The following is a 57,671-nucleotide window of genomic DNA, read 5'->3' on the forward strand; positions in this document are numbered from 1 at the left end:
ATTACAGGTTTATTACCGCAAATAATACCCAAACAGTATAAATTGTGGCTAAACCATAAAAGATAAATCCACCAGCTGGCACATGCACTTTAAGATCGTGCATACCGTGGTGAATACGGTGTAAACCACACCACATTGGGAAAATGGTTAAAACTAAGATAACTAATTTTCCGATCCAAGAATAAGCGAATGTAATTAAGTTATGTGGATCAATTAATCCGAATGGTAACAATAAACCAAGGATCAAGATTACCACAGGGAAGAAAATCGCACTGACAGTCCCGCCAGCACCAAACATCAACCATACTGGTGGTTCACCAGAGCGTTTTGGATTTTGTTCGACCATTTTTTTCTCTCCCTACATATAAACTAAAATTAATGCGATAACACTAATCACAGCTGTAACTGCCCAAAGTGCATTTCTTAACACGTGATGTGGTAAACGCTCATTTTTAACAATGATGTTCATCACTTTTGGGGTCATCACGAAATAAGTTGCAGTGTGATACAAAGTCGCAATTAATGTGATGATATTTAAGAACACCACAATTGGATTTCTTAAGAAGCCAATGAAATCAACAATACCTAAGCCAGGTACAGGATTGCTTGCAAGGCAAAGTACGCCATAAAGCAATACAATGCAGAACCATACAGCAAAGATAGAGGTTGCTTCGCGCACCATATATGCTTTGTAGAAATCCAATTTTTGCCACCAAGTAGCCGTCATTGAGCGAACATATTTTTTGCGTTTACTTACTGTTACTGACATATTCTTCCCCTTAGCCTTTTGGTTTTAGCATTGAGATAACATAATCTTTGGCACTTTCCACTTTGCCTTGGTTGATTGCTGAAGCTGGATCCACGTGTTTTGGACACACTTCAGAACAATAACCCACAAAAGTACAGCTCCAAACACCGTTTTTACCATTTAATAATGGCATACGTTGTGCTTTACCATGGTCACGGTTATCAAGGTTGTAACGGTGCGCCATTGTAATTGCTGCAGGGCCTAAGAATTCAGGGTTTAAACCAAATTGCGGACAAGCGGCATAGCATAAGCCACAGTTGATACACATTGAGAATTGACGATATTTTTCAAGCTGTGCTGGGGTTTGTTTAGTACGGCTTACTTGCAATTCTTTCGATGGATGTGGTTTACCATCTAATGCTGGCGCTTCGTTGCCAATAATGTAAGGTTTAATTGCTTCTAAACTTTCGATGAAGTGGCTTAAATCAACCACTAAGTCGCGTTCAATAGGGAAGTTTGCTAATGGTTCAATACGCATATAGCCGCTGTAATCACGTAAGAACGTTTTACAAGCCAATTTTGGTTTGTTATTGACCATCATCCCACAAGAACCGCAGATTGCCATACGGCAAGACCAACGATAAGAAAGAGACGGTTCAAGTTTATCTTTAATGTAACCTAACGCATCTAAAAGAGAGGTTTGGTTATCATAAGGTACTTGATAAGAGCTTAAATGTGGCTCTTGATCGTTTTCTGGGTTGTAGCGTAATACTTCTACAGTCATTACCGGTGAATTAGCCATTTGCTTGCTCCTTAGCTTTCGCAGCCGCTTCTGCCGCTTCTGCTTCAGCACCATAAACACGTTTTGCTGGTTGAGATTTAGTGATTTTCACCGGACTGTATTCAATACGCGGTGCATCATCGCCATTGTAGTAAGCAAGGGTGTGTTTTAAATAATTCACATCATCACGTTCAGTGTAGTCTAAGCGTTGGTGTGCACCACGAGACTCTTTACGTTCAATTGCAGAGTTGGCAATAGATTGTGCCACATCAAGGATGTAACCTAATTCTACAGTGTAAAGCACATCGGTATTGAATACGCTTGAACGGTCTGCAACACGAATACGTTTATAACGTTCTTTAAGCTCAGCAATTTTATCTACTGCTTTTTGCATGCTTTCTTGGTCACGGTAGATACCACAACCTTCTTCCATCACAGTACCCATTTCGTCACGGATTTCAGACCAAGACTCATTACCTTCTTGGTTATAAAGTGCTTCAAGGCGAGCCACAACATCTTGAGCTTGTGCATCAACTGCTGCACGGTTTGCAGGTTGTGCTTCTGCTGCACGTTGTGCTGCATATTCACCTGCAACACGGCCTAAAACCACTAATTCTGCAAGCGAGTTAGAACCTAAACGGTTTGCGCCATGTAAACCAGAAGACGCACATTCACCCACAGCAAATAAACCTTTAATGCGAGTTTCGCTGTTGAAATCCACTTCGATACCCCCCATGGTGTAGTGAACAACCGGGCGAACTGGAATTGGTTCATTAACTGGGTTTACACCTTCATAAGCACTTGCTAATTCACAAATGAATGGAAGACGTTCATGTAAATATTTTTCACCTAAGTGACGTAAGTCAAGGTGAACCACATCACCACCTTTTGCAGTTTTTAAGGTGTTGCCTTTTTTCCATTCTTGCCAGAATGCTTGTGAAACTTTATCACGTGGACCAAGTTCCATATATTTGTTTTCAGGTTTACCGATTGGGGTTTCAGGGCCTAGACCATAATCTTGTAAATAACGGTAGCCGTTTTTATTCACTAAGATACCGCCTTCACCACGACAACCTTCAGTCATTAAGATACCGGTGTTTGGTAAGCCGGTTGGGTGATATTGGACGAATTCCATATCACGAAGAGGAACACCGTGACGATATGCCATTGATAAACCATCACCAGTTACGATACCGCCGTTGGTGTTGAATTTAAATGCACGACAACCACCACCAGTTGCAATTACAACCGCATTTGCGTTGATTTGAACAAGTGAGCCTTCCATCATATTCATCGCAACCATACCGCGAGCATGACCATCATCAACTAAGATGTCTAAAACGAAGTGCTCGTCAAAGCGTTGAATTTGTGGATATTGAATGGATGTTTGGAAAAGAGTATGTAATAAGTGGAAACCAGTTTTATCTGCCGCGAACCAAGTACGCTCGATTTTCATCCCACCGAAACGACGCACGTTCACATCGCCATCTGCTTTACGGCTCCAAGGGCAACCCCAACGTTCAAGTTGAGTCATTTCCACTGGAGAATGTTCAACGAAGTATTCCACCACATCTTGTTCACATAACCAGTCACCACCGGCAACGGTATCGTGGAAGTGTTTATCGTAGGAATCTTCCTCTTTAATTACTGCGGCCGCACCACCTTCTGCTGCAACCGTATGGCTACGCATAGGATAAACCTTAGAAACTAATGCGATCTTTAAGTTAGGGTTTGCTTCTGCTGCTGCAATTGCTGCACGTAAACCGCCGCCACCAGCGCCAACAATCGCAATATCGACATTAACTGTTTGCACGATATCCTCCAATAAATGTAGAAAGTAAAAAATAGAAATCACCCTAAAAGGGTAATCTAGTGAGTTCATTCTGCCATTTTTTGTTACAAATTAATAACGTTTTTTATGCAGGGTAAGAGGAAAAGGATGATTTTGTGATCTACCTCAAAAAAGCTTAGATTGAGTTGAGAAGGGCTCTCGTTTACAATGATGTAAATTTAAAAATGGGAATAAAAATGACCGCACTTACTCATTGGCAACCTTCTGCCGATATAAAAAGTCTGCTTAAACGTGCAAAAATTATTGCTGAAATTCGTCAATTTTTTACAGAGCGAGGCTTGCTTGAAGTTGAAACGCCTGTTCTAAGTGAATTTGGCGTCACTGATTTGCACCTTTCCACATTCAGCACAGAATTTATTGCGCCTTTTGGTGAACAATCCAAAACACTTTGGCTTTCTACAAGCCCTGAATATCATATGAAACGCTTGCTTGCTGCAGGCAGTGGACCGATATTCCAAATCAGCAAAGTATTCCGTAATGAAGAGGCTGGTAATCGCCACAATCCAGAATTTACCATGTTGGAATGGTATCGACCGCACTTTAGTATGCATCGTTTAATTAATGAAGTAGATGATTTACTCCAACAAATTTTAGATTGCCCACCTGCAGAAAGTTTAAGCTACCAATTTGTTTTTCAAGAATATGTAGGTCTAGATCCCTTATCAGCAGAACGTTCAGAATTAATCGAAGCGGCGCGTAAACATAACTTTATGGCTGAAGATGATGAAGAGCGCGATACTTTATTACAGTTCTTATTTAGTGAAGTCGTTGAACCTCAAATAGGAAAAGAGAGACCTGTTGCGGTTTATCATTTCCCTTCAACACAAGCTGCCCTAGCACAAGTGAGCCCAGAAGATCAGCGGGTTGCAGAACGCTTTGAGTTTTATTACAAAGGGTTAGAACTGGCAAATGGTTTCCATGAATTGACAGATGCACGAGAACAAAGACATCGTTTTGAATTGGATAATCAACAAAGAAAGAAACATGGATTACCTACTCGAGACATTGACGAACGTTTTCTGGCTGCATTAGAAGCTGGCTTACCAAACGCATCTGGCGTCGCGCTGGGAGTCGATCGCCTAATTATGGTTGCGTTAGGTTGTGAGAAAATTAATGAAGTGATTTCTTTTGCCGTAGATAATGCCTAGACGAAAAGTGCGGTAAAAAATCTACCGCACTTTTGATTTTTAGTGACTGATCCATAATGGCAATTGTATAGTGACAGCAAGTCCACCCATTGGACTTTTTTCCGCCCAAACTTTACCCTGATGTTCTTTAATAACATTAGATACAATCGCTAATCCTAATCCTGTGCCGCCAGTCGTTCTAGTTCGTGTTTCATCCACACGATAAAACGGTTTGAAGATTTTTTCAAATTCATCTGGATGGACTCCAGATCCGTTGTCATCTATACGGATTCTGAGAAATTCTTCTTGTATAAAAATATGAAGTTCGATCTTATCCTTGGTGTATTTGAGTGCATTTGTCACGATATTTTCAACCGCACTTTCCAGCAATCTAAAATTGCCGTTAAGTTGTAATTTATTTTTAGGTAAACGAATATTTGTGAGAAACGTTATACCTCGTTGTTCAGCTTCAAATAATGCATCTTTTATACTCTCCGTCCAAAGTGCTTCAACATGAAAGATCTCTCGTTCAACTTGGCTGTTCATCTTTTGACGAGAGAGCAAGAGTAATTCGCTAATCATTTTGTCCATTCGCCCTATTTCTTTCTCAATACGTTTTATACTATCTGTTTCACCATATTGGTGGCGAATAAGCGCTGTAGCTAATTGTAAACGTGTAAGTGGTGTTTTAAGCTCATGTGAAATAGATGAAAGTAAAGATTGTTGATTGGAGATAAGATTATCAATCGCTATTGACATTCTATTAAAACTTCTCCCGACTTGTCGGAGTTCAAGAGGGCCCGATAAAGATAGGTTATTGTCAATTTTAAAGTTCCCCAGGGCAACGGAATTTGCAGCTTCTTGTAAACGAGATATTGGGTTGACAATAGTTTTTGTGAACCACCAGAGTAATGGTGTAGTAATTAGTAAAATTAAGAAAGCAGTCACTGCTGGGTTATCAAATAAATAATTTAAAATTTCTTGTTGTGGATTTATATGGTTGATGAAAAATAAAGCATATTCATCAGATTTATCACTAAGATAAATTTGGAAGGGGCCTATAATTTCCAAGTCACCGAATATTTTACGCTTAGGATGAGAAAAATCATCAGATACAATGGTAAAGGATAAAATCGCATTATGTTCTTCTGGTAATTCACCTAATATATTTTTAGTCTGTAAATTGACTAAAACAGGGCGAGATGGATTATATTTATCTGTTGGCAAGACTGGCGCTTTGGCAAGTAGATCGCTAAGTTGTTTATTTCGTATTGTATCCATAATCTTTTTTTGATAGCTGATCACTTCCGATTCTTTTAAAGGGGTATAAATACGAAGATCGAAGTAAGGTATTATAACAACAAGTGTCATCATGAAAAAAAACGCTATCCAAAAAATTGAAAATGTACGTATAGCTAATTGATTGATATTAAAGATTCTAGAGAGTCTCATTATTCTAGGGAACTAAAAGATATCCTCGTCCACGTAATGTTCTAAACCAAGGTAGATCATTTTCTCGGAGAGGAAGTTTTTTACGAATATTTGACATATGCATGTCAACAGAACGATCAAAAGGAGCAAGTGGTTTCCCTAATGCTTTTTCACTGAGTTCTTCTTTAGTAGCAATACCATTTGGAGATTGAGTTAGTTGATAAAATAGTAAAAATTCAGAGCTAGTTAAATTTAAATCTTGTCCTTGGTAAATAGCTCGTTGAGCAATAGGGTGTAATTCAATACCACGAAAATGTGTTACCAGCTCTTCATTTTCATCTGATTCTATGCTTTCTGTTTTAACAAGTATGCTACGACGTAAAATAGCTTTTATTCTAGCAATAAGTTCACGGTCATTAAATGGCTTGGGTAAATAATCATCAGCGCCTAATTCTAAACCGAGTATACGATCAAGGTCATCTCCTCTTGCAGTAAGCATCATCACTGGTACATTAGAGACTTTACGAATTTCTTTTAATGTCTCAAAACCACTTAGCTTAGGCATCATGACATCAAGCAAAACCAACTCGTGGCTTTCATTCAGTTTTTGTAATGCCTCTAATCCATTATTTGCTGTTTGAACATCAAACCCTTCTAACGCTAAAAGGGACGAAAGTAATTCCGTCAATTCAACATCGTCATCAACGAGCAAGAGCTTCGACATGGGCACAGTCCTTTTTATCAAACTTCTGTGTTTATACTGTCACTATATATGTACAGCTTATTTCCAGAATTTCCACCAGCTTGATTTTTGTTTCTCACCAGTTTGAATAATGGTGTTGTTCTCGCCTTGTTGCGAAACTTCTGGCAAAGGTTTATCAAGATTGGTTTCAGTCACAATACCACGTTGATCAAATTTTACAGTGAAAGTGTGTTGAACAGGTGTTTCATAAGCACGTTGTTGTAAGAACACATAGTACCAAGTCTGACTATTATAAGGATCAATTAATACAGGCGTACCCAACAAATATTGTACTTGTTGAGCTGTCATGCCTTCTTTAACTTGAGCAACGGTAGTCGCTTCTAAATAGTTGCCTTGTGGCACATCAATTCGATATACAACTTTTTCAACGGTCGAACAAGAAACGACGCTTAATGCTAAGAAGGTTGCGCCTAAAAGTGTTTTAACTTGCATTTTCTTTACCTTATTTGTGCAAAAGTACTGTTAAATAATACCCAAGTTTGAGCATATTTCCAAATTAATTCTCTGATTTTAAAGCCTTTTGTAATTGATCTTTTAAATTTGGTGGCAAACCTTTGATTGTAAGCGTATCCGTCATCGGTTCCCATTGAATTCGAGTATTTAATAAATCAGCATCGAAACTAATACTCACCCCCTTTCCTGAACCAGTGAATTTCGTTAGGGATTTTAAAGTTGAACGTACTGGCGGAATGCTATCTTCCAAGCCATAGTTTTGTTCTTCCGCAAAAGTAACAAAAGGCTGTTCATTTAGAGTGGGTAAGGAATCAGAAAGTTCCTGCAATTCAATTTCATCACCGCCAGCAAGTTGAGCTTTGCAATATTCAAACACTTGTTTTTTCACCGCTTGAGTTTGCTCTTTGTTGAGTTCACCTTGATCACAATAATCACTCACAGCTTGCAATAAACATTGATTTTGAACTTGTGGATTTAATCCTTCTTCGGCACCTAAAAAATCCATGAAAAAATCACTAATTTTTCGACCAACTCGGCCTCTTATGAAAGTTAAATAACGATTAGAGTTTGCATTCACCTGCAAATCCGTCAAATTCACTCTTGCCGCAATATCAAACTGAGTTATATCAAGATATTCTGTACGACGAATCTCTAAATGCTCATCAACTAACATGCTATGACGACTATCAAGCAATGCAATAAACAAATAATCTGTCGCTAAGAAATTATATTGACATAAAATCAAAGTACCACTTTCTGCAAAGTTATATTTACCTAACTCATCTGCAAGCAATTTTGTTGAATATTGACTAAAACCTAAAAACTCAATTTCTTGTTCTAATAAACGATTTAAATGTTGTGCAAAGATAGACTTTTCCTGAAATACGCCAAAAGCCTTCGATTTATTTTGATAGCCTTGATGAAGTTGCAACATCATTTGTTCTACTTCTGGCGTAATGGACAGCAACTCATCGCGTAATACACTTTCCATTTTTATGATGTCGCCATCCACATTTTTGACTAACTGATGCAAAACAATTTGATTAACGGTAATACTCATTTTTGTCACCTTTGAAAAATTTGTCGCAAATTATAACCGCACTTTTTAAGCAAGAAAAAAGAAATTATTTAGGTTCTACCAAATAATCGGGTATCATAAGCTAAATTTTTTGTTTTATTTTTAATATTATGGCTCAACATTCTAAATATTCTGATGCTCAATTAAGTGCGATTGTAAACGATATGATCGCAGTGCTAGAAAAGCATAAAGCCCCTGTAGATCTCTCCTTAATCGCACTTGGGAACATGGCAAGTAATTTATTAACCACCAGTGTGCCACAAACTCAACGCGAAGCATTAGCTCAAGCGTTTTCTAATTCCTTAATTAATGCGGTAAAAGCACGTTAATATGAAATGGATTAAAAAAGGCACCTTCAGCGGCAAACAATACCGCGATGACGTTTCACGAAAAATTTCGTGGGGCCATTGGTTTGCCTTTTTTAATATTATTGTTGCTATTCTTATTGGAACTCGTTATGCCTTTATCATTGACTGGCCAGATACTCTAGCAGGAAAACTTTATTTCTTTGTGAGTTTGCTCGGGCATTTCAGTTTCAACGTTTTTGCGTTGTACTTACTCGTGGTCTTTCCACTGAGTTTCATTGTTAAAAATCACCGCACTTTTCGCGGATTAACCGTGATATTTTCCACGATTTGTACAACCTTATTATTATTTGATACAGCCGTTTTCAATCGTTTTAATCTGCATTTATCCTCTGTTGTATGGAATTTGCTGGTCAATCCAGAAAATGGTGAAATGTCACGCGATTGGCAAATATTCTTTGCACCAATGCCAATAATTTTACTGGCACAAATGTTATTTTCTCGCTGGAGTTGGGAAAAATTACGTAGTCTTGAACGCCAAAAATGGCTAAAAGGCACCGGTATATTCTTAACCACAACGTTCATTGCGACGCATTTAATTTATGCTTGGGCAGATGCTTATTTGTATCGTCCTATCACCATGCAACGCTCTAATTTCCCTTTATCTTATCCAATGACAGCTCGTTCTTTTTTAGAAAAACACGGTTTCTTGGATGGAGAAGAATATACGCAAAAATTGGCGCAAGAAGGTCGTTTAGATGCCTTAAAAATTGATTATCCGAAAAAAGAACTCACTTACGCACCAATTACGCACAAACCTAATATTCTGATCGTAACGGTTTCAGGTTTACGCCATGATGCGATTTCTAATGAAAAGATGCCAAAACTTGCTGAATTTGCAACAAGTTCAACGGAATTCACTAATCATTACAGCACAGGCAATAGTAATAATGCAGGCTTGATTGGGTTATTTTACGGGCTAAATGCAAATTACACCGATAGCATTTTAAGCAATCATACCCAATCTGTTTTAATCGAAAAATTACGTGCTGAAAATTATCAATTGGGTTTATTTTCTGCTACGAATTTCAAAGATAGCGTCTTCCGCCAAGCATTATTTCGTGAAATAAAACTTTCATCGAATAAAACCAACAAACCAAATAATGAAAGTGCGGTAAAAAATCTCAATGATTTTATTAAAGTGCAAAAAACAGACTCACCTTGGTTTGCTTATTTGGATTTAGCCTTGGAAGCTAAAAACCCATCAGATTATAACCGCACTTTGCAGGATATTGATTCTCTTTTAGCAAAAGCGTTAGAAAGTACACCGCTTGAAAATGCATTAGTCATCATCACGTCAGAGCATGGTTTAAGCTTTAGTGAAATGAATGAAAAAGAGCGAGAAAACTACTTTGGGCGCGATAAAATTCAAGTGCCATTGCTTGTGTATTGGAAAGATTTACCCGTAGGCAAACAGAATGGATTAAGCAATCATGCAGATATTTTCTCGGCATTAATGCAAACAGTGTTCAGCGTAGAAAACCCGTTGATGGATTATAGTCAGGGACGTAATCTCTTTGATCTTAAAGGGGATGACTGGGTGCTTGCCTCTAATTTTCACTGGAATGTGGTGATTCAACCTGATGGAACGCAATACCATATTGATCGCAAAGGTAATTACAAAAAATTTGATAAAGATTATATCGAGCAATCTTCAGACAGACCGCCACTTGGGATCTTCTTAGAAGCCTTCCAATTACAAAATTTCTTCTTTGAAAAATAATCTGTAAGGGCATAAAAGAATAGATTTTTTGCCCTTAAGCCTTTATACTCACGTCTCAGTTTAAGACTGAAAAATGTTATTAATGAAAATCCGTGAGTTTTTCATAACATTATCATAATGCTTCTCGTCGTACTTACAGTACCTTTCAATTAATATACATTCTCGTCTTTTTATCCTTTCTTTTTTACGGAGTTTGTATGAAAAGCCACGTTCGTAGTTTTAAAACCTATATTCGAGATGAAATTATCAAAAAAGGCGGATGGGTAAATGCCCATGCACATGCTGACCGCGCTTTTACGATGACGCCAGAGAAAATTGGGATTTATCATAGTAGTAATTTGCAACAAAAATGGGATTTAGTGGATGAAGTAAAACGCACTTCCAGTGTTGATGATTATTACGCACGTTTTTGCCAATCTATTGAATTAATGATATCCCAAGGAGTAACCGCATTTGGTACTTTTGTCGATATAGACCCAATTTGTGAAGATCGTGCAATTATTGCCGCCCACAAAGCCCGCGAAGTGTATAAACATGACATTATTTTGAAATTTGCCAATCAAACTTTAAAAGGGGTAATCGAACCCACTGCGCGTAAATGGTTTGATATTGGTGCAGAAATGGTAGATATGATTGGCGGGTTACCATATCGTGATGAATTGGATTATGGACGCGGCCTAGAGGCGATGGATATTTTGTTAGATAAGGCCAAATCTCTTGGGATTATGTGTCATGTACATGTAGACCAATTCAATAATCCAAGTGAAAAAGAAACTGAGCAACTTTGCGACAAAACCATTGAACACGGAATGGAGGGGCGAGTTGTGGGTATCCACGGTATTTCCATTGGCTCACATTCAAAAGAATATCGCTACAAACTTTACGAAAAAATGCGTAAAGCCAAAATGATGATGATAGCCTGTCCGATGGCCTGGATTGACAGTAATCGCAAAGAAGATCTTATGCCATTCCATAATGCACTCACGCCAGCTGATGAAATGATCCCCGAAGGTATCACTGTTGCCCTAGGCACAGATAATATTTGTGATTACATGGTTCCTCTATGTGAAGGCGATTTATGGCAAGAATTAAGCCTATTGGCTGCAGGTTGCCGTTTCCCACACTTGGATGAAATGGTCAACATCGCAAGTATTAACGGTCGTAAAGTGTTAGGACTAGAGCCAATTTAACTTTTTATTCTCACTAATCAAAAGTGCGGTCAAAATGGGCAACATTTAAAAGTTGATTACAAAATCTAGCTTTTAAATGTTGCCCATTTTGTTGTGCTTTTGTGTTTTTTAACTTGCCAAAAAACAAAAAATAAATAAAATGAACATTCATTCATTTTTGAGCAATTATTGCTCCTTATTTTACTCAAGGATCTTATGCGACAAGCTAAAACAGACTTAGCTGAACAAATTTTTTCAGCGACAGATCGTTTAATGGCAAAAGAAGGGTTGAATCAGCTGTCTATGCACAAACTTGCGAAAGAAGCGAATGTAGCCGCAGGAACGATTTACCTTTATTTCAAAAACAAAGATGAGTTGCTTGAACAATTTGCACACAGAGTGTTTTCAATGTTTATGGCAACACTTGAAAAAGATTTTGATGAATCTAAGCCTTTTTTCGAACAGTATCGACAAATGTGGAAAAACATTTGGTATTTCTTACAAGAAAGTCCCACCATTCTATCCAATTTAAAACAATATGAATCTTTGCCTAATTTCACGGAGATCTGTAAAAACGTTAAAAATAGTCGCTGGGATTTATTTTGTCATCAAGTACAAAAGGCTGGCTTATTAGCAGAATTATCTGAAGATATTCTATTTTTATTAAGTTTGAAAACGGCGATAAATTTAGCCTCTCATGCAAAATTTATCGATTTCGATCTTAAGCCTGAAATTTTAGAATCTGTGATTGAACGCTCTTGGCGTGCGATTCAGAAATAATTGTTGTTATTTTTATAACGGAGCTTTAAACATGAGTCAAACTCAACATCAAAGACCAAAACGCTCACATATTTTCTTTATGAAAATAATTTTAGTGGTATTTGTCTTAATTTTTGCCGGTGTCATCGGTTTTAATATGATAAAAGGCGTAATGATAAGCCGAGCAATTGCAGGAATGCCAGAACCTTCAAGCCCGGTGACTGCACTTGAAGTTCAACCGCGTGAATGGACGCCAGTTATCAACACAACAGGTCTTGTGCGTCCAAATCAGGGCGCGATGCTTAGTACACAAAATGCAGGTACAATTTCTCAAGTACTTGTGCAAAATGGCCAACAAGTTAAAAAAGGCGATTTACTCATTGAACTCGACAGTTCAGTAGAACATGCTAGCCTTCAAGCTGCACAAGCACAACTCCCAGCTCTTCGTCAAACTTATCAACGTTATGCGAATTTATTGAAAAGCAATGCCGTTTCACGACAAGAAATAGATAACGCAAAAGCGGCTTATGACGCTCAACTAGCCAATATTGAATCTTTAAAAGCAGCAATTGAGCGCCGTAAAATTGTTGCGCCATTTGATGGCAAAGCAGGTATTGTGAAAGTAAACGTTGGTCAATATGTGAATGTTGGAACAGAAATTGTGCGTGTAGAAGATACTAGCTCAATGAAAGTGGATTTTGCCCTTTCACAAAATGATTTAGATAAATTGCATATCGGTCAACGCGTCACAGCGACAACAGATGCTCGCTTGGGCGAAACATTTTCAGCTCGAATCACGGCTATTGAACCAGCCATTAATTCATCAACAGGTTTAGTTGATGTTCAAGCTACATTTGATCCTGAAGATGGACGTAAATTGCTTTCAGGTATGTTCTCTCGCTTACGCATTGCGCTTCCAACAGAAACAAATCAAGTCGTCGTGCCACAAGTAGCCATTAGCTACAATATGTATGGTGAAATTGCTTACTTACTCACACCATTATCTGATGAAGATAAAGAGAAAATGGCTGAGAATAAAAAATTAGATCGTTTATATCGAGCAAAACAAATCACTGTATTTACTAAAGATCGCCAAGGCATTTATTCTCAATTACAAGGTAATGAGGTAAAACCTGGTAATAAAATTATCACTGGTGGTCAACAAGGTATCGGCAATGGCAGTCTTGTAGAATGGATTGAAAAAGACATTGTAGGTGCAACAGAACCAGTAAATAAAACTAACCTTTAATTAACTAGGAAATACGAATGAAATTTACCGACATATTTATTCGTCGTCCTGTTTTAGCGATTTCAATTAGCTTACTTATTATTATTTTAGGTTTGCAAGCTATTTCGAAATTGGCAGTGCGTGAATACCCTAAAATGACCACCACGGTAATTACGGTAACAACCGCCTACCCTGGTGCTGATGCAAATCTAATTCAAGCATTTGTTACTTCTACATTAGAAGAATCTATCGCCCAAGCGGATAACATTGACTATATGTCATCCAGCAGTGCGCCAAATGCATCGACTATTACAGTCAAAATGAAACTGAATACCGATCCTGCTGGTGCGCTTGCTGATGTATTGGCCAAAGTAAATGCTGTACGTTCTAAATTACCAAGTGGAATTGAAGCACCAACCGTGGCCTCTTCATCTGGAGGCACGGGGATTATGTATATAAGTTTCCGTTCCAACAAACTCGACTCAAGTCAAGTTACGGACTACATTAATCGCGTAGTCAAACCTCAATTCTTTACGATTGAAGGCGTGGCCGAAGTACAAGTATTTGGTGCAGCTGAATATGCATTACGTATTTGGTTAGATCCACAAAAAATGGCGTCACAAAATCTTTCTGCGCCAACAGTGATGTCTGCCCTTTCTGCAAATAATGTACAAACTGCAGCTGGTAATGATAACGGCTACTATGTCACTTACCGCAACAAAGTTGAAACAACGACCAAATCGGTTGAGCAATTAGGTAACTTAATTGTTGCTTCTCGTGGCGATGATTTAGTACGCCTACGCGATATTGCAACCATTGAATTAAACAAAGAAAGCGATAATTCTCGTGCAACTGCAAACGGTGCAGATTCTGTCGTATTAGGCATCAATCCAACTTCATCAGCTAACCCATTAACCGTTGCAGAAAAAATCCGACCGCTCTTTGAAAGTATTAAAAAGCAACTACCGGATAGCATGGAAACTGACATTCTTTATGACCGCACTATTGCGATTAATAGTTCAATCCATGAAGTAATTAAAACTATTGTGGAAGCAACTGTTATTGTATTAGTGGTTATCTTGATGTTTATCGGATCGCTTCGCGCAATTTTAATTCCAGTTCTAACCATTCCGATTTCTTTGATCGGTGTTTTAATGATGCTACAAAGTTTAGATTTTTCTATTAACTTAATGACATTATTAGCACTTATTCTTGCTATCGGTTTAGTCGTAGATGATGCGATTGTAGTATTAGAAAACGTGGATCGCCATATTAAAGAAGGGGAAACACCATTCCGAGCAGCAATTATTGGTACTCGTGAAATTGCCGTGCCTGTAATTTCTATGACTATCGCATTGATCGCGGTTTACTCACCAATGGCTTTAATGGGTGGCATTACAGGCACGTTGTTTAAAGAGTTTGCTTTAACTCTAGCTGGTGCGGTATTTATTTCTGGTATCGTGGCATTAACGTTATCGCCAATGATGAGTAGTAAATTACTTAAATCCAACGCTAAACCAACATGGATGGAAGAACGCGTAGAACATACCTTAGGTAAAGTAAATCGTATTTACGAATACATGCTTGATCTCGTTATGCTCAATCGTAAATCAATGCTGGCTTTTGCGGTGGTGATTTTCTCAACACTCCCATTTTTGTTTAATTCACTTTCTAGTGAATTAACGCCAAATGAAGATAAAGGTGCATTTATTGCCATTGGTAACGCGCCATCTAGCGTGAATGTGGATTACATTCAAAATGCAATGCAACCATACATGAAAAATGTAATGGAAACACCTGAAGTCTCTTTTGGGATGAGTATTGCTGGCGCGCCAAATTCTAATGGTTCGTTAAATATCATCACATTGAAAGATTGGAAAGAACGCTCACGCAAGCAATCTGCCATAATGAATGAAATCAATGCAAAAGCGAAATCAATTCCAGAAGTCTCCGTATCTGCATTTAACTTTCCTGAAATTGATACAGGGGAACAAGGCCCTCCAATCGCTATTGTGTTGAAAACTGCTCAAGATTATAAATCTTTGGCAAATACCGCAGAGAAATTCCTAAGTGCGATGAAAGCCTCTGGCAAATTTATTTATACAAATTTAGATTTGACCTATGACACGGCGCAAATGACAATTTCAGTAGATAAAGAGAAAGCTGGTACTTACGGTATCACGATGCAACAAATTAGTAATACTTTAGGTAGTTTCTTATCTGGAGCAACAATTACGCGAGTCGATGTAGATGGACGTGCCTATAAGGTCATTTCACAAGTAAAACGTGACGACCGTTTATCGCCTGAAGCATTCAAAAACTATTACTTAACGGCAAGTAATGGGCAATCTGTGCCATTAAGCAGTTTAATCACGATGAAGCTAGAAACACAACCAACTTCATTATCACGCTTTAGCCAATTAAACTCAGCACAGATTAGCGCCGTTCCAATGCCTGGTTCATCAACGGGTGATGCAGTTTCATGGCTACAACAACATGCGACTGATAACTTACCGCAAGGCTATACGTTTGATTTTAAATCCGAAGCACGTCAATTAGTCCAAGAAGGTAACGCATTAGCCGTCACTTTTGCATTGGCTGTTATCATCATATTCTTGGTACTTGCCATTCAGTTTGAATCTATACGTGACCCAATGGTAATTATGATCTCCGTACCATTAGCGGTGAGTGGTGCATTAGTGAGCTTAAATATTTTATCCTTCTTTGGCATCTCGGGAACAACATTAAATATCTATTCTCAAGTTGGGTTAATTACTCTCGTAGGATTAATCACCAAGCACGGTATCTTAATGTGTGAAGTGGCAAAAGAAGAGCAGCTAAACCATGGTAAAACTCGAATTGAGGCAATCACTCATGCAGCCAAAGTACGTTTACGCCCAATTCTAATGACAACTGCGGCAATGGTCGCTGGCTTAATTCCATTACTCTATGCAACAGGTGCGGGAGCAGTATCTCGCTTTAGTATGGGGATAGTGATTGTAGCGGGATTATCCATTGGTACTATTTTCACCTTGTTCGTATTGCCTGTGGTATATAGCTATGTCGCAACCGAACACAAACCATTACCGGTTTTTGATGAAAATAAAACAACCCACTAATTAAAACATAGAAAAAACAAACCGCACTTAGGTCACCCAAAGTGCGGTTTATTTTTTTAGATTATTTTTAGCCTAAGATTTTATCTAACTCTTGGCTAACTTCTTCTACTTTTTTTGTACCATCTAAACGGAAATATTGAGTATTCCCCGCTTTCGCTTCTGCTTGGTAATAATCAATTAATGGGCTGGTTTGTTTATGATATACGGCTAAACGATCTAACACAGTTTCTGGTTTATCGTCCGCACGAATAATTAAATCTTCACCTGTCACATCATCTTTACCTTCCACTTTTGGTGGATTATAAACTATATGGTAAGAACGACCAGACGCTTGGTGTACGCGACGACCACTCATACGTTCAACAATCACTTCGTCTGGCACATCGAATTCTAAAACAAAGTCAATTTTAACACCTGAATCTTTTAGAGCATCCGCTTGTGGAATAGTACGAGGGAAACCATCTAACAAGAAACCATTTGCGCAGTCAGGTTGAGCAATACGATCTTTTACAAGGGCAACGGTTAATTCATCTGGTACTAATTTACCTTCATCCATTAATGCTTTAGCTTGTTTGCCAAGTTCAGTCCCCGCTTTGATTGCAGCACGGAACATATCGCCTGTTGAAATTTGTGGGATACCAAATTTGTTCATAATAAATTGCGCTTGAGTGCCTTTACCTGCGCCTGGTGCACCTAAAAGAATAATTTTCATAAAAAATCTCCATTAATAAAAAACGTGATTAAGATACTGATAAAGCATAGTGCGGTCAAATTTTTTATAATTTTTACCGCACTTTTATAGTGAATTAGCCGTATTATTTTCTTGATTCCAAGGCGCTACCCAAAATAAACAAAGCATGCCTGGAATCGCTAAAAATAAACAAAACCAGAAATACTGATAATACCCCACAGCTCCTACAACATAACCAGAAAGCATACCTAAAACTTTACTTGGCAAAGCTGAAAGGCTCGTAAAAAGTGCAAGCTGTGTTGCGGTATAAAGAGGATTACTCTCGCGCGCCATAAAAGCCACAAAAGCTGCGGTGCCAAGTCCAACGCCGATATATTCTGCCGCAATCACAACACCTAGTTTCCATAACTCGGCTGATGTAATAACATCAAAATGACCGAAAGCAGCCAACCAAATAAACCCACCAATTGTCACCATCTGTACAACCCCAAATAGCCACAATGCACGGTTAATACCCAGTTTTAGCATGATCACACCACCAGCAAGCCCAGATAAAATGCTTGACCAAAGTGCGGTACTTTTTACAACAATGGCTATATCCTCTTTGCTAAACCCCATATCATAAATAAATTTGGTTTGTAGCGTTGTAGCAAAAGAATCCCCGAACTTATACAAAAACAAAAACAGTAAAAAACCGATAGCCTGAATAACGCCCTTACGCTGGAAAAATTCTTGTAATGGAATCCAAAATGCTTGATAGAACGGCTGACTAGTTTGCTCCATGTCTATTTTTGGCTCTTTTGCTAAAAACAACGTCATGAAGATGCCCGCTAACATACAAAGTGCGGTCCATAAAAATACGGTTTCCCACGGATAAATCGCCGCCAAATATAGCGATAATCCACCGGGAATTAATCCCGCAATTCGATAAGCATTAATATGAATAGTGTTTCCCAAACCTAATTCATGATCACTCAAAATTTCACGACGATACGCATCCAACACGATATCTTGTGTTGCTGAAAAAAAAGCGATAAGCAACGCAATATTTGCCACTGTGCTCAGTTGTGTGAGCGGATCAAACAGGCTAATGATGTAAAGTAAAATCAATAATGCCACTTGTGAAAGCAACATCCAGCTACGACGACGCCCTAAAAAACTCGGGAAATAACGATCCAATAATGGTGCCCACAAAAATTTTAACCCATAAGGCAACATCACACCGGTTACTGCACCAATAAGCTCAATTGAGAGATGTTTATCTGTCAGCCAAACAGGCAACATTTGCAATAACACAAATAATGGCAAACCAGAATTAAAACCTGTGAATACGCAAATCAACATCTTGCGTGTAAAAATTTGGGAAGAAAGGGAATTTGACATAAAGTGCGGTTAATTTGGGTTATATTTTAGAAACTTCGCCTTTCAATTAAAGGATAAGTGTAAAAATCAGGGGAATTTTTAATCACATCCCCCAATGTTTAGCGTTCTTCATAAAGAAGAAAACAAATATTAGAGAATATTAATCTCTGTACCCTTTTGGATTATTTTTCTGCCAGTTCCACGTATCTTGCATCATTTTTTCAAGACCACGTTCTGCCACCCAACCAAGCTCTTTTGCAGCTAAACTAGGATCTGAATAGCATGTCGCAATATCGCCAGGGCGGCGCTCTACAAGTTTATATGCAATGGTAATGTTGTTGGCTTTTTCAAAGGCTTTTACCATGTCTAATACAGAATAACCATGACCTGTACCGAGGTTATAAATATGTAAACCAGCATCATTTTCATGACGTTGAAGCGCTTTTAAATGCCCCACTGCCAAATCAACCACATGAATATAATCACGTACGCCAGTTCCATCATGAGTGTCGTAATCACTGCCAAATACAGAAAGTTGTGCTAATTTACCGATGGCAACTTGGCTGATATAAGGCAACAAATTATTTGGAATACCATTTGGATCTTCACCAATCAAGCCACTTTTATGCGCCCCAACCGGATTAAAATAACGCAAGATGGTCATGCTAAATTTTGGTTCCGCTTTTGCTGTATCGCGTAAAATCTGCTCAACCATATATTTAGATGTGCCATAAGGATTGGTTGTACCGCCGACTTCACAATCTTCTGTAATTGGAATAATTTTTGGATCACCGTAAACCGTTGCAGATGAGCTAAATACAAAGTTCCAAACACCCGCTTTTTTCATTTCTTGAATTAATACAAGGGTGCCAGCGACATTGTTCATGTAATATTCTGTCGGCTTTTGAACACTTTCCCCTACAGCTTTTAACCCTGCAAAGTGAATAACAGAGCTAATCTCATTTTCTAAAAAGATTTTTTGTAACAAAGCACGATCTAAAATATCACCTTCATAAAACTTTGCTTCTTTGCCCGTAATTTGTTTTACGCGCTCAAGGGATTTTGGCGATGAATTGCAAAGATTATCTAATACCACCACCTCTTTGCTAGCATTTAATAATTCTACAACTGTGTGAGAACCGATATAACCGGCGCCACCTGTCACTAAAATGGCCATAATGATTTCCTTATTAATTATTAAGACTAAAAAAATTATATCACTATTTTGTATGATAAGAACGATGTCTTGTATGCCCTTGCGCCGGAGCTACACGTTTTAACCGATACGGTTTCGGCAGTTCAAGCAAGGCTTCTGTTTCATATTGGCTCACTGGGATAGAATGGCCAATATATTCTTCAATTGCTGGTAAATTCATCACATATTCTTCGCAAGCAAAACTAATCGAAACGCCATTTTCCCCCGCTCGTCCAGTACGGCCGATTCGGTGAACATAATCTTCTCGATCATCGGGTAAATCATAATTGAAAACATGCGTCACATCAGAAATATGCAAGCCACGAGCAGCCACATCTGTTGCCACTAGAATATCTAAATCACCATCGGTAAATTGTTTTAATAACGATAAACGTTTTTTCTGTGCTACATCGCCAGTCAGTAAACCAACACGATGTCCATCAGCCGCCAAATAACCCCAAATTTCTTTACAACGATGTTTAGTATTCGCAAACACAATACAACGCTCAGGCCATTCATCTTCCATTAAGGTTAAGAGAAGTGCCATTTTATCCTGATTAGATGGATAAAAAAGTTCTTCTTTAATGCGATGACCAGTCTTTTGTTCTGGTTCAATTTCAATATATTCAGGGTCATTCATATCTTCAAATGCTAATTCTCGGACTTTATAAGAAAGCGTCGCTGAAAATAACATCGTTAAACGCGCTTGCGGAGCGGGGCATTTACGCAATAAATAACGAATATCACGGATAAACCCAAGATCGAACATTCGATCCGCTTCATCTAGCACGACAACTTGAATTTCATCTAAACTAATTACGCCTTGCTTCACATAATCAATGACTCGCCCAGTCGTACCAATCAAAATATCGACGCCACGCTCAATCGCTTGTAGTTGTTTATCATAACCATCGCCACCATAGGCAAGTGCGGTCTTTAATCCACTCGCTTTTACAAGAAATTCTGCGTCATTACTAATCTGCACCGCTAATTCTCGAGTAGGCGCTAAAATCAAAGCTCTTGGGTGAGGATATTCAAGATTAGGATCTTGGTGAGTTAAAAGATGGTGAAAAGTAGCCGTTAAAAAAGCCATTGTCTTTCCTGTACCAGTTTGAGCTTGTCCTGCGACATCTCGTCCATTTAAACTGATAGGCAAGGATAAAGCCTGAATTGGGGTACAAAAATCAAAGCCTTTTTTTGCCAAAGCATCTCGTACAATGGGGTGTAGAGGAAGATCGGAGAATCGTTGTTGGCTTAAATAATCTTGTTGCATAAAAATCACATTTTAGAATAATAAAATTACGTTTAGCATAGCATGCTTAGGGAAAATCCTCAAAAAAGGACCGCACTTATAAAAATTAACCGATAGGGTTTCCTATCGGTTAATCTCTATTTAATACTCCATTCGTCACTCACATTTGGATCCATAGCAAAATCTGCAGTATCACTTGGAATCGCTTTTTCTTCAGCCGCCCATTCGCCAAGATCGATTAACTGGCAACGTTTGCTACAAAAAGGGCGAAAAGTACTTTCATTTGTCCAAGGCACTGATTTTTGGCAAATCGGACAAGGTACTTCAATAATTTCGTCAGACATTTTTATTTTCCGCTTGTTGTAAATAAAACTGGTGTAATTCTAGCACCTTTTGTTGCAAGTGCGGTAAGTTTTGAGCCAGTTCAGCATCATTGTTAATCACATCATCCGCCCATTTCAAACGCTCTTGTTGAGAAACTTGATAATTCATAATTCGTTGAATTTGCTCAAAATTATTGTTATCTCGTTGAGCTGAACGAGCAAGTTGAGTTTGTGGACTCACATCCACCACCAAAATACGATCACAAAGTGTGGTCAATTTATTTTCTATTAATAAAGGGACGACAAATAATGTGTAAGGCGCAGTTTGTTCAGCTAATTGTTGTTTCATTCGTTCACGAATAGCGGGATGCAAAAGATTATTTAACCACAATTTATCTTCATCATGGCTAAACACTCGTTCTCGTAAAGCCGCACGATTAAGTTCACCTTGTTCCGTTAAAATTTGAGCTCCAAAATGTTCAACAATTTTAGACAATAAGGGGGAATCTTTCGCGACGACTTCTCTAGCAACCACATCCGCATCCACTAGAGGTACGCCAAGATCGGCAAATAAATTAGCAATCGTTGTTTTACCACTACCAATGCCACCAGTTAAGCCAACAATATAACTCATATGATTTCCCATAAAAAATTTTCAGTATTATACAAAATAACGATAGTAAAAATCAGTTCTCCAAGCACAATACCTCAGTGAGGCATAACAAATTAGTTTATCTACATTATCATGCTTTTACATATTGAAAAATAAAAGAAAAATATAACCATGGAAAAACAACAACCCAAAGAAATGCGCTAATGACAACAATAAATTTAAAACTAAAATGCAGCGTTTTATGACGAAAATGTTTCATAGCCAAATGTATTCCCATAAAACCACCTAAAAGGCTTAGAAGAAAAAACATTTTTTCAGGGATTCTCCACTCGTTACGTACGGCCCGAATTTTATCTCTCCACATAAAAAAATAAGCGGCGATATTTATCGCCGCTAACCATATAATCAACGAAAGAAAATAAATCATTTCGGATAAACTGGAAGACGTTTACAAATTGCTAATACTTTTTCTTTAGTTTCAGCAATCACTTGTTCTTCATTTTCTTTGCCTAAAGCATCTAAAACATCACACATCCAGCCAGCTAATTCACGCACATCATTTTCATTGAAACCACGGCGAGTCACAGATGGTGTACCTACACGGATACCTGAAGTAACAAATGGTTTTTGCGGATCGTTTGGTACAGCGTTTTTATTCACGGTAATATTTGCTTTACCTAATGCTGCATCTGCTGCTTTACCCGTTAATCCTTGTTTGATGAAACTTACTAAGAACAAGTGGTTTTCAGTACCATTTGACACAACGTCATAACCACGTTGTTTAAATACTTCAACCATCGCTTTTGCATTTCTCAACACATTTGCTTGGTATTCTTTATATTGAGGCTCTAATGCTTCTTTAAAGCAAACTGCTTTTGCCGCAATAATATGAACTAATGGACCACCTTGATTTGCAGGGAATACAGATGATTGTAATTTTTTGTAGATTTCTTCATCACCACAAGATGAAAGAATTAAACCGCCACGCGGACCGCCCAATGTTTTGTGAGTTGTTGTTGTAACAACATGTGCATGCGGCAGTGGATTTGGATATAAACCCGCTGCAATTAATCCTGCTACATGCGCCATATCCACAAATAAATATGCACCAACTTCATCTGCAATTTCACGCATTTTCGCCCAATCCACAACTTGTGAATAAGCTGAGAAACCAGCAACGATAAGTTTTGGTTTACATGCTAATGCTTTTTGACGAACATCTTCATAATCAATTAAGCCATCCGCAGTGATTCCATAAAGCACAGAGTTATAAATCTTGCCAGAGAAACTGACTTTTGCACCGTGAGTTAAGTGCCCACCGTGAGCCAAATCCATACCTAAAATAGTATCGCCCGCATTAATCAATGCACCATACACCGCAGTATTTGCTTGTGAACCAGAGTGCGGTTGAACATTCACGTAATCTGCACCAAATAATTCTTTCGCACGGTCAATTGCTAACTGCTCCACAATGTCAGCATACTCACAACCACCGTAATAACGTTTACCTGGATAGCCTTCAGCGTATTTATTAGTGAATTGTGAACCTTGAGCTTCCATCACGCGTGGACTCGCATAGTTTTCAGACGCGATAAGCTCAATATGCTCTTCTTGACGACGATTTTCGTCCTGAATGGCTTGCCATAGAACCAGATCGTAATCAGCGATGTTCATACTTTTTTTAAACATTGTGTTTTCCTCGTTGTTTGCATTATTTGTGTATAGTTTACCTGTTTCCAGGCAAAAACTTAACCAAAAATTTCGACCATATTTTTCATTATTACAATGAAAAACATTCATTTATCTAAATCGAGCCTTTTTCTTTCACTAATTTTTCAATTAATTTAACTTCTTTTGTTTTCTCACCTGCACCGAGTTTACGGCATTGGCTGGTTTCTTTCGTGTAAGTATTAAAATTTGTCATCCTTGTTGGACTTTTCATTTTAATCTTCATATCCAAATGATCACCACAACGATCACAAGGTGAAACAAATTCCTTCTCATAGTCTTTAAATTCTGGAACTTGCTCTATGATTTTCACGACTTGCGGTGAATGGGCGGTTTTAAATAGACGATCCGTAAAGTCATAACTTAACTTGTCATCATTCACCTGCCATTTAGCTTTAGCTTGCAATAAATAACGCATCCAGCCTTCTTTTGTATCAATCTGAGAGATACCACGCATCAGCACAGTTTGATCCGCTCGATAAGTGACATAATCAAAATGCTCAACAGGTAAAGGGGATTTGGCTGCAGGTTTTACATGGCAAATCCAATCGCCGACTAAGGCTTGTTCTTGTTCAGTTTGCTGATGAGCTACCGTACACCCTGAGAATAATACAGCAACAAGACCACCCAATATTAATTTTCTCATGAGATATTCCTTTTATTGACAGTAGAGATAACATTCATCAATACAAAGTAGGGAAATTTTCGTTTAATCAGGAATGTGTAAAAGGCGGCAGTTACATAAATCATCACTCTCAAATTCTGATATTTCACCTGCAACCTTATTCGGAATTGGAAATAAACGTACAGTGAGTGGTTTATTTAAGCGAAATGCCATCGTTCCCGTATCGCGCATAATAGCCGCTATGCTTTCTGCCTTAACATTTCCCGCCACAGGAACCGTGTCTAAACCGATACCACATACGGCGCTATAAGTCAGTAAAGCTCGAATATCAAAATAGTGTTTTTGTGTACCTTCGGCTAAACCTAAATCTTCTGTCACCGCCAACATTAATCCAGAAAACCCAACCAATGGCACACGTTGGATTGATTTAAACACTTTTGTCAGTAGCGCAGAAACCTCGACTGAACCAGCCGCACCAAAATAGGGTAATCCCATTAATTCATACACTTTTGTCATGGATGAACAATTTTTAGATGGTGCCGCCGAACTATCAATGCCTGCAAATTCAAATTCACCCGATAATTTGACCGCACTTAACACCCCTAATACTTGATCTACATGATATTGCAGGGCTTGCGACATAGCTTGATAGCAATCAGCATAAAATTGATTATGAGGCGATTTTGGCACAGATTTTAATACTTCGACTAATAAATCGGGTGTTTCGAACCCAATGACAAAACTATTTGGTAAATGGCTTAGATGATAACCGGCGGGGAAATAAGGAATAAATGGCTTGCAGTTAAAATTCACCGTAAAGTTAAAATTACCTTCGCCACGTGGTGTGATATTTGCAATTCGTTGTACGGCATAAACAGATTGCTCAATAAGTTCATTATCTAACACGCCATTTTCATCTAATGGTACATTGACACAAGCATTACACAAGTCGCCATAAGCCGCGATTAATTCTGGCAATAACGCAATTTCCTCTTTATTTCTCGCCGCGCCTATTGCAAATAGAAGACGGATTCCACTTTCATTAAATTTATTCAATAATTCCGTTAAATACTGCAAATCTGCTTTTGCTGTCTGCAAATTGGTTAAATCCAAATATTCACCAAAGGGATTGGTAATCACTCGAATCGATTGCAAGGTATAACCTGCTTTCTGTACAGCAGGTAATAACAAATCCACATCACGTTTCACCGAATAAAGTGCGTCTTCCCATTGCGTTTTATCTTTATGTAACGTTAGAAAAAAACTGATTGTGCGAAGACGACATAATTCCTTATTTTTATAATCCATTCGATCCCTTAACATTTAATGCCGTTATTTTTGCTGCTCACGTTCAACAGCACGATAGCCAATATCTCGACGATAAAAACGTCCTGCCCATTGAATTTGTTCAGCGAGTTTTAAGGCTTTTTGTTGCGCTTCAAATACGCTTTCGCCTAACGCAGTAACACAAAGCACGCGACCGCCGTTCGTGACTAACTTGCCTTCTTGTTCTGCAACGCCCGCTAAGAAAACTTTCTCATTTTCGACCGCACTTTGAGGCAAACCAGTGATTTCATCGCCCTTGCGATAATCGCCTGGATAGCCTTCAGCCGCCAAAACAATCCCTAAGGAAGATTTTGGATTCCATTGGGATTTCACTTCGTTCAATTTACCATCGCAAGCTTTAAGACAAAATCCTACCAGATCTGATTCGAGGCGTAGCATAATCGGCTGAGTTTCTGGATCGCCAAAACGGCAGTTAAATTCAATCACTTTTGGCTGACCGTTCGGCATAATCATTAATCCTGCGTATAGGAAACCTGTGTAAACATTGCCTTCTGCCGCCATGCCATTAACGGTTGGATAAATTACTTCTCGCATAATGCGATCATGAATTTCAGGTGTTACCACTGGCGCAGGCGAATACGCGCCCATACCGCCAGTATTTAAGCCTGTATCATTTTCGCCCACGCGTTTATGATCTTGACTAGTCGCCATAGGTTCGACGTTTTTACCATCTACCATGACGATAAAACTGGCTTCTTCGCCATCTAGAAACTCTTCAATCACCACTCGGCTACCCGCTTTGCCAAAGGCATTACCTGAAAGCATATCACGCACAGCCTCTTCCGCTTCCTGCAATGTCATTGCAACAATTACGCCTTTGCCCGCCGCCAAACCATCTGCTTTGACGACAATTGGCGCGCCTTTCTCACGCAAGTACGCTAACGCAGGCTCAACTTCGGTAAAGTTTTGATATTCTGCCGTTGGAATTTTATGACGAGCGAGGAAATCTTTGGTAAATGCCTTTGAACCTTCCAATTGTGCAGCTGCTTTACTTGGGCCAAAAATTTTTAGTCCGGCTTCACGAAATGCATCGACTACCCCAATCACCAAGGGTACTTCAGGGCCAACAATGGTTAATCCAATTTGCTTATCTTGAGCAAATTTCACTAATGCAGGGATATCTGTCGCAGAAATATTCACGTTTTCTACTTTGTGTTCCAATGCGGTACCCGCATTGCCTGGTGCGACAAAAACTTTATCTGCTAATGGAGATTGCGCTGTTTTCCAAGCCAAGGCGTGTTCACGCCCGCCATTTCCGATGATGAGGATGTTCATAATGCTCCTTGTATCTTTTTGAATTTAATCCCCTCTTTAGCAAAGAGGGGTAGGGGAGATTTGGCAGAAGTTATTTCAACCTCATAGTATATTTAGCATCGTTTAAATCTCCCCCTGCCCCCTCTTTACGAAAGAGGGGGATGGTTAGATAAATTAATGTCTAAAATGACGCATTCCAGTCAATACCATCACCATATTATGTTCATCTGCTGCATCGATGACTTCTTGATCGCGCATTGAGCCACCTGGATGGATCACACATTGAATACCTACTTTCGCCGCTGCATCAATGCCGTCACGGAATGGGAAGAACGCATCAGATGCCATCACGCAACCTGCGACAGTTAAACCTTCATCCTGAGCTTTGATACCTGCAATTTTGGCCGAATACACACGGCTCATTTGGCCAGCACCAATGCCTATGGTTTGGTTATCTTTGGCGTAAACAATGGCATTGGATTTAACGAATTTCGCCACTTTCCAGCAGAATAATAAGTCTTTTAATTCTTGTTCAGTTGGCTGACGTTTACTTACTACTTTTAAATCATCCAAACCAACCATGCCTAAATCTGCATCTTGTACTAACAAGCCACCGTTCACGCGTTTGAAATCTAAACGTTCGGAACGTGACGTCCATTCACCACATTCAAGCAAACGAACATTTTTCTTACGTTTCACGACTTCTTGCGCTTCAGCAGAAACTTTCGGCGCAATAATCACTTCAACGAATTGGCGCTCCACAATTTCATTCGCGGTTTTTTCGTCTAATTCACAGTTGAACGCAATAATGCCGCCAAATGCAGAAGTTGGATCGGTTTGGTAAGCGCGATTATAGGCGTCTAAAATATCTTTACCTAAAGCTACACCGCATGGATTGGCATGTTTAATGATTACACAAGCTGGCTCATCAAATTCTTTCACGCATTCAAGCGCTGCATCGGTGTCTGCAATATTATTGTAAGACAAGGCTTTACCTTGGAGTTGATTAGCCGTAGCCACGCTCGCCTCTTTCACATTCAAATCAACATAGAAGGCAGCATTTTGATGGGCGTTTTCGCCGTAACGCATGGTTTGTTTACGCACGAAGTTAAGGTTTAAAGTCCGTGGGAATTGACCGCACTTCGCATTCGCATCTTCTTCCTCTGCCACATGATATGGTTTCACCATTTGTCCGAAGTAGTTAGCAATCATGGAATCATATTGCGCGGTATGTTCAAATGCTTTAATCGCAAGATCAAAACGGGTTTCAAGCGTTAGGCTGTTTTGATGTTTATCCATCTCTGCAAGAATTGCATTGAAATCACCATTATTTACCACAATCGCCACATCTTTATGGTTTTTCGCTGCAGAACGCACCATGGTTGGTCCACCGATATCGATATTTTCTACCGCATCAGCCAAGGTGCAATCTGGTTTAGCCACAGTGGCTGCAAATGGATATAAATTCACGACGACCATATCAATGCCTTCAATGCCATGTTGCTGCATGATGGCATCATCTGTACCACGACGACCAAGAATCCCGCCATGTACTTTTGGATGTAAGGTTTTCACACGACCGTCCATCATTTCAGGGAATCCCGTATAATCAGACACTTCAGTCACCGGCAAACCATGTTGCTCCAACAATTTTGCAGTACCGCCTGTGGAAAGTAGTTTTACACCACGCTGTACTAAGCCTTGAGCAAATTCTACGATACCGGTTTTATCAGAAACACTCAGTAAAGCCTGACGAATTTGACAATCTGTCATTACATTTTCCTTCATTAAATGGTTAAAAATAAGCGGAGTGAATTATAGCGCAAACGTTTGCGCAAATATAGAAAAGATTAAATAAAATGTAATCAGAATAAAGTGCGGTAAATTTCAAGCATAAAAAAGCCCACATAAATGTGGGCAAATAAAAGGATTAAATTATGAAACTACAACTAAACTACTTTTTAAAAAACTTGTTATCTAAAGCACAAGCACCCGCGCCAGAAAATACAAAATATAAGAAGAGTACAGAGTAAAGTAACGCAAGCTCACCGCCATTTGCAATTGGGAATAGTAAATTCCCTTTTCCAGCCACATGCATAAAGAAATACGCAAAAGCCATTTGGCCAGATAAAATAAACGCAGCTGGGCGCGTAAATAATCCTAAAATTAATAAGATTGAGCCGACAATTTCAATCATGCCACCTACAATCATCATTGAATCACCGACCGGGCCATTTCCACCCGTCATAGAAATTGGGAACTCCCAGAATTTTGCTGTGCCATGTAAGATAAACATGTAAGCAGCAGTGATGCGTAATAGCGCTAATACATAAGGGCGATATTTTTCAAGATTGTTCATTTTCTTTCCTTTTGTTTAAAGATGAATTAAAACGGCGCCATATTAATCTTTAATGGATAGTTAAACAATAATTAAAATTGAAAAATACTTTTTACCAAAAGTAAAAAATAACTAAAGTAGCTTTTCAATCCAATTAGAAAAAGAATCAGCATCCATAAATCCCGTTACTCTACTTCCTTGAATCTCATTATTTCGCTTATCAAAAAATAAAATTGTGGGTAATCCCATCACATTAAAACGTTCCATTAATGCTTTATTTTCAGGGCTATTCTTTGTCATATTCACTTGTAACAATAAGATATTTTGAAATTGCTGTTGCACTTTTGGATCTGAAAAAGTCAGCTTTTCAAATTCTTTACAAGCCACACACCAATCCGCGTATAAATCCAACATCGCGATCGAATGCGGATTTTCCGCTAAAGTGCGGTCAAGTTCTTCAATATTTTTAATTTGCTTAAATTTAACCTGAGAAACAGGCTTATTTTCTACCGCACTTTGTGTTGTGTTCTGAGTTTGCCAAATCCAATTTTGCAGAGGTTGTACGGAAACCATAGCCAACGCAAAACTAATAATTTTAATGGCATAGCCAAAACCGCTCTTAGGCATCTGCAACGCAAACCAAATAAAGAATGCTGTCGCTAATCCAGCCCATAAGCGTGGCTCCCATACTTCAGGCAAAATACGAGAAAGCAAAAACACAGGTAATGCTAACATAACAAAGCCGAATGTTTGTTTCACTGTGTTCATCCACTCACCTGATTTTGGCAAAATTTTATTACCAAACAATGTGATTAACATTAGCGGAACGCCCATACCAAGTGCGAGCAAATAAAGGGTCGCTGCTCCAGTGAATAAATCACCACTTTGCGCCACATAAAGTAAAGCACCAGAAAGTGGTGCAGATGTGCAAGGTGATGCCACAAGCCCAGCAATCATACCCATCGCAAAGGAACCGCCAAAAGCGCCCGAGGTTTGTTTTTGACTCCATGTATTCAATTTATTTTGTAAGCTATTTGGCAATTGAATAGTAAATAAGCCAAACATTGAAAGGGCAAGAACAACAAATAAAATAGAAAGCCCGATCATCACATAAGGATGTTGCAAGGCGATTTGAAACGGCAAACCGATAGCCGCTACTGCGAGCCCTAACAAGGTGTAAGTCAGTGCCATGCCTTGAACATAAAGAAAAGCTAAACTAAACGCTCGCATCATATTTGGACGTTGTTGCTGACCAATAACAATAGCAGAAAGCAACGGTAACATTGGCAATACACAAGGTGTAAAAGCCAGTCCCAATCCCAATAAAAAGAAACCGAAGATCGCCCATTTACTATGGAATAAACCATCAGCTAAACGATCTTGTTCAGATAAAAGTGCGGTATTTTTTTCAACTGTTTTTTCGACAATTTTCTCTTGAGAAACGGCTAAATCCCCAATTCGTAATACTTTAGTTTCAGGCGGATAGCAAAAACCTTCGGTACATCCTTGATAAGTGACTTCAACCTGATCATCAGCATTGCCAAATGCGCCGCTAAATACGCCATCAATTGAGTGAGTAAACACCTTCACTTCACCAAAATAAGGATCTTGGTGTAATTCAGCTGCTTGTTGAGCATGCAAAGTGAGAGCATCCGATTTACCCACTAATCCAGCACTAATCTTATCTTGATATAGATAATAGCCATCAGCAATGTCCCAATGAACCTGTAATTGACTTTTATCCGTAGATAAAGTGGCAGAGAATGCAAAAGCATCATCTACTTTCAAGAAAGATTGTTTTTTATCAAATAGACCAGCATTCGCTGCAAGTGCGGTAAAAATCAGTGTAAAAAAAAGAAAAAGTTTTTTCATAGAATTGAAAGGAAAAGTAGAAATGCGCGAAATTCTATCACAAAGAAATTTGAATATCTAAAACTATGATTTAGATCATAAAAAGGAAAATCTTATAAAAAATAACCGCACTTTTTTATTGTTACAACAATGTTACACCGCTAGAATGGAATCATGATAGCATACATCAAAATAAGTATAAGGATGGAAAATGGCTACTCCACAAATTCTCGTTGTTGAAGATGAAATCGTTACCCGAAATACGCTTAAAGGGATTTTTGAAGCGGAAGGGTATGATGTGCTTGAAGCAGAAAATGGTGCAGAGATGCATCACATGTTAGAAAACCACAATATTAATTTGGTTGTAATGGATATTAATTTACCTGGTAAAAACGGTTTATTATTAGCAAGAGAGCTCCGCGAAGAACTCAACTTGCCTCTTATATTCTTAACTGGTCGTGATAATGAAGTCGATAAAATTCTAGGGTTAGAAATCGGTGCCGACGATTATTTAACCAAGCCTTTTAATCCTCGAGAATTGACTATCCGTGCACGTAATCTATTGCATCGCACAATGCCACATCAAGAAAAAGAAAATACATTTGGTCGAGAATTCTATCGTTTTAATGGTTGGAAATTAGATTTAAATAGCCATAGTTTAATTACGCCAGAAGGTCAAGAATTTAAACTTCCGCGCAGTGAATTTCGTGCAATGCTACATTTCTGTGAAAATCCAGGAAAATTGCAAACTCGCGAAGAATTACTAAAAAAAATGACAGGACGTGAATTGAAACCTCAGGATCGTACCGTAGATGTCACAATTCGACGCATTAGAAAACATTTTGAAGATCATCCTAATACCCCAAATATCATTATGACGGTGCATGGTGAAGGATATCGTTTTTGTGGGGATATAGAATAAAGTCATTATTTCTATCAACTGAGAGACTATTTTAAAATTCCTTTTTGAAATTAATTTCCCATTTTGATAGAATCCATACGCTTTCATTGTGATTGTCACAATGAAAAGTGAGTTCGGATGAAGGTAGCTGGAGAGCGGGGAATTGACCCCACACCGACGATGTAAAATCTTTCAGGTGCGATGGCAGGGACTGTTACTGGACGAACCCTTGGAGAGATCCATTTTAGAAATGGACGCCGAAGGCGCAAAAAAGCGGTTAATTTTTCAATCGTTTTTCAAACGCTCAGGCAAAAGGACAGGGGCAAAAGACAATCTATCGTAAGTGTGGAAATTATCTATCTTTTCACCGCACTTTCTTTTCCATTGTATCTTTTCGTCTTCTTGTCGTGTTTATTTTTGATTTAAACGACGAGGAATCACATGACAATTGAGTCAATTCTTTCAGCTATTGATAGCTTTATTTGGGGCGCTCCGCTACTCATACTATTATCGGGTACGGGACTCTACTTAACCTTACGTTTAGGCTTTATTCAAATTCGCTATTTACCACGTGCGCTGGGTTATTTATTTAAAAAAGATAAAGGTGGAAAAGGTGATGTGTCATCTTTTGGCGCACTTTGTACCGCATTAGCAGCAACAATCGGAACGGGGAATATTGTGGGCGTGGCAACTGCGGTACAAGCAGGGGGGCCTGGCGCTATTTTTTGGATGTGGCTGGTCGCCTTATTAGGAATGGCAACAAAATATGCCGAATGTTTACTCGCGGTTAAATATCGTATTCGTGATAAAAATGGCTTTATGGCTGGCGGTCCAATGTATTACATTGAACGCGGTCTAGGCATCAAATGGCTAGCAAAATTATTTGCATTATTTGGTGTAATGGTGGCCTTTTTCGGGATCGGTACATTCCCACAGGTCAATGCGATTACCCATGCAATGCAAGACACTTTTAATATTCCAGTTTTAGTTACTGCAATTATTGTTACACTTTTAGTCGGCTTAATCATTCTTGGTGGTGTAAAGCGTATCGCAACCGCATCATCGGTAATTGTGCCGTTTATGGCGATTTTATACGTCACTACTTCACTGGTTATTATCCTTTTAAATATAGAAAAAGTACCAGATGCGATCTCATTAATTATTTATAGTGCTTTTGATCCGCAAGCGGCGCTAGGCGGGGCTATTGGCTTTACTGTAATGAAGGCTATTCAATCAGGCGTCGCTCGAGGCATTTTCTCCAATGAATCAGGTTTAGGAAGCGCGCCAATTGCAGCCGCAGCGGCACAAACTCGTGAACCTGTTCGCCAAGGCTTAATTTCCATGACAGGTACATTCTTGGATACCATCATCGTTTGTACAATGACAGGTATTGTATTAGTGTTAACAGGAGCTTGGAATAACCCTGAATTAGCGGGTGCTACAGTCACAAACTATGCCTTTACACAAGGTTTAGGGACATCAATTGGCGCAACGATTGTAACCGTCGGTTTATTATTTTTTGCATTCACAACTATTTTAGGCTGGTGTTACTACGGTGAACGTTGCTTTGTTTATCTCGTTGGTATTCGTGGCGTAAAACTATATCGTTTAGCTTATATTGTGTTGGTGGGGGTAGGCTCATTCTTACACTTAAATTTAATCTGGATTATCGCCGATATCGTAAATGGTTTAATGGCCTTTCCAAATCTCATCGCACTCATTGGATTGCGAAAAGTTGTGATTGAAGAAACAAAAGATTATTTCCAACGATTGAAAATAAATCATCACGATCAAGATGAAATCGTAGAATAATCAAATGAAAAAAGGTGTGGATACAATCAATATCCACACTTTTTTTCTTATCACAATTTCCCATCTTAACAACTTATCTTAGAAAGAAAAGCAACTTTTTTCAGAAATTAGACATAGATCATATTTTTAAAAATTACTTTGACATTTTCTCTTAAAGCCCTTGAAAACCCGAATTAAGAAAGCTATTTTGTAATTAAACAAAACTGTAAATCACGCAACAAAGAGGTAAATGCTATGACACTTAATATCACCAGCAAACAAATGGAAATCACCCCTGCAATTCGTGAACACGTGGAGGAAAGACTCGCGAAATTAGGTAAATGGCAAACACAGTTAATTAACCCCCATTTTGTTTTAAACAAAGTACCGAATGGATTTACTGTAGAAGCATCTATTGGCACGCCACTGGGCAATTTATTGGCAAGTGCAACCTCAGATGATATGTATAAAGCAATTAATGAAGTTGAGGAAAAATTGGAGCGCCAGCTTAATAAACTTCAACATAAAAGTGAATCTCGTCGAGCAGATGAACGCTTAAAAGATTCATTTGAAAGTTAATATTGAAAATAAACTAAAGAAAGGCAAAAGAGCGGTGAAATTTCACCGCTCTTTTTTCTTAACTAGGATTAGATTTGTGTTAAATCTACATTTTTAGTTTCTTTTGACGCTAATAATGCCAATAGCGTCATGAGGGCATTGATTGCTAAATAAATACCTACGCCCATCACACCAAATGATGCATTAATTTTTAAAGAAATCATCGCCGCAATCGTTGCACCAATAATGGATGCCAAATTATAGGCAAGAGATGCGCCTGAATAACGCACTTCCGTTGGAAATAATTCTGGTAATAGCGCAGCCATTGGACCAAATGTCATCCCCATAATCGCCATACCAATTACTAAAAATGCAAATACGCTCATTGGGGTACCATTTTCTAAGAAGAATGGCATGGTTAAACCGAGCACGCCAACAGCTACCGTCACCCAAATCAACCATTTACGGCGACCAATTTTATCGGCATAAACACCAGAAATACTGATAAAAATACCAAATACAATAGCACTAATTAATAACAAGCCAGTAAATGTATTTGCAGGGATGCCTAAGCCAAGCGCATAACCTGCTTCAGAAACCTTTGGTGCTGTTCGAGAATATGCCTGAGCAAAAGCCGTCATAATGTAAAACAGAGAATAAGTTGCCACCATGATAAATGTGCCAATAATCATTGGTTTTAAGTGTTTAGTAAAAACAACACTCACTGGTGCATTCAATTTCTTGCCTTTTTGCTCCGCTTCCACAAATACATGGCTTTCGTGCAAAGTTAAGCGAACATATAAGCCGACAGCGACCAATAAAACAGAAGATATAAACGGAATACGCCATGCCCATTCCACAAGGGCATCTTGCCCGAGGAAATAGCTGACTAAGAAGAATGTTGCATTTGCTACAAATAAACCGATTGGCGCACCTAATTGAGGGAAAGTACCGTACCATGCACGTTTACCTTCTGGCGCATTTTCTGTTGCAACTAAAGCTGCACCGCCCCATTCACCACCAAGTCCAATTCCTTGACCAACACGGCATACGCAAAGCAAAATCGGCGCCCAGATACCGATTTGAGCATAATTAGGAAGTAAACCAATAACCACTGTTGAACCGCCCATTAAAACAAGGGAGGCAACCAAGGTTTTTTTACGACCAATTTTATCGCCAAAGTGACCGAATAATGCAGAACCAATTGGACGTGCAAAGAATGCTAAAGCAAGCGTAGAAAGAGAAAGTAAATCATTAGAAAGCGGATCATCGCTATGGAAGAATTGCGTATTGAAAACTAATACAGCGGCAGCCGCATAGATATAATAATCAAAAAATTCGATTGCCGTACCGACCATCGAGGCTAACGCCACTTTCATCGGATTATTACGAAGTTGTGTAGACATTGTGTTTCCTTAGTAGTTTATTATAAAGAGAAAGGATTGAATCCTAACATTTTAACTAAGGTCTAGCAATTTTTAATATGCAATTTTCTATTTTTTCAGAGAAATATTTTGAATTTTCTAAATGTGAGTTATGTCCAGCGGCAGGAATAGTTACTAAATCAATTTGATTTTCTTTCGCAATAGTTTGAAACTTATGATCTCGTTCGCCACAAAAATAAAAAAATGGCAAAGAACTTAACCGCACTTTTTCACTAAAATCAGGTTGTTTGGATAGACTTGTCGCCAGCAGCATCTTGCCAATATTTTCACCGCAATTTGATTTTCGTTTTTCAACTAACTTCTGTCTTTCTTCCGCAATCAAATGAGAAAACACGGGCTGTTGATACCAATCATTTAATACATTTTCTGGTAATTCTTGCATAAAACGTTGCGCCCAAGCAAAATCCTGCTGAAAACGGGCCTGCTTTTCTTCGTCTGTTTTTAAACCTAGATTCGCCCCTTCTAAAATAACGCCTTGCAAATTAGATCTTTCTACCTGAGCTTGCAGTGCATAATACAAAGCAATCCTTCCACCTAGAGAATACCCAACAAGAAAATACGGTTCATTTTTCACCGCACTTTTAATTTGCTGAGCCAAATACTCCGCCGTTTCTTCAAAATTTGTGACTTCAATATCTTTAGCTTGCCCGTGAAAAGGCAAATCTAGCGCAATACAATTAAAGTGCGGTAGATTTTCAATGACTTTTTGCCAGCCATTTTTTGTACCAAGAAGTCCGTGAAGAAAAATGATGTTTATCATTGAAGGGATTATTGATAGAAAATAATAAAATATGGCGGACTAAAGCCCGCCTACAGAATACTTAAGCACCAATCACGGCGTGACTAATTTGCTCGATTAAGCGTTTATACAAACTACTACCATCACTCGGATTCGTTTTAATTTCAATTAACGTTGCCTTGCGACGACTATAAGCCTGCTTCACAACAGAATTGAGATCAGCCCAAGTATAAGGATGAGCATATTTAAGATCGAACATTGCCGCGATTTGAGAAAAATCGCCATTATGCGGTAATCGATAGAACTGATCTTTGACTTGTTCATCTACAGGTAACATATCAAAAATCGCGCCACCATTATTATTGATCACAAAGATTACCGTTGGTTGCGTAACATTTTTGAATAACGCGAAAGAATTTAGATCATATAAAGTGGACGTATCGCCAATCACCGCAACAACAGGTTTATTTGAACCGATACCAATTCCAGCTGCCGTAGCCAACAAACCATCAATTCCACTCGCACCACGATTGGTATAAACAGGATAACTTTCTGGTAATTGCGTTAGCGCATCAACAAGACGAACAAGTAAACTATTACCTAAAAATAAAACACCGTTATAAGGTAAAAGTGTTGGTAAACGTAATGCGAGCGAGGCTTCCGTTAAATTTCCGCCTACTTGCTGTTCAATAAAGGTCGCACAGAACTTAGATAAAGCTAACGGCTCAAGCAACCAAGGCTTTTGGCGTAAAGGAGGATGCGCACGCAACCAATGATGTGCTTTAGCATTGAATCTTGTCAATGAATGATGGTAAGGATCTAATGCTTTACCGCTTTGTTCAACCAACCAAAATTCACCTTTAAACGCCTGTAAGAATTGATTAATTCGTTTACTAATAAAGCGTGCACCAAATTGAATCACAATATCAGTTTGCAGAAGTTTTTCACGAACAGTTTGGTTTGCGAGCCAAATATCTTCATAAGGTGTCGTTGGAACAACACCAGATTGAATATCCGTCAGTAACACCCAGCCCATAGCACTTGCCCAAGAATTAATGCCCATCGCTTGTTCTGCAGGTAATTGACCAACCACAACGACACCACGTTTGGTACGCCAATGGTCCCAATTTTCATGCATTAATACTTCGTTCTGTAGCGCTTCCACATTCATCCAAGGCTTAGTTTGAATTAACCAGCGTTGTAACGGCAGCAGCCAAGGGTGAGAATCTACAGCCTCATCAGTTGCATCATAAAGTGGCTCGGCAAATGGCACATTAATATGAACAACACCACCTTGTTGTTTTTGTTGAAAGGCAGCCTGTTCAAGTAAAGAAATCAACCATTGCGCAGAATAATCCGCGTTCGGTTTAGGTAAATTAACATTTGCAACCGGATACTGACCAAACATATTTTGCTGCAAAATAGCCTGATTTGCACCGCACTCCCAAAGTTCTGGTGGACGATCAGCAGTTAAAACAAATAAATTCACACCCGTTTGGCGTGCTTCAATAATTGCGGGATAAAGGTTTGCAGTCGCCGTACCTGATGTCACAATAATGGCAACAGGCGATTGAGTTGCCTTGGCAATACCCAAGGCAAAAAAACCTAAACCACGTTCATCAAAATGCGTATGACAAGTGGCTGAACCCGCATTTTGCAAACGTACGGCTTCAAGAGTTAAAGGTGTCGAACGCGAACCTGGCGCGATACAAACGTGAGAAACGCCTTGGCGCACCAAGGTTTCTAAAATCACTTTCGACCAACAACGATTAAACACGCTTACCGACATTTTTTTCTCCGTTATCATTTTTCTTCTGCAAACAAGGAAATTAATCCTGCTGCTTTACGTTCAATTTCTTTCCATTCTTCCAATGGCTGCGAGCCTGCCACAATGCCCGCTCCAGCAAATACACGAATACGATGACCTTCAATAAAGGCAGAACGAATCGCTACACAAAACTCTGAACATACATCGCTCATCACGCCCAATGTTCCCGCATACCAGCCACGATCAAAGGTTTCAATTTCTGACAAAATCATTTTGGCTTGTTGCTGTGGCAAACCCGATACCGCTGCTGTAGGATGAATCGCTTTTAATATATTTACATCTGCATAATGTGCGGTCAAATTTGCACGAATTTTACGAATCAAATGTTGTACTTTACGTAACACTTTCAATTCCACATTACTTACATCAAAACTTTCTACTTGCTTACGTAAATTCTGCGAAATATCTTCTACAACCAACCAATTTTCTTTTAAATTTTTCTCGTCATTTAACAACCAATTGGCTTGAGATTGCGTTTCCTCCTCACTTTCAGAAACCGATGCCGTCCCAGCCAAAGCCTCTGTTAGCAACAAGTTATACTCACGAGCAAATAGGCGTTCTGGCGTAGAACCAACAAAAACCGAATAAGGATTTTCAGCCCACAAAAAATGATAACAACCTTGATTTTGTTTTTCGCTTTCAGCTAAAAAATCGTACGCATTAATCGCTTGCTTTAAATGAAAAGTGGTTTCATTAGCTAAAACAATTTTTGTCAGCTCTCCACTTTTAATTTCTACCAAAGCCTGATTTACCCAATCACACCAAGTTCTTTCATTCGCTCGAGGCTCTGTATGCAAAGGAATCTGTTTTGGCAAAGCAGAAAGTGCGGTGATATTTTCAAAAGTTTTTAGGTGGACTAAAGTATCATTCGCACTTTGCTCATCTTTCACAAAAAATGATACCAATGCACCTTTCTCATCCTGTTCAACAAGCATTTTGGGTAATACAAATTGTGCCGTGCCTTGAAATTGCAAACCACCTACCAGTGGAAAACCACTTTCTTCAATAAACTCTTGCGCTAAATTTAACTGTGAAAATGACCGATCTTCACCAAGAGCAGCTAATACTTTTGCTTCATCACGAAAATGTAAATAAAATTGTGGATACGCAGATTGACCTTTCAGCCAAGCCAACAAATCAACCTTGTCCAGTTTCACCTGAAAACAGACAAGTTCATTCGTTGATTGCTGTAAATATGCGTGAATTTGCGATTTTAACTCGCCTATTGCCTGCGCTAAATAACTCATTAGATTTTGTTTTAAATACACAAAAAATTAGCCGTATTCTACCGCAGATTGTTAATGACAAAAAATTTTTTTACAAAATCTTTTCAATATTGAAAATTCAGCGTAAATTAACCGCACTTTTCTCGAAAAATTTATTAGAAACAAAAGGATTTCACTATGCGATTATTCCCAAAATCCGACAAATTAGAACACGTATGTTATGACATTCGCGGCCCTGTGCACAAAGAAGCACTACGCTTAGAAGAAGAAGGCAATAAAATTTTAAAACTTAATATCGGCAACCCTGCACCTTTCGGTTTTGAAGCGCCGGATGAAATCTTGGTCGATGTATTGCGTAATTTACCGTCAGCTCAAGGCTACTGTGATTCAAAAGGTTTATATTCTGCTCGTAAAGCAATTGTTCAATATTATCAATCAAAAGGGATTCACGGCGCAACCGTCAATGATGTGTATATTGGTAACGGCGTCTCTGAGCTTATTACAATGGCCATGCAAGCATTACTCAATGATGGCGATGACGTACTCGTTCCGATGCCTGATTATCCGCTTTGGACTGCTGCGGTAACACTTTCCGGCGGTAAAGCAGTGCATTATCTCTGTGATGAAGAAGCAAATTGGTTCCCCGCTATTGATGATATTAAAGCGAAAGTGAATGCGAAAACTAAAGCCATTGTTATCATCAATCCAAACAATCCAACTGGCGCGGTGTATAGCAAAGAATTATTACAAGAAATTGTAGAAATCGCGCGCCAAAATAATTTGATTATCTTCGCTGACGAAATCTACGACAAAATTTTATACGATGGCGCAGTGCATCATCATATTGCCGCGCTTGCTCCTGATTTATTAACTGTTACGCTGAATGGTTTATCAAAAGCTTATCGAGTTGCGGGATTCCGTCAAGGCTGGATGATTTTGAACGGACCAAAACATAATGCGAAAGGTTATATTGAAGGCTTGGATATGCTGGCATCAATGCGTTTATGTGCCAACGTACCAATGCAACATGCAATTCAAACCGCACTTGGTGGCTATCAAAGTATTAATGAATTTATTTTGCCAGGTGGCAGATTACTTGAGCAACGCAATAAAGCCTACGATCTCATCACTCAAATTCCAGGCATTACTTGCGTGAAACCAATGGGGGCGATGTATATGTTCCCGAAAATTGATGTGAAAAAATTCAATATTCACAGTGATGAAAAAATGGTGCTGGATTTACTCCGCCAAGAAAAAGTGCTACTTGTGCACGGTAAAGGATTTAATTGGCACTCGCCAGATCACTTCCGTGTTGTTACTCTTCCTTATGTAAATCAACTTGAAGAAGCCATTACAAAATTAGCAAGATTTTTGTCGGATTACCGTCAATAATGAATGCTTTGGCTACATTACAAAGGGGACTAAATGTCCCCTCTTTTTATTGTAAATTTCAAAAATAAAGTGCGGTCATTTTTTGACTAAATTTATTTAGCCATTTTTATCTTTAGTGGCTTTATAAAGCTCCATCGCTTCAGGTAATAAACGTTGTAAGTTTTCTTGACGAGACTGATCGCTAGGATGAGTAGAAGCTAACGCATCAAGAGCACCTCGAGAACCACCAGACACTTTTGCCATTTTTTGCCACAATCCTGGCGCTACCTGTGGGTTGTATCCAGAACGAGCCATTAACATTAGCCCTACTTCATCTGCTTCAGTTTCAGCGCTGCGAGAATAAGGTTTATCTAAGGCAAAATCTTTAGTAAGCGAAACCAAATCTGTCACATCCGTCCCAACTGCAATAGATAATGCCGTCCCTCCAATGGCACCAACAATATTACTAACAGTTCCAAAGTTAGTTTTAGCTTTACCATGCTCTTTTAATGCATGGGCCATTTCATGCCCCATTACCACCGCGATTTCGTTATCATTAAGTTGTAAAGTATCAACTAACCCAGTATAGAACGCCATTTTACCGCCTGGCATTGCCCAAGCATTCAATTCTTTTGACTTAATAACATTAATTTGCCAGTTAAATTGCTGTCCGGTTTCATTAACTTGGTTTGCATAATTCACCATTTTATGAAACACATGGTGAATTCGTTTTGCAGTATTTGATGAAGTATCAATTGCACCCTGAGTACGAATTTTTCCCATTTCTTGTGCATAACTACTCGCAGCCTCTCGATTTATAGAAGCCGAATCAGCACAAGCTGTGATAAGTGAACTGACTAATAGCACAAAAGCAAAACTTTTAAGTTGTTTTTTCATAAGTGATCCTTTTTTGAACTGACGCAGATTATATGAATTTATTATTTTTTGTCGATATAAATATATTGCACTTTCCTTTTGCACTACTATAATAGTGCAAATTTATTTCAGAGGCATTTTATGACACAACAAAGATCTCCTTCTCTCTTAGGCGGCGCGATGATCATCGCGGGTACAGCTATTGGTGCGGGCATGCTGGCTAACCCAACTTCAACGGCTGGTGTATGGTTTATTGGTTCGATTCTCTCTTTAATTTATACTTGGTTTTGTATGACAACATCAGGATTAATGATCCTAGAAGCTAATCTGCATTATCCAACAGGTTCAAGTTTTGACACCATCGTTAAAGATTTATTAGGAAAAAGTTGGAATATTATCAATGGTCTTTCCGTTGCTTTTGTCTTGTATATTTTGACTTATGCCTACATCACCTCAGGCGGAGGCATTACACAAAATCTGCTCAACCAAGCATTCAGTTCTGCTGAAAGTGCGATGGATATTGGAAGAACTTCAGGATCTTTAATTTTCTGCCTTATCCTTGCAGCCTTCGTGTGGCTTTCAACCAAAGCTGTGGACCGTTTCACAACCGTGTTAATTGTCGGGATGGTGGTCGCTTTTTTCCTTTCTACTACCGGTTTATTAAGCTCTGTAAAAACAGAAGTTTTATTCAATACTGTTGCTGAAGGCGAACAAACATATTTACCTTATTTATTCACCGCACTTCCAGTTTGCTTAGTGTCTTTTGGTTTCCACGGAAATGTGCCTAGCTTAGTAAAATATTACAACCGTGATGGTCGCCGAGTCATGAAATCAATCTTCATCGGTACGGGATTAGCACTCGTAATTTATATTTTATGGCAACTTGCTGTGCAAGGTAATTTGCCACGCAACGAATTTGCTCCGGTAATTGAAAAAGGCGGCGATGTTTCCGCATTACTAGAGGCATTACATAAATATATTGAAGTAGAATACCTTGCCGTCGCATTAAATTTCTTTGCTTATATGGCGATTGCTACGTCATTCTTAGGCGTAACTTTAGGCTTATTTGACTATATTGCTGATCTGTTTAAATTTGACGATAGCTTATTAGGACGAACAAAAACCACATTAGTGACATTTTTACCACCGCTATTGTTAAGTTTACAATTCCCTTATGGCTTTGTGATTGCCATTGGTTATGCAGGATTAGCAGCAACCATTTGGGCTGCAATCGTACCTGCACTTCTTGCTAAAGCCAGTCGTCAAAAATTCCCAAATGCAACTTATAAAGTGTATGGTGGTAATTTTATGATTGGCTTTGTGATCTTATTTGGTGTGTTAAATATTGTGGCACAAGTAGGCGTAAACTTAGGATGGTTTGCAAGTTTCGCAGGATAAGTTTTCGCGTTAATATTGTAGGGGCGTATCGAATACGCCCTTTTTAATTTTACATAGGAAACGAGATGAGTAACAAAACGAGCGTTTACGATAAAGAAAACTTCTTTGCGCTTTATCAAAAACTTCGATCTAACCCAATCAGTCTCAATGAAATAGTGGAAAAGCCGACTATGCTTTCCCTGTTACCTGATTTACAAGGAAAAAAATTGCTCGATCTAGGTTGTGGAACGGGCGGACATTTGCAACTCTATTTAGAACGCAATGCGGAGAGCGTAGTGGGAACAGATCTTTCAGCTAAAATGCTAGAGCAAGCTGAACAAGATCTGCAAAAGTGCGGCCAATTTTCAGGGCGTTTTTCCTTATATCACTTACCAATGGAAAAATTAGCAGAATTGCCAGAACGTCATTTTGATGTAATTACTAGCTCTTTTGCCTTTCATTATATTGAAAATTTTCCAGCATTATTATCAACTATCTATGACAAACTCTCGTCTAATGGCATATTGGTTTTCTCACAAGAACACCCGATAACTACCTGCCACAAAGAAGGAGAACGCTGGGAAAAAAATGACAAAAAACAGCAAGTTGCTTATCGTTTAAATCATTATCGAGAAGAGGGCGAACGCAATAGAAATTGGTTCAAACAACCTTTTCAAACCTATCATCGAACAACAGCGACAATTATCAATAATTTAATTCATGCAGGGTTTCAAATCGAGCAAATGGAAGAACCCATGCTTGCCGCCCAACCGCAATGGCATAATGAATTTAAAGATTTATCACACCGCCCACCATTGTTATTTATCAAAGCAAGAAAAGTGGAGAAATAAACAAAATAAACTGGTTTTTAACCGCACTTTATGGTATAAATCGCCCCGCTGTTTTTGCCTTTCAAAAGCAGCTTTTTAATTACTAACAACACACACATATCAACAAGGCTTAATCGGGGTGCCAAACGGTCGATTAGCTGATATGTGGAGGCTCAACCCCAACAAAAGGAAAATATTATGGCACAAGTTTCAATGCGCGACATGATCAACGCGGGCGTACACTTCGGACACCAAACTCGTTACTGGAACCCACAAATGAAACCTTTCATTTTTGGTGCTCGTAACGGTGTTCACATCATCAACTTAGAAAAAACTTTACCTTTATTCAACGAAGCTTTAGCGGAATTAACCCGTATTGCTAGCAACAACGGTAAAGTATTATTCGTTGGTACTAAACGCGCGGCTCAAGAAGCAGTACAAGCTGCAGCATTAGACTGTCAACAATATTACGTAAACCACCGTTGGTTAGGTGGTATGTTGACTAACTGGAAAACCGTTCGTCAATCAATTAAACGTTTAAAAGATTTAGAAACTCAATCTCAAGACGGTACTTTTGACAAATTAACCAAAAAAGAAGCGTTAATGCGTACCCGTGAGATGGAAAAACTTGAATTAAGCCTTGGCGGTATCAAAGATATGGGCGGCTTACCAGATGCGTTATTCGTTATCGGTGCAGACCACGAACATATCGCTGTTAAAGAAGCAAACAACCTAGGTATTCCTGTATTTGCTATCGTTGATACTAACTCAACTCCAGCTGGCGTAGATTTCGTTATCCCAGGTAACGATGATGCGACTCGTGCTATCCAACTTTACGTTTCTGCAGCTGCAGCAGCGGTTAAAGAAGGTCGTGGTAACGAAGCTCAAGTTGCTGAAGAATTAGCAGCTGACGCAGAATAATTTAAGTTTTGCAATAAGGCGAAGCCCTTAATAATCAAACGATTAATTGGCATAGGGGCTAAAATTTAGCCCCTATATTTTTATCTAAAAGTGCGGTCAAAATAAATCGCATTTTCGACAGAGGATTTTAAAAATGGCTGAAATCACAGCATCATTAGTAAAAGAACTTCGTGAACGTACCGGCGCAGGTATGATGGAATGTAAAAAAGCATTAGTTGAAGCAAACGGTGATATCGAGTTAGCAATCGACAATATGCGTAAATCTGGTCAAGCTAAAGCAGCTAAAAAAGCAGGTCGTGTTGCAGCTGAAGGTGTTATCCTTGCTCGTGTAGAAAATGGTTTCGGTGTATTAGTTGAAATGAACTGTGAAACTGACTTCGTGGCAAAAGATGCTGGTTTCTTAGGTTTAGCAAACGAAGTAGCTGATTTCGCAGCAGCAAACAAAGGTACAACTATCGAAGCATTACAAGCACAATTCGAAGAAAAACGTGCTGCATTAGTCGCTAAAATCGGTGAGAACATGAACATCCGTCGTGTTGCTTACTTAGATGGTCAAGTAATTGCTCAATACTTACACGGCGCGAAAATCGGTGTATTAGTTGCAGGTCAAGGTTCTGCAGATGAACTTAAAAAAGTAGCTATGCACGTAGCTGCATCTAAACCTGAATTCGTGAACCCAGAAGATGTATCTGCTGAAGTGGTTGAACACGAACGTCAAATCCAAATCGACATCGCTGTTAACTCTGGTAAACCAAAAGAAATCGCAGAGAAAATGGTTGAGGGTCGTATGAAGAAATTCACTGGTGAAGTTTCATTAACAGGTCAACCATTCGTAATGGATCCTTCAGTATCTGTAGGTGATTTCTTAAAATCAGTAAACACTTCAGTGTCTAACTTCATCCGTTTAGAAGTGGGTGAAGGTATTGAGAAAAAAGAAGAAGATTTCGCAGCTGAAGTAGCAAAAATCACTGGCGGTAACGCGTAATTCTTTAAAGATAACGATATGTTAATAAGCTCAACTTAAGTTGGGCTTATTTGTTTTATAGGATAAGTTGTGCTTAATTAACGGGCTTAAACTTTTTTAGTTACGTTTAGTAAAATAAAAATCCACACTTTAATAGTAAACTTTTAAAGTGTGGATTTTGTAATAAAACTTCAGAAGAAATTAAGAAATTTTCTTTTCTAATGCTTTTAAACGTTTATTTATTCCATCAATACCTAACGTCAGTGCCGCTGTTTTACGCCATTCTTTATTCGTTTGCAATGGAATACCAGAGGAATATACGCCAGGTTCTGTAATTGGGCGCATAACCATTCCCATTCCAGTAATCGTGACTTTATCGCAAATTTCCATATGGCCATTAATCACACTTGCACCGCCAATTAAGCAATAGCGTCCAACAGTCAAACTGCCCGCCATGATAACTCCACCCGCAACCGCTGTACCTGTGCCGATATGAACATTATGTGCAATTTGACAAAGGTTATCGATGATCACGTTATCTTCAATAATTGTTGCGTCTAATGCGCCTCTATCGATACAGGTATTCGCACCAATCTCAACGTTATTACCAATTATTACTTGCCCTACTTGTGGAATTTTAATCCAACGACCACGATCATTTGCGTAACCAAAACCATCACTACCGATGACTGTTCCTGATTGAATTAAGCAATTAGTGCCAATCTCAACGTTATGGTAAACCGTTACATTAGCCCAAAGTTGAGTGCCTGAACCAATCTTGGTATTTTTACCAACAAAGCAATTTGCACCAATTATCACGTTATCACTAAGTACAACACCTTCTTCAATAACAGCATTAGCACCAATTGAAACATTCTCACCTAAAGAAGCACTATCAAAAATTACAGCACTTTTTGCAATGCCTTGCGCAGCCTTTGGTGTGCTATCCATATATTGAGCCAAAATTGCGTAAGCGACATAAGGATCTTTAACAATAAGTAAATTGCTTTCTGGAGAACAGTGTTCGACATCCTCTTCAGAAACAACCAAAATTCCTGCTTTAGAATCTTTCAATAGTGCACGAAATTTTGCGTTAGAAATAAAAGTAAGTTGATTTGATTGGGCTTTATCGAGTGGGGCGATATTCTCAACAACAACATCGGCGTTACCGCGAACGGTAGCGCCGATTTGAGTTGCCAATTCTTGTAAAGAATAGGATTTTTGCATTATGAGAACCTATTATTTTTTCTCTTGAGCTTTTTCAGAAGCAGGGATAGATTTTAATACTTCTTCTGTGATGTCTTTACCCTCTACCGCAAACACAACTGAATTTGCATCAAGCACATAAGTATAACCTTTCTCTTTTGCTAAATTATTTGTAGCAGTTTGAATACTATCTAATAATTTACCACGCTCTTCTGCTTGACGTTTTTCATTTTGCGCTTGGAACTCTTGAACTTTTTTATCTTGTTCCTGCATTAATTTTTGTAATTCAGCATCTTCAGCAGCGCCTAATTTATTAATTTCCTCTTGGCGTTTTTGAATATCTGCTTGACGTAAGCGAGGCGCATCTTTTTCCAAAGCGGCAACTTTTGCTTCAACTTTCTTACGAGCAGCTACGATTTTATCATCAACTGCTTTTTTACTTGCAGCTAATTTTTCAGCTACAGGCTTAAATTCAGCATCAAGTTTATCTGCTACCGCTTGGCGATCTGGGTGATTTTGAAAAATATAACCTGCATTAATGAAAGCAATTTTTTCTTCTGCTGCAGCATAACCTGAAGCAAGTGCGATACCTAAAGCAAGTGCGGTTACTTTTACGATGTTTTTCATTTGATAAATATCCTTAATTAAATAGTGGTTTGTCTAATGTTTTCTCTACCTAATAAAATTAGGCGGAGAATGTTATCTTTGAATTCTAATGATGGAAAAAGTTCAATTTATTAAAAAGAACCACCAATACTAAATTGGAACTGTTCTACATCATCATTTTCATATTTTTTGATCGGTTTAGCATAAGAGAACACTAACGGTCCAATAGGTGATTGCCATTGGAAACCAACCCCAGCAGAGGCACGAACTCGACTAGCTTTTCCATAATCAGGTAAATTTAACGCAGCAATACTTGCGTCTAATGCTTTATCGGATTTCCATTTTGTATTCCACACACTTGCTGCATCCACAAATAATGAGGTTCTAACTGAATTTTGGCCTTTATCCCCTACAAATGGAGTTGGCACAATTAACTCTGCACTAGCTGTTGCTATAGCATTACCACCAACAACATCTGTGCTTGGCACCCATTTATTTTGGGTTGGATTTAAATAAATAGCATTTGGCCCAACAGCACCATATGCAAATCCACGTAAAGAGCCAATACCACCAGCAGTATAATATTGATAGAATGGCAAGCGTTTGTTACCAAATCCATTTGCATAACCAGCCGATGCTTTTGCCGATATCACCCAGCGATGATCTCGATCTAATGGATAGAATCCTTGAACATCAGCACTTAATTTATAGTATTTATTATCAGAACCAGGAGTCGTAACTCGTCCACCAAGACTTGCTTTAACCCCTTTAGTTGGGAAATATCCTCTATTGAGACTGTTATAGTTCCAACCGAATGATAAATCAAAGTCGTTTGTTTTAATCGCATTTCCATTAAAATTCATTGATTGCATATATAAATCACGACTATATTCTCTCGCGAAGTTACTAATTTTATTATAAGCATAACCTAACCCTACATAATAAGAGTTATTTTCATTTACAGGGAAACCTAAAGTAACGTTACCACCATAAGTCGTACGTTTATAATTAGAAGATGTGTCATTTCTAGAGTTGTCATAGTTTTCAAAGAAAACATTTCCACCTAAACTGACTCCATCTTTCGTGAAATACGGCTCAACATAACCTAAATTTACGCTAGTACCGTAGTCATTACGTGTTCCTCCAAGGCTAACTGAAGCACCAGTTCCCAAGAAATTATCTTGTTTAACACTAGCTTGATAACTAATACCACTCTCTGTACCGTAACCAATACCAAAGTTGATACTACCGGTATTACGCTCTTTAACTTTATACACAACATCTACTTCGTCATCCGTACCTTTTACAGGATCAATTCGGTTTTCTACGGTTTCGAAGAATCCTGTACGATCTAAACGGATTTTACCTAACTCAACTAATTGCGAGTTATACCACGTCCCTTCTTGTTGGCGCATTTCTTGACGTAAAGTACTATCTGCTGAAACAGTATTTCCTTCAAAGCGTAGTTGACGAACAGTTAAACGTCGACCAACATCAACAACAAAAGTAATTGCTAAAGTTTTATTTGCATCATCAAAATCAGGTACAGCATTCACTGTTGCACTACCGTAACCACGTTCACCCAATTTTGCTTTAATCGCATTTTCAACATCGGCAATATCACTGCGACGGAAAGTGTCATTTAAATGTAATGAAGAAAGCAAAGGTTCAAGTTCAGAAGCCATACCGCCCACATTACCAACAATACGAGCACTACGAAGGTCATACTGTAAACCTTCATTTACATCAATGGTTACATTTACTTTCGTTTTTTCTATCATTTAGCTGAACATCTGTTTTAGTGATTTGTGCTTTGGCATAACCATTATTTAAATAATAATCACGAATTGACTGTAAATCTTTCTCGAACTGAGCACCTTCAAATTTATTACCCCATAATTTCCACCAAGAATCAGGTTGTAATTCCATTTGCTCTTGCAACGTACTGCTACTAACAGATTCATTACCATTGAAAGTTAATGATGCTAATTTTGCAGTATCATCTTCATTGATCTGAATTAAAATTTCAGCACGATTATTTGGTAACGTATTGACAATAGGTTCAACTGTTGCGTTATATCGACCTACACTTGCATAGTGCTCTTTTACACTTTTGGCAAATTCATTTAATTTTTCTCGAATTAAAACATCACCAACTTTAAAACCGTTAGCATCTAAGTTTTGTTTAAGTGCTTCAGTTGGAATAACAGAGTTACCTTTGATTTTAACATCTGAAATGATCGATTTAGCCACAACGCTAACAACAAGCACATCGCCTTCTTGATGCGCATTCACATCATCGAATCGACCACTTACGAATAAAGAGCGGACAATATTAGCCACATCATTGTCAGTCACACGCTGACCAGCACGAACAGGTAGACTTGCTCGGATTTGTTGTTCTAAGTCACCTTGAACACCATCCACACGAATATCTTTTGCCACAAAAGGTGCGGCAAACACAGTCGTTGTCGTACCGAATAATAAACTTGCGATTAGAAGTTTTTTCATCGATTGTATCCTATATAAATTATAGACGTAAAAAATCATTAAATAATGCAAACACCGTTAAGCTTAATAACAGTGCTGCGCCAATTCGATAACAGATGCTTTGCACCCGCTCAGAAACAGGTTTTCCTTTAACAGCTTCCATTGCTAAAAAAACTAAATGACCGCCATCTAATACAGGCAATGGGAATAAATTCATAATGCCTAAATTAACACTAATCAATGCCATAAAACTTAAAAAATACCCCAATCCAATATTAGCGGATGCACCAGCACCTTTTGCAATAGAAATCGGACCGCTTAAATTGTTTAATGACAAATCACCCGTAATTAGTTTTCCTAACACCTTCAAGGTTAACACAGAAAGTTGGCCAGTCTTTTCAATGCCTTTCTGCAAAGAGTCAAGAATATCATATTTTAATTCTGTACGATATTCATCAGATAATTTTACGAAAGTTGGGCTTAAACCTACAAACCATTTTCCACTCTGATTACGCACTGGAGTGATAATTTTGTCAAGCATTTCCCCATTACGTTCAACTTTAATAGAAAAAGATTCGCCTTGTTCGACCTGTTTTATAAAATCTTGCCAAGGAAGTGCGATTAAATTTTCTTTTAAAATTTTATCACCGATTTGTAAACATGCTTTCTCAGCTGGAGAACCTTGAACAACTTTAGAAAGCACCATTTCAACTTTAGGACGCATAGGCATAATCCCTAATGCCTCAAAAGCACTTTCTTTTTCAAGATCAAAAGTCCAATTTGTAAGATTTAAAGTACGCTGTTGTTCAATATTAGAACCAAAAGGAGAAAGGGTAATTTCAACATTAGGCTCCCCCATTTTTGTGGCAAGTAGCATATTGATGGTTTCCCAATCTTGAGTTTCTTCGCCATCAACCGCTAGAATTTGTGTATTAGCTTCAATATGAGCTTGTGCTGCGACTGAACTCGGTGTTATTGATTCAATCACAGGTTTAACACTTGGCATTCCATAAAGGTAGATGACCCAATAGGCAAAAATCGCAAAAATAAAATTTGCCAAAGGACCTGCGATAATCACAAATGCGCGTTGCAATACGCTTTTACTGTCAAATGCTTGTGATTTTTGTTCAACTGGAACCACTTCATTACGTCCATCAAGCATTTTTACATAGCCACCTAAAGGAATTATTGAAACCGCAAATTCTGTACCGTGCTTATCGATACGTTTCCAAATTACCTTACCAAAGCCAATTGAAAAACGATGGACTTTTATACCGCACTTTCTAGCAGCCCAAAAGTGACCATATTCGTGAACGGATACTAATACCGCAATAGCAATGATAAAAGAACCTAGCGACCACAAAAATGACATTCAGAATCCTTATAACACAAAGAAATAGAAGTAGCTGAAAAAAGGTACCGCGGCAGTCAAGCTATCAATGCGATCTAATACACCACCATGCCCCGGAATTAATTGGCTGCTGTCTTTCACACCAGACTCACGTTTAAACATACTTTCAGTTAAATCACCCAATACCGAAATTGCAACTGTTGCAACGGAAAGAATAACGAATCCAGTGATATTTCGCTCACCAACTAAAGCATCGCCAGAGAAATAAATAAATACAAAAGCAAGCACTAACGCTGTAATTAAACCACCAACAACGCCTTCCCAGCTTTTACCCGGTGAAACTTTTGGCGCAAGTTTGCGTTTACCAAATGCTCGTCCGCTAAAATAAGCACCAGAATCAGCCGCCCAAACAAGCACAAATACATAAAGTAATAAAAATAAGCCGTGATAAGGATCATGGGTATAGTGTTCTAAACGTAAACGTAATACGCCCGCGATAAATGGAATTAAAGTAGAAAAGGCAAATAAAAGCTGTAAAAGAGGATTTTTACACCAAAATTTAGCTGATTTAGGATAACTCACCACAAGCAATAAAGCTAAAATCCACCAACCAACAGCATTCATCAATAAAAGCTGAAGATGTTGTTCAAACACACGACCGGCATCTAAATAGTTGCCCTCAGTGTAGAGCCATAAAAAGATAAATGCGCCTAAAAAAGCGGCAACACAAAAACGCGCTAAAGGCTGTTTAAGGCGAGCAAACTGAGTCCATTCCCAAACGCCTAAAGTCGCTACTGCACCTAACGCGAGGGCAAAATAAAAAGGCGTGAATAAAAATAGCGCACATAGCACCGCTACGATTAACACAATGGCAGATAAAACTCGTTGTTTAAGCATAATTTTAATCCATTTATTGAATTATTCTGTCCCACCAAAACGGCGATGACGTTGTTGATAACAGGCGATGGCGCGGTTAAATTCCGCCTCATCAAAATCTGGCCACAGCACATCGGAAAAATAAAGTTCTGCATATGCAATTTGCCATAATAAAAAATTACTAATTCGTTGTTCACCACTCGTACGAATCAATAGATCAACTGGTGGTTCATCTTGTGTAACCAAATGACGCTGAAAAGCAATTTCATCAATTTCTTCAACGCTCATTTCATTATTTTTTACTTTTTCTGCAAGTTGTTTTGCTGCTTGCACAATATCCCAACAACCGCCGTAATTTGCAGCAATATTAAGCGTAAGTGCGGTATTTTTTTCTGTTAAATTTTCCGCTTTTGCAATTTTTTCTTGCAAAGATTCACTAAAGCGAGATACATCGCCAATAATTTTCAGGCGAATATTATTTTTATATAATTTTTTCACTTCGCGATCTAAAGCTTGCATAAAAAGCGTCATTAACGCGCTGACTTCTTGCTCTGGTCGATTCCAATTTTCGCTACTAAAAGCATAAAGCGTAAGAAAATTCACGCCTGTTTGGCGAGCATAACTTACTGCACGGCGAACTGCAGATACGCCATTGGCATGGCCAAAAATACGCATTTTATTTTTCTGTTTTGCCCACCGCCCATTACCATCCATAATAATGGCAACGTGTTTTGGAATATTGTTTTGATCGAGTTCTATCATTATTTTTATTATAAAAAGATCCCTATAAATTCGGCTGTGAACTATATCATAAGTTGTATTTGCTTGCTATGGATTAGCGATCCCTAATCCACACTTTATTTTTTACATAATTCATTTTTATAATAAAGAAAAATAAACAAAACGAAGAATTTATGTCTGCGATTGAACAAAATAAAGACGGTATTAGATTAAGAATATTCTTACAGCCAAAAGCCAGTAAAGATCATATTGCTGGCATTCACGATGATGAACTAAAAATTACCATTACTGCGCCACCTGTTGATGGTCAAGCAAATGCGCATTTATTGAAATTTTTAAGTAAATCCTTCAAAGTGCCCAAAAGCAGTATTATTTTAGAAAAAGGGGAATTGAGCCGACACAAACAAGTTTGGATTCCTGACCCAAAATTAATTCCCAAAGAAATTCAAAATCTATTGTAAAAACAAAGAAAAAAATCACCGCACTTTGGACTCTCACCCTATCAATTTATGCCGTTTTACGGTATTCTATACCACATTTTCTATTGTCAAAATGCTGCAAAAGTGCGGTTAAAATTTAAGGTGATTTTATGCAAGAACAATATCGCCCCGATATGATCGAACCAAAGGTTCAACAATATTGGGCAGAAAATAAAGTTTTCAAAGCAATCAAAGACGAATCTAAAGAAAAATATTACTGTCTTTCTATGTTCCCGTATCCTTCTGGCCGCCTGCATATGGGGCATGTGCGCAACTACACTATTGGTGATGTAATTTCTCGTTATCAACGCATGCTAGGCAAAAACGTATTACAACCATTTGGTTGGGATGCTTTCGGCTTACCAGCAGAAGGTGCCGCAATCAAAAACAAAACTGCGCCAGCTAAATGGACGTACGAAAACATCGCTTACATGAAAAAACAACTTCAGCTTTTAGGCTTTGGTTTCGACTGGGATCGTGAAATCGCAACCTGTAAACCAGAATACTACAAATGGGAGCAATGGTTCTTCACTGAGCTTTATAAAAAAGGCTTAGTGTACAAAAAAACCTCAACCGTAAACTGGTGCCCGAACGATGAAACCGTACTCGCAAACGAGCAAGTACACGAAGGTTGTTGCTGGCGTTGTGATACACCTGTGGAACAAAAAGAAATCCCACAATGGTTTATCAAAATTACTGACTATGCAGAGCAATTATTAGGTGGTTTAGATACCCTTCCACAATGGCCTGACATGGTAAAAACCATGCAACGCAACTGGATTGGTCGTTCTGAAGGGGTAGAAATTACCTTTGATGTTGCAGATACCAACGAAAAAGTAGCAGTTTACACCACGCGTCCAGATACCTTTTACGGTGTGAGTTATCTAGGCATTGCGGCGGCACATCCATTAGCAAGTTTGGCAGCTCAAAACAATCCCGAATTAGCCGCCTTTATCCAAGAAGCGAAAAACGCAAAAGTAGCAGAAGCAGATCTTGCGACAATGGAGAAAAAAGGAATGGCAACGGGCTTATTTGCTATTCATCCATTGACGGGTGAAAAATTACCGATTTGGGTCGCTAATTTCGTGTTAATGCACTACGGTACTGGTGCGGTAATGGCTGTTCCAGCTCACGACCAACGCGACTTTGAATTTGCTCAAAAATACAGCTTACCAATTAAACAAGTGATCGCACCACTTGCAGATGAAGAAATTGATTTAACCAAACAAGCCTTTACTGAACACGGCAAACTTGTTAATTCAGCTGAATTTGATGGTAAAGATTTTGATGGTGCTTTCAATGGTATTGCAGATAAATTAGAAAAATTAGGTGTTGGAAAACGTCAAGTGAATTATCGTTTACGTGACTGGGGCGTTTCTCGCCAACGTTATTGGGGGGCGCCAATTCCGATGCTAACCCTTGAAAATGGTGATGTAGTACCTGCACCAATGGAAGATTTACCAATTATTCTTCCTGAAGATGTGGTAATGGATGGCGTGAAAAGTCCAATTAAAGCTGATCCTAATTGGGCAAAAACAACCTTTAACGGCGCACTAGCGTTAAAAGAAACGGATACCTTTGATACCTTTATGGAATCCTCTTGGTATTACGCGCGCTACACTTGTCCACAATATCAAAATGGCATGCTTGATGCGGAAGAAGCAAACTATTGGTTACCAGTGGATCAATATATCGGTGGTATTGAACACGCAACAATGCACTTACTTTACTTCCGTTTCTTCCACAAATTATTACGCGATGCAGGATTTGTAACCAGTGACGAACCAGCCGATAAATTATTATGTCAAGGTATGGTGCTTGCAGATGCCTTCTACTACACCAGTCCAACAAATGAGCGTATTTGGGTAAGTCCAACACAGGTGACTCTTGAACGTGATGAAAAAGGCAGAATTATTAAGGCGACCGATCCTGAAGGGCGTGAACTAGTCCACAGTGGCATGACCAAAATGTCTAAATCCAAAAATAACGGTATTGACCCACAAGAAATGGTAGAAAAATATGGCGCTGATACTGTTCGTCTGTTTATGATGTTTGCCTCTCCAGCAGAAATGACCTTGGAATGGCAAGAATCTGGCGTAGAAGGTGCGAAACGTTTCTTAGGTCGTGTATGGAATTTAGTGTATCAATATCAACAAAATCCAGCAAAAACTAGCCTAGATATCACCGCACTTTCAGCCGCGCAAAAAGCGCTTCGTCGTGAAGTACATAAAACCATTGCAAAAGTGAGCGATGATATTGGTCGTCGTCAAACATTTAATACTGCGATTGCAGCAGTAATGGAGTTGATGAATAAACTGACTAAGGCTTCCTTAGAAAGCGATCAAGATCGTGCAGTCATGGCGGAAGCATTAAGTGCAGTTGTGCGTATGCTTTATCCAATTACGCCACATATCTGCTTTGAATTATGGCAAGCGCTAGGAAATGAAAGTAACATCGATACCGCTGAATGGGTGAAAGCTGATGAAGCCGCAATGGTAGAAGATGAAAAACTCATTGTTGTGCAAGTAAATGGCAAAGTTCGTGGAAAAGTGACTGTTCCTGCAACGTCTTCAGAAGAGGAAATTAAAGCTGTGGCCAAAGCAGATCCTAATGTTGCAAAATTCCTTGATGGAAAAGAAATTCTTAAAGAAATCTATATTCCATTAAAAATGTTGAATTTTGTGGTTAAACCATAATCCGTAGAATCTGTGGAATATTGATATTTCACAGGTTCTATCTTTATATTAGTGTATGGATTTTAAATTCATACACTCCACAATAAAGGTAATTTTTATGATTAAATCAATCAAAGCGTTCTTTATTGTAGCAAGCATTACCGCGCTTTCTGCTTGCGGCTGGCATTTTCAAAATGGTACATTAATTCCACAAGAATTACGTACTCTTACATTTGAAAGCCCTGATCCATACAGCGAAATGTCAGTGGCGATGCATAATCAGCTACAAGCGAACAACATTCAGCTCGTCAATTCGACTCAAGGCGTTCCTGTTTTGCGTATCAATAAATTCCGCACAAATGATGAAGTCGCCTCTGTCTTTAAACGCGGACGTGAAGCTGAAAAAGTATTGATGTTAGAAGTGGAAGCAAGCATTCGTTTAGCGAATGGTGAAAGCCACCCAATCACGGCAAAAGTCAACCGTACTTTCTTTGATAACTCTCGCGCAGCATTGGCTAAATCCGCCGAACGAGAAGTAATTTGGAATGATATGCGGGAACAAGCTGCACGTCAGCTCATTACTAAAATGGTTGCATTAGAAAAACAAGTGAAAAACAAATAATGAATCGCATCTTTCCTGAGCAACTCAATCAACATCTTTCCCAGCGTTTAGCCAAAGTTTACTTTTTGGTAGGACAAGATCCCTTGTTACTGAGTGAAAGTGAAGATGCCATTTATAAAACAGCCAGCCAACAAGGATTCGATGAGAAAAATAGCATCCAGATTGATAGCCAAACTGACTGGGCACAACTCATAGAATCCTGTCAGTCTATGGGATTGTTTTTTAATAAACAAGTCATGGTATTAAATTTACCTGAAAATTTCACCGCAATTTTACAAAAAAATCTGCAAGAATTTATTTCGGTTCTACATGAAGATATCTTGCTAATTTTACAAATTGCAAAACTAACAAAAGCAAATGAAAACCAAGCATGGTTTGTTGAACTAAACCAATATGAAACCAGTGCGATTCTTGTAAATTACCAAACACCTACGGCTGAAAATCTCCCTCGTTGGGTAAAAAATCGTACCAAAGCGATGGGATTAGACGCTGATGATGAAGCAATTCAACAACTTTGTTACAGTTATGAGAATAACCTGCTTGCGCTCAAACAATCTCTGCAGCTTTTAGATTTGCTCTATCCTGACCATAAACTTAACTATAATCGTGTCATTAGCGTCGTC

General features: G+C 38.6%; 51 protein-coding genes, 1 pseudogene and 1 riboswitch (1 of these 53 running past the window's edge). Of the genes and pseudogenes, 19 read left to right on the top strand and 33 right to left on the bottom strand.

Annotated elements, in window-relative coordinates:
- Position 1: 1 nt before the first annotated feature.
- Genes frdD through frdA form a run of 4 tightly spaced genes read right to left on the bottom strand, consistent with a single transcriptional unit; the run spans position 2 to position 3,342 of the window.
- Positions 2–346, bottom strand: coding sequence for a fumarate reductase subunit FrdD (frdD, locus tag AAX18_RS01330; RefSeq protein ID WP_005628980.1), 345 nt, complete (start codon positions 344–346; stop codon positions 2–4).
- 12 nt (positions 347–358) lie between these two features.
- Positions 359–769 carry a fumarate reductase subunit FrdC gene (frdC, locus tag AAX18_RS01335; protein WP_005628979.1) on the bottom strand — a complete coding sequence of 137 codons (411 nt, stop codon included), beginning with the start codon at positions 767–769 and terminating at the stop codon, positions 359–361.
- A gap of 10 nt (positions 770–779) precedes the next feature.
- Positions 780–1,550, bottom strand: a complete 771-nt coding sequence (locus AAX18_RS01340) for a succinate dehydrogenase/fumarate reductase iron-sulfur subunit (protein WP_005628977.1) — start codon at positions 1,548–1,550, stop codon at positions 780–782.
- Positions 1,543–3,342: a fumarate reductase (quinol) flavoprotein subunit gene (frdA, locus tag AAX18_RS01345; protein ID WP_046952701.1), complete on the bottom strand. Its 1,800-nt coding sequence runs from the start codon at positions 3,340–3,342 to the stop codon at positions 1,543–1,545. Before frdA ends, AAX18_RS01340 begins: the two co-directional genes overlap by 8 nt.
- A 215-nt stretch (positions 3,343–3,557) precedes the next feature.
- Here frdA and epmA point away from each other — a divergent pair, with 215 nt between their 5' ends.
- Entirely contained in the window at positions 3,558–4,529 is a 972-nt protein-coding gene (gene epmA / locus AAX18_RS01350; RefSeq protein ID WP_005628973.1) for an elongation factor P--(R)-beta-lysine ligase, read from the top strand.
- A 39-nt stretch (positions 4,530–4,568) separates the two neighbouring features.
- On the opposite strand, the gene cpxA is transcribed toward epmA, so the two are convergent.
- The 4 genes from cpxA to yejK form a co-directional block, all read right to left on the bottom strand.
- Positions 4,569–5,960 carry an envelope stress sensor histidine kinase CpxA gene (gene cpxA / locus AAX18_RS01355; RefSeq protein ID WP_046952702.1) on the bottom strand — a complete coding sequence of 464 codons (1,392 nt, stop codon included), beginning with the start codon at positions 5,958–5,960 and terminating at the stop codon, positions 4,569–4,571.
- Positions 5,961–5,964: 4 nt separating this feature from the next.
- Positions 5,965–6,663 (bottom strand): response regulator, encoded by a 699-nt coding sequence (locus AAX18_RS01360; protein ID WP_046952703.1) that lies wholly within the window; start codon positions 6,661–6,663, stop codon positions 5,965–5,967.
- Positions 6,664–6,720: 57 nt separating this feature from the next.
- Positions 6,721–7,134, bottom strand: coding sequence for an outer membrane protein assembly factor BamE (bamE, locus tag AAX18_RS01365; protein ID WP_005625994.1), 414 nt, complete (start codon positions 7,132–7,134; stop codon positions 6,721–6,723).
- 64 nt (positions 7,135–7,198) lie between these two features.
- Positions 7,199–8,215 (bottom strand): nucleoid-associated protein YejK, encoded by a 1,017-nt coding sequence (gene yejK, locus AAX18_RS01370; protein ID WP_046952704.1) that lies wholly within the window; start codon positions 8,213–8,215, stop codon positions 7,199–7,201.
- 128 nt (positions 8,216–8,343) lie between these two features.
- Between yejK and AAX18_RS01375 the strand changes: the two genes are divergently transcribed.
- The 6 genes from AAX18_RS01375 (at position 8,344) to acrB (ending at position 16,596) form a co-directional block, all read left to right on the top strand.
- Complete coding sequence (locus tag AAX18_RS01375) at positions 8,344–8,562, top strand: YejL family protein (protein ID WP_005637371.1); 219 nt, start codon at positions 8,344–8,346, stop codon at positions 8,560–8,562.
- Between the two features lies 1 nt (position 8,563).
- The gene (locus tag AAX18_RS01380) at positions 8,564–10,321 is read left to right on the top strand and encodes a DUF3413 domain-containing protein (RefSeq protein ID WP_046952705.1); all 1,758 of its coding nucleotides are present in this window, start codon (positions 8,564–8,566) and stop codon (positions 10,319–10,321) included.
- 197 nt (positions 10,322–10,518) lie between these two features.
- On the top strand, positions 10,519–11,511 hold the full coding sequence (locus tag AAX18_RS01385) for an amidohydrolase family protein (RefSeq protein ID WP_005631292.1): 993 nt from the start codon (positions 10,519–10,521) through the stop codon (positions 11,509–11,511).
- A 195-nt stretch (positions 11,512–11,706) separates the two neighbouring features.
- Positions 11,707–12,270 carry an efflux transporter AcrAB transcriptional repressor AcrR gene (gene acrR / locus AAX18_RS01390; protein ID WP_046952706.1) on the top strand — a complete coding sequence of 188 codons (564 nt, stop codon included), beginning with the start codon at positions 11,707–11,709 and terminating at the stop codon, positions 12,268–12,270.
- 31 nt (positions 12,271–12,301) lie between these two features.
- The gene (gene acrA, locus AAX18_RS01395) at positions 12,302–13,498 is read left to right on the top strand and encodes a multidrug efflux RND transporter periplasmic adaptor subunit AcrA (RefSeq protein WP_046952707.1); all 1,197 of its coding nucleotides are present in this window, start codon (positions 12,302–12,304) and stop codon (positions 13,496–13,498) included.
- A gap of 17 nt (positions 13,499–13,515) precedes the next feature.
- Positions 13,516–16,596, top strand: a complete 3,081-nt coding sequence (gene acrB / locus AAX18_RS01400; RefSeq protein WP_046952708.1) for a multidrug efflux RND transporter permease subunit AcrB — start codon at positions 13,516–13,518, stop codon at positions 16,594–16,596.
- A gap of 67 nt (positions 16,597–16,663) precedes the next feature.
- Here acrB and adk read toward each other — a convergent pair whose 3' ends face one another.
- The 14 genes from adk to AAX18_RS01470 form a co-directional block, all read right to left on the bottom strand.
- Positions 16,664–17,308: an adenylate kinase gene (gene adk, locus AAX18_RS01405; RefSeq protein ID WP_005625977.1), complete on the bottom strand. Its 645-nt coding sequence runs from the start codon at positions 17,306–17,308 to the stop codon at positions 16,664–16,666.
- An 84-nt stretch (positions 17,309–17,392) separates the two neighbouring features.
- Entirely contained in the window at positions 17,393–18,670 is a 1,278-nt protein-coding gene (locus tag AAX18_RS01410) for an MFS transporter (RefSeq protein ID WP_080948078.1), read from the bottom strand.
- A 139-nt stretch (positions 18,671–18,809) separates the two neighbouring features.
- Positions 18,810–19,826 carry a UDP-glucose 4-epimerase GalE gene (gene galE / locus AAX18_RS01415; RefSeq protein ID WP_046952710.1) on the bottom strand — a complete coding sequence of 339 codons (1,017 nt, stop codon included), beginning with the start codon at positions 19,824–19,826 and terminating at the stop codon, positions 18,810–18,812.
- 43 nt (positions 19,827–19,869) lie between these two features.
- Positions 19,870–21,117, bottom strand: coding sequence for an ATP-dependent RNA helicase RhlB (gene rhlB, locus AAX18_RS01420; RefSeq protein ID WP_046952711.1), 1,248 nt, complete (start codon positions 21,115–21,117; stop codon positions 19,870–19,872).
- A gap of 116 nt (positions 21,118–21,233) precedes the next feature.
- On the bottom strand, positions 21,234–21,440 hold the full coding sequence (gene yacG, locus AAX18_RS01425) for a DNA gyrase inhibitor YacG (protein WP_005645697.1): 207 nt from the start codon (positions 21,438–21,440) through the stop codon (positions 21,234–21,236).
- Positions 21,433–22,053, bottom strand: coding sequence for a dephospho-CoA kinase (coaE, locus tag AAX18_RS01430; protein ID WP_046952712.1), 621 nt, complete (start codon positions 22,051–22,053; stop codon positions 21,433–21,435). Before coaE ends, yacG begins: the two co-directional genes overlap by 8 nt.
- 109 nt (positions 22,054–22,162) lie before the next feature.
- Entirely contained in the window at positions 22,163–22,459 is a 297-nt protein-coding gene (locus AAX18_RS01435) for a DUF1294 domain-containing protein (protein WP_046952713.1), read from the bottom strand.
- The gene (gene glyA / locus AAX18_RS01440) at positions 22,456–23,721 is read right to left on the bottom strand and encodes a serine hydroxymethyltransferase (protein WP_046952714.1); all 1,266 of its coding nucleotides are present in this window, start codon (positions 23,719–23,721) and stop codon (positions 22,456–22,458) included. The genes AAX18_RS01435 and glyA overlap by 4 nt, the downstream gene beginning before the upstream one ends.
- 115 nt (positions 23,722–23,836) lie before the next feature.
- Positions 23,837–24,406 (bottom strand): hypothetical protein, encoded by a 570-nt coding sequence (locus tag AAX18_RS01445; RefSeq protein WP_046952715.1) that lies wholly within the window; start codon positions 24,404–24,406, stop codon positions 23,837–23,839.
- Positions 24,407–24,469: 63 nt separating this feature from the next.
- Positions 24,470–25,693: a DUF711 family protein gene (locus AAX18_RS01450; protein WP_046952716.1), complete on the bottom strand. Its 1,224-nt coding sequence runs from the start codon at positions 25,691–25,693 to the stop codon at positions 24,470–24,472.
- A gap of 24 nt (positions 25,694–25,717) precedes the next feature.
- The gene (gene purD / locus AAX18_RS01455; protein ID WP_046952717.1) at positions 25,718–27,007 is read right to left on the bottom strand and encodes a phosphoribosylamine--glycine ligase; all 1,290 of its coding nucleotides are present in this window, start codon (positions 27,005–27,007) and stop codon (positions 25,718–25,720) included.
- Positions 27,008–27,160: 153 nt separating this feature from the next.
- A complete protein-coding gene (purH, locus tag AAX18_RS01460; RefSeq protein WP_046952718.1) occupies positions 27,161–28,759 on the bottom strand; it encodes a bifunctional phosphoribosylaminoimidazolecarboxamide formyltransferase/IMP cyclohydrolase in 1,599 nt (532 codons plus the stop codon).
- Between the two features lie 181 nt (positions 28,760–28,940).
- A complete protein-coding gene (locus AAX18_RS01465; protein ID WP_046952719.1) occupies positions 28,941–29,345 on the bottom strand; it encodes a DoxX family protein in 405 nt (134 codons plus the stop codon).
- Positions 29,346–29,456: 111 nt separating this feature from the next.
- Positions 29,457–31,196, bottom strand: a complete 1,740-nt coding sequence (locus tag AAX18_RS01470) for a protein-disulfide reductase DsbD (RefSeq protein ID WP_046952720.1) — start codon at positions 31,194–31,196, stop codon at positions 29,457–29,459.
- 190 nt (positions 31,197–31,386) lie between these two features.
- On the opposite strand from AAX18_RS01470, the gene arcA reads away from it, so the two are divergent.
- The 3 genes from arcA to raiA all read left to right on the top strand — a co-directional run bounded on the left by arcA (position 31,387) and on the right by raiA (position 34,446).
- A complete protein-coding gene (gene arcA, locus AAX18_RS01475) occupies positions 31,387–32,097 on the top strand; it encodes a two-component system response regulator ArcA (protein WP_005627543.1) in 711 nt (236 codons plus the stop codon).
- Between the two features lie 198 nt (positions 32,098–32,295).
- Positions 32,296–32,406: riboswitch (glycine riboswitch) on the top strand.
- A gap of 111 nt (positions 32,407–32,517) precedes the next feature.
- Positions 32,518–33,888 (top strand): alanine/glycine:cation symporter family protein, encoded by a 1,371-nt coding sequence (locus AAX18_RS01480; protein WP_046952721.1) that lies wholly within the window; start codon positions 32,518–32,520, stop codon positions 33,886–33,888.
- A gap of 234 nt (positions 33,889–34,122) precedes the next feature.
- On the top strand, positions 34,123–34,446 hold the full coding sequence (gene raiA / locus AAX18_RS01485) for a ribosome-associated translation inhibitor RaiA (RefSeq protein WP_009499739.1): 324 nt from the start codon (positions 34,123–34,125) through the stop codon (positions 34,444–34,446).
- A 68-nt stretch (positions 34,447–34,514) separates the two neighbouring features.
- Here the strand turns inward: raiA and AAX18_RS01490 are convergent, their stop codons facing one another.
- From AAX18_RS01490 to AAX18_RS01505, 4 genes are all read right to left on the bottom strand, one after another.
- Entirely contained in the window at positions 34,515–35,831 is a 1,317-nt protein-coding gene (locus tag AAX18_RS01490) for an MFS transporter (RefSeq protein WP_046952722.1), read from the bottom strand.
- Positions 35,832–35,886: 55 nt separating this feature from the next.
- Positions 35,887–36,630 carry a 2-succinyl-6-hydroxy-2,4-cyclohexadiene-1-carboxylate synthase gene (gene menH / locus AAX18_RS01495; RefSeq protein WP_046952723.1) on the bottom strand — a complete coding sequence of 248 codons (744 nt, stop codon included), beginning with the start codon at positions 36,628–36,630 and terminating at the stop codon, positions 35,887–35,889.
- A gap of 61 nt (positions 36,631–36,691) precedes the next feature.
- Complete coding sequence (menD, locus tag AAX18_RS01500; RefSeq protein ID WP_046952724.1) at positions 36,692–38,398, bottom strand: 2-succinyl-5-enolpyruvyl-6-hydroxy-3-cyclohexene-1-carboxylic-acid synthase; 1,707 nt, start codon at positions 38,396–38,398, stop codon at positions 36,692–36,694.
- A 14-nt stretch (positions 38,399–38,412) separates the two neighbouring features.
- A complete protein-coding gene (locus AAX18_RS01505) occupies positions 38,413–39,684 on the bottom strand; it encodes an isochorismate synthase (RefSeq protein ID WP_046952725.1) in 1,272 nt (423 codons plus the stop codon).
- A gap of 156 nt (positions 39,685–39,840) precedes the next feature.
- Here AAX18_RS01505 and AAX18_RS01510 point away from each other — a divergent pair, with 156 nt between their 5' ends.
- Positions 39,841–41,055 carry a pyridoxal phosphate-dependent aminotransferase gene (locus AAX18_RS01510; RefSeq protein ID WP_046952726.1) on the top strand — a complete coding sequence of 405 codons (1,215 nt, stop codon included), beginning with the start codon at positions 39,841–39,843 and terminating at the stop codon, positions 41,053–41,055.
- A gap of 96 nt (positions 41,056–41,151) precedes the next feature.
- On the opposite strand, the gene AAX18_RS01515 is transcribed toward AAX18_RS01510, so the two are convergent.
- The gene (locus AAX18_RS01515; protein ID WP_046952727.1) at positions 41,152–41,931 is read right to left on the bottom strand and encodes a M48 family metallopeptidase; all 780 of its coding nucleotides are present in this window, start codon (positions 41,929–41,931) and stop codon (positions 41,152–41,154) included.
- Between the two features lie 120 nt (positions 41,932–42,051).
- On the opposite strand from AAX18_RS01515, the gene mtr reads away from it, so the two are divergent.
- From mtr to tsf, 4 genes are all read left to right on the top strand, one after another.
- The gene (gene mtr, locus AAX18_RS01520; protein ID WP_046952728.1) at positions 42,052–43,308 is read left to right on the top strand and encodes a tryptophan permease; all 1,257 of its coding nucleotides are present in this window, start codon (positions 42,052–42,054) and stop codon (positions 43,306–43,308) included.
- A 65-nt stretch (positions 43,309–43,373) separates the two neighbouring features.
- The gene (locus AAX18_RS01525) at positions 43,374–44,138 is read left to right on the top strand and encodes a class I SAM-dependent methyltransferase (RefSeq protein ID WP_005627524.1); all 765 of its coding nucleotides are present in this window, start codon (positions 43,374–43,376) and stop codon (positions 44,136–44,138) included.
- Positions 44,139–44,315: 177 nt separating this feature from the next.
- Positions 44,316–45,038 (top strand): 30S ribosomal protein S2, encoded by a 723-nt coding sequence (gene rpsB / locus AAX18_RS01530; RefSeq protein ID WP_005698638.1) that lies wholly within the window; start codon positions 44,316–44,318, stop codon positions 45,036–45,038.
- Positions 45,039–45,171: 133 nt separating this feature from the next.
- On the top strand, positions 45,172–46,023 hold the full coding sequence (gene tsf / locus AAX18_RS01535; RefSeq protein ID WP_005627519.1) for a translation elongation factor Ts: 852 nt from the start codon (positions 45,172–45,174) through the stop codon (positions 46,021–46,023).
- A gap of 180 nt (positions 46,024–46,203) precedes the next feature.
- Here the strand turns inward: tsf and lpxD are convergent, their stop codons facing one another.
- From lpxD to uppS, 6 genes and pseudogenes are all read right to left on the bottom strand, one after another.
- Positions 46,204–47,229, bottom strand: coding sequence for a UDP-3-O-(3-hydroxymyristoyl)glucosamine N-acyltransferase (gene lpxD, locus AAX18_RS01540; protein ID WP_005627516.1), 1,026 nt, complete (start codon positions 47,227–47,229; stop codon positions 46,204–46,206).
- A gap of 12 nt (positions 47,230–47,241) precedes the next feature.
- The gene (locus tag AAX18_RS01545; RefSeq protein WP_005627513.1) at positions 47,242–47,835 is read right to left on the bottom strand and encodes an OmpH/Skp family outer membrane protein; all 594 of its coding nucleotides are present in this window, start codon (positions 47,833–47,835) and stop codon (positions 47,242–47,244) included.
- A gap of 110 nt (positions 47,836–47,945) precedes the next feature.
- Positions 47,946–50,325 (bottom strand): annotated as a pseudogene (gene bamA / locus AAX18_RS01550) (outer membrane protein assembly factor BamA).
- 19 nt (positions 50,326–50,344) lie between these two features.
- Entirely contained in the window at positions 50,345–51,676 is a 1,332-nt protein-coding gene (gene rseP, locus AAX18_RS01555; protein ID WP_046952729.1) for a sigma E protease regulator RseP, read from the bottom strand.
- A gap of 9 nt (positions 51,677–51,685) precedes the next feature.
- Entirely contained in the window at positions 51,686–52,552 is an 867-nt protein-coding gene (locus AAX18_RS01560; protein ID WP_046952730.1) for a phosphatidate cytidylyltransferase, read from the bottom strand.
- 21 nt (positions 52,553–52,573) lie between these two features.
- On the bottom strand, positions 52,574–53,293 hold the full coding sequence (gene uppS / locus AAX18_RS01565) for a polyprenyl diphosphate synthase (RefSeq protein WP_005627502.1): 720 nt from the start codon (positions 53,291–53,293) through the stop codon (positions 52,574–52,576).
- A gap of 152 nt (positions 53,294–53,445) precedes the next feature.
- Between uppS and yggU the strand changes: the two genes are divergently transcribed.
- From yggU to holA, 4 genes are all read left to right on the top strand, one after another.
- Positions 53,446–53,733 carry a DUF167 family protein YggU gene (gene yggU, locus AAX18_RS01570; RefSeq protein WP_005627500.1) on the top strand — a complete coding sequence of 96 codons (288 nt, stop codon included), beginning with the start codon at positions 53,446–53,448 and terminating at the stop codon, positions 53,731–53,733.
- A 128-nt stretch (positions 53,734–53,861) separates the two neighbouring features.
- A complete protein-coding gene (gene leuS, locus AAX18_RS01575; RefSeq protein ID WP_046952731.1) occupies positions 53,862–56,447 on the top strand; it encodes a leucine--tRNA ligase in 2,586 nt (861 codons plus the stop codon).
- Positions 56,448–56,544: 97 nt separating this feature from the next.
- On the top strand, positions 56,545–57,048 hold the full coding sequence (locus AAX18_RS01580; protein WP_005627491.1) for an LPS-assembly lipoprotein LptE: 504 nt from the start codon (positions 56,545–56,547) through the stop codon (positions 57,046–57,048).
- On the top strand, positions 57,048–57,671 hold the 5' portion of the coding sequence (gene holA, locus AAX18_RS01585) for a DNA polymerase III subunit delta (protein ID WP_046952732.1). Its footprint extends 411 nt past the window's final position; the window shows 624 of its 1,035 coding nt (coding positions 1–624); the start codon lies at positions 57,048–57,050; its stop codon lies off the right edge, out of view. The genes AAX18_RS01580 and holA overlap by 1 nt, the downstream gene beginning before the upstream one ends.

It is taken from the genome of Haemophilus haemolyticus (genome assembly GCF_001008205.1).
GTDB lineage: Bacteria > Pseudomonadota > Gammaproteobacteria > Enterobacterales > Pasteurellaceae > Haemophilus > Haemophilus haemolyticus_Q.

Bases quoted from the DNA above. Each gene is read 5' to 3' on its own strand.
- frdD (WP_005628980.1), bottom strand. From the start codon at position 346: ATGGTCGAACAAAATCCAAAACGCTCTGGTGAACCACCAGTATGGTTG.
- frdC (WP_005628979.1), bottom strand. From the start codon at position 769: ATGTCAGTAACAGTAAGTAAACGCAAAAAATATGTTCGCTCAATGACG.
- AAX18_RS01340 (WP_005628977.1), bottom strand. From the start codon at position 1,550: ATGGCTAATTCACCGGTAATGACTGTAGAAGTATTACGCTACAACCCA.
- epmA (WP_005628973.1), top strand. From the start codon at position 3,558: ATGACCGCACTTACTCATTGGCAACCTTCTGCCGATATAAAAAGTCTG.
- cpxA (WP_046952702.1), bottom strand. From the start codon at position 5,960: ATGAGACTCTCTAGAATCTTTAATATCAATCAATTAGCTATACGTACA.
- AAX18_RS01360 (WP_046952703.1), bottom strand. From the start codon at position 6,663: ATGTCGAAGCTCTTGCTCGTTGATGACGATGTTGAATTGACGGAATTA.
- bamE (WP_005625994.1), bottom strand. From the start codon at position 7,134: ATGCAAGTTAAAACACTTTTAGGCGCAACCTTCTTAGCATTAAGCGTC.
- yejK (WP_046952704.1), bottom strand. From the start codon at position 8,215: ATGAGTATTACCGTTAATCAAATTGTTTTGCATCAGTTAGTCAAAAAT.
- AAX18_RS01375 (WP_005637371.1), top strand. From the start codon at position 8,344: ATGGCTCAACATTCTAAATATTCTGATGCTCAATTAAGTGCGATTGTA.
- AAX18_RS01380 (WP_046952705.1), top strand. From the start codon at position 8,564: ATGAAATGGATTAAAAAAGGCACCTTCAGCGGCAAACAATACCGCGAT.
- AAX18_RS01385 (WP_005631292.1), top strand. From the start codon at position 10,519: ATGAAAAGCCACGTTCGTAGTTTTAAAACCTATATTCGAGATGAAATT.
- acrR (WP_046952706.1), top strand. From the start codon at position 11,707: ATGCGACAAGCTAAAACAGACTTAGCTGAACAAATTTTTTCAGCGACA.
- acrA (WP_046952707.1), top strand. From the start codon at position 12,302: ATGAGTCAAACTCAACATCAAAGACCAAAACGCTCACATATTTTCTTT.
- acrB (WP_046952708.1), top strand. From the start codon at position 13,516: ATGAAATTTACCGACATATTTATTCGTCGTCCTGTTTTAGCGATTTCA.
- adk (WP_005625977.1), bottom strand. From the start codon at position 17,308: ATGAAAATTATTCTTTTAGGTGCACCAGGCGCAGGTAAAGGCACTCAA.
- AAX18_RS01410 (WP_080948078.1), bottom strand. From the start codon at position 18,670: ATGTCAAATTCCCTTTCTTCCCAAATTTTTACACGCAAGATGTTGATT.
- galE (WP_046952710.1), bottom strand. From the start codon at position 19,826: ATGGCCATTTTAGTGACAGGTGGCGCCGGTTATATCGGTTCTCACACA.
- rhlB (WP_046952711.1), bottom strand. From the start codon at position 21,117: ATGCAACAAGATTATTTAAGCCAACAACGATTCTCCGATCTTCCTCTA.
- yacG (WP_005645697.1), bottom strand. From the start codon at position 21,440: ATGTCTGACGAAATTATTGAAGTACCTTGTCCGATTTGCCAAAAATCA.
- coaE (WP_046952712.1), bottom strand. From the start codon at position 22,053: ATGAGTTATATTGTTGGCTTAACTGGTGGCATTGGTAGTGGTAAAACA.
- AAX18_RS01435 (WP_046952713.1), bottom strand. From the start codon at position 22,459: ATGATTTATTTTCTTTCGTTGATTATATGGTTAGCGGCGATAAATATC.
- glyA (WP_046952714.1), bottom strand. From the start codon at position 23,721: ATGTTTAAAAAAAGTATGAACATCGCTGATTACGATCTGGTTCTATGG.
- AAX18_RS01445 (WP_046952715.1), bottom strand. From the start codon at position 24,406: ATGAGAAAATTAATATTGGGTGGTCTTGTTGCTGTATTATTCTCAGGG.
- AAX18_RS01450 (WP_046952716.1), bottom strand. From the start codon at position 25,693: ATGGATTATAAAAATAAGGAATTATGTCGTCTTCGCACAATCAGTTTT.
- purD (WP_046952717.1), bottom strand. From the start codon at position 27,007: ATGAACATCCTCATCATCGGAAATGGCGGGCGTGAACACGCCTTGGCT.
- purH (WP_046952718.1), bottom strand. From the start codon at position 28,759: ATGACAGATTGTCAAATTCGTCAGGCTTTACTGAGTGTTTCTGATAAA.
- AAX18_RS01465 (WP_046952719.1), bottom strand. From the start codon at position 29,345: ATGAACAATCTTGAAAAATATCGCCCTTATGTATTAGCGCTATTACGC.
- AAX18_RS01470 (WP_046952720.1), bottom strand. From the start codon at position 31,196: ATGAAAAAACTTTTTCTTTTTTTTACACTGATTTTTACCGCACTTGCA.
- arcA (WP_005627543.1), top strand. From the start codon at position 31,387: ATGGCTACTCCACAAATTCTCGTTGTTGAAGATGAAATCGTTACCCGA.
- AAX18_RS01480 (WP_046952721.1), top strand. From the start codon at position 32,518: ATGACAATTGAGTCAATTCTTTCAGCTATTGATAGCTTTATTTGGGGC.
- raiA (WP_009499739.1), top strand. From the start codon at position 34,123: ATGACACTTAATATCACCAGCAAACAAATGGAAATCACCCCTGCAATT.
- AAX18_RS01490 (WP_046952722.1), bottom strand. From the start codon at position 35,831: ATGTCTACACAACTTCGTAATAATCCGATGAAAGTGGCGTTAGCCTCG.
- menH (WP_046952723.1), bottom strand. From the start codon at position 36,630: ATGATAAACATCATTTTTCTTCACGGACTTCTTGGTACAAAAAATGGC.
- menD (WP_046952724.1), bottom strand. From the start codon at position 38,398: ATGTCGGTAAGCGTGTTTAATCGTTGTTGGTCGAAAGTGATTTTAGAA.
- AAX18_RS01505 (WP_046952725.1), bottom strand. From the start codon at position 39,684: ATGAGTTATTTAGCGCAGGCAATAGGCGAGTTAAAATCGCAAATTCAC.
- AAX18_RS01510 (WP_046952726.1), top strand. From the start codon at position 39,841: ATGCGATTATTCCCAAAATCCGACAAATTAGAACACGTATGTTATGAC.
- AAX18_RS01515 (WP_046952727.1), bottom strand. From the start codon at position 41,931: ATGAAAAAACAACTTAAAAGTTTTGCTTTTGTGCTATTAGTCAGTTCA.
- mtr (WP_046952728.1), top strand. From the start codon at position 42,052: ATGACACAACAAAGATCTCCTTCTCTCTTAGGCGGCGCGATGATCATC.
- AAX18_RS01525 (WP_005627524.1), top strand. From the start codon at position 43,374: ATGAGTAACAAAACGAGCGTTTACGATAAAGAAAACTTCTTTGCGCTT.
- rpsB (WP_005698638.1), top strand. From the start codon at position 44,316: ATGGCACAAGTTTCAATGCGCGACATGATCAACGCGGGCGTACACTTC.
- tsf (WP_005627519.1), top strand. From the start codon at position 45,172: ATGGCTGAAATCACAGCATCATTAGTAAAAGAACTTCGTGAACGTACC.
- lpxD (WP_005627516.1), bottom strand. From the start codon at position 47,229: ATGCAAAAATCCTATTCTTTACAAGAATTGGCAACTCAAATCGGCGCT.
- AAX18_RS01545 (WP_005627513.1), bottom strand. From the start codon at position 47,835: ATGAAAAACATCGTAAAAGTAACCGCACTTGCTTTAGGTATCGCACTT.
- rseP (WP_046952729.1), bottom strand. From the start codon at position 51,676: ATGTCATTTTTGTGGTCGCTAGGTTCTTTTATCATTGCTATTGCGGTA.
- AAX18_RS01560 (WP_046952730.1), bottom strand. From the start codon at position 52,552: ATGCTTAAACAACGAGTTTTATCTGCCATTGTGTTAATCGTAGCGGTG.
- uppS (WP_005627502.1), bottom strand. From the start codon at position 53,293: ATGATAGAACTCGATCAAAACAATATTCCAAAACACGTTGCCATTATT.
- yggU (WP_005627500.1), top strand. From the start codon at position 53,446: ATGTCTGCGATTGAACAAAATAAAGACGGTATTAGATTAAGAATATTC.
- leuS (WP_046952731.1), top strand. From the start codon at position 53,862: ATGCAAGAACAATATCGCCCCGATATGATCGAACCAAAGGTTCAACAA.
- AAX18_RS01580 (WP_005627491.1), top strand. From the start codon at position 56,545: ATGATTAAATCAATCAAAGCGTTCTTTATTGTAGCAAGCATTACCGCG.